Below are 57,061 nucleotides of genomic sequence, written 5' to 3'. Positions count from 1 at the left end.
GCGGTCTGGTAGGCGCGAGCCTGGCCCTGGCGCTGCAGGCCGGGGCCAAGGCCCGGGGCTGGAAGATCGTGCTGATCGAGCCCTTCGCGCCGGGCGACAGTTTCCAGCCCAGCTACGACGCCCGCTCCTCGGCCCTGTCCTTTGGCGCCCGGCAGATCTACCAGCGCCTGGGGCTGTGGCAGGCGATCTCCCGGCGTGCCGAGCCGATCAAGCAGATTCACGTGTCCGACCGTGGGCGGTTCTCCACCGCGCGCCTGTCGGCCATGGAAGAAGGGGTGCCGGCCCTGGGCTATGTGGTGGAAAACGCCTGGCTCGGCCAATGCCTGTGGCAAGGGCTGGACAAGGACGTGATCAGCTGGCGCTGCCCGGCCGAAGTCACCCGTCTGGAGCCCCTGGCAGGCGGCTATCGCCTGACCCTGAACGACGAAACCACCTTGGAATGCGATCTCGCCGTGCTGGCCGACGGCGGCCGCTCCGGCCTGCGCGAACAACTGGGCATCGGGGTCAAGAACCGCCCCTATAACCAGAGTGCGCTGATTGCCAACATCACCCCCAGCGAAGCCCACAACGGCATGGCCTTCGAGCGCTTCACCGACGATGGCCCAATGGCTTTGCTGCCGCTGCCGGATAATCGCTGTGCACTGATCTGGACCCGCCAGGGCATGGATGCACAGCGTCTGGCCGACCTGGACGAGCGCAGCTTCCTCAGTGAATTGCAGGGCGTGTTCGGCTACCGCCTGGGAACCCTGAAACAAGTCGGCGCCCGCCATCTCTACCCGCTGTCCCTGGTGGAAGCCGAGGAACAGGTGCGCCCCCACTTGGTGGTGCTGGGCAATGCGGCCCACAGCCTGCATCCGATCGCCGGCCAGGGCTTCAACCTGTCACTGCGCGATGCCCAGGCCCTGGCGGACGCGTTGTTGGCCAGCGAAGCACTGCCGGGGGATTTTGCCGTGCTGCAGGCCTACCGCGAACGTCAGCGCCTGGACCAGAACCTGACCGTGGGCTTCTCCGATCAGGTCACCCGGCTGTTCGGCAGCAAACTGCCGCTGCTGTCCGTGGGGCGCAACCTGGGCTTGCTCGGCCTGGACCTGCTGCCACCGGCCAAACGCTGGTTCGCTCGCCAGGCCATGGGCCTGGGCACTCGCCCGGATGCGTGACTGGCTGACCCGGCGGTTCGGCAAGGCCCGCCTGTTGCGCTGGGTGTTGAACCTGTACCTGCCCTACCTCGGGGCTGGCGTGCGGGTTCGGCACATCAGTGCGGATTTCCGTGACGTCCAGGTCTGCATGGGCCTGGGCTGGTACAACCGCAACTATGTCGGCACCCAGTTCGGCGGCAGCCTGTATTCCATGGTGGACCCGTTCTTCATGCTGATGCTGATGGAGAACCTGGGCCCCGACTACATCGTCTGGGACAAGGCCGCGACCATCGATTTCATCGCCCCGGGCAGAGGGCCGGTGTTTGCCCGGCTCAGTATCGACCAGGCGCTGCTCGACGATGTTCGCCAGCAGACCGCAACGGGCGAGAAGTACCTGCCGCAGTGGCAGGTAGAGATTCATGACGGCTCCGGCACCCTGGTGGCGCGGGTCGATAAAACCCTTTATGTGCGGCTCAAGCCGCCAGTGAGACAGGCCTAAAGCATGGAAATGCGCGCAGATGTGCTGATTGTCGGAGCCGGAATGGTCGGCAGTGCCTTGGCGTTGGCGTTGCAGGGCAGCGGCCTGGAAGTGCTGCTGCTCGATGGCGGTTCCCTGAGTGTCAAACCCTTCGATGACCAGGCGCCGTTCGAGCCTCGGGTCAGTGCCTTGTCGGCGGCCAGCCAGCGCATCCTGGAGCGCCTGGGCGCCTGGGACGGCATTGCCCGGCGCCGTAGCAGCCCCTACTGCGACATGCAGGTCTGGGACGGCAGCGGCACCGGGCAGATCCACTTCTCGGCGTCCAGCGTGCATGCCGAGGTGCTGGGTCATATCGTCGAGAACCGGGTGGTTCAGGACGCCTTGCTCGAGCGTCTGCATGAATGCGATATCGGCCTGCTGGCCAATGCCCGTCTGGAGCAGATGCGCCGCTCCGGCGACGACTGGCTGCTGACCCTGGCGGATGGCCGGCAACTGCGTGCGCCGCTGGTGATCGCTGCCGATGGCGCCAACTCGGCCGTGCGCCGGCTCACCGGTTGTACCACTCGCGAGTGGGATTACCTGCATCACGCCATCGTCACCAGCGTGCGCAGCAGCCAGCCTCACCAATTGACCGCCTGGCAGCGCTTCACCGATACCGGCCCGCTGGCCTTCCTGCCCCTGGTACGGGACGGGCAGCATGATTGGTGTTCGATTGTCTGGTCGACCACCCCGAGTGAGGCCGAGCGCCTGATGGCGCTGGACGACGAGAGCTTCTGCGCCGAACTGGAGCGCGCCTTCGAAGGCCGCCTGGGTTCGGTGATCAGCGCCGACCCGCGGCTCTGCGTGCCGTTGCGCCAACGCCATGCCAAGCGCTATGTGGCCGAAGGCCTGGCGCTGATCGGCGACGCCGCCCACACCATCCACCCGTTGGCGGGGCAGGGGGTCAACCTGGGCTTCCTCGATGCCGCCGTGCTGGCCGAAGTGCTGCTGCAAGCGGCCAGCCGCGGCGAGCGCCTGGCCGAGGTCAAGGTGCTGAGCCGCTTCGAGCGCCGGCGCATGCCCCACAACCTGGCGCTGATGGCGGCCATGGAGGGCTTCGAGCGGCTGTTCCAGGCCGACCCGTTGCCCATGCGCTGGCTGCGCAACACCGGCCTCAAGGTGATCGACCAGATGCCCGAGGCCAAGGCCCTGTTCGTGCGCCAGGCCCTGGGCCTGAGCGGCGACTTGCCGGAACTGGCCAGAGCCTAGGCGCCGGCTTGCTGGCCAAGCGTCGTGAGGACGAGCCTACGCAACATCTGGTAACTCCTCAGCGCCGGGTTCGGTTGAGATGGCAAATGGGAGTCCTTATCATTTCGCCTCACTTTGAAATCGAGAGACCGCTCCCATGTTGGCACCGAAGCGTCTACTGACCGCCCTGGCCCTCACACTCATCGGTGGCACCGCCTACGCCGCCGATGAAGTCGTGGTCTACTCCTCGCGTATCGATGAGCTGATCAAGCCGGTGTTCGATGCCTACACCCAGAAGACCGGGGTGAAGATCAAGTTCATCACCGACAAGGAAGCGCCGCTGATGCAGCGGATCAAGGCCGAGGGCGAGAACGCCACCGCCGACCTGCTGCTCACCGTGGATGCCGGCAACCTCTGGCAGGCCGAGCAGATGGGCATCCTGCAGCCGTTCACCTCCAAGGTCATCGACAGCAACATTCCCCTGCAATATCGCTCCTCCAACCACGCCTGGACCGGCCTGAGCCTACGGGCGCGGACCCTGGCCTACTCCACCGACCGGGTCAAACCTTCAGAACTGACCACCTATGAAGCCCTGGCGGACAAGCAGTGGGAAGGCCGCCTGTGCCTGCGCACGGCGAAGAAGGTCTACAACCAGTCGCTGACCGCCACGCTGATCGAGACCCACGGTGCCGAGAAGACCGAAGAGATCATCAAGGGTTGGGTCAACAACCTGTCTACCGATGTGTTCTCCGACGACATCGCGGTGCTCGAGGCGATCAACGCCGGGCAATGCGACGTCGGCATCGTCAACACCTACTACTACGGCCGCCTGCACAAGCAGAAACCGAACCTGGCGGTGAAGCTGTTCTGGCCGAACCAGGGCGATCGCGGGGTGCACGTCAACCTGTCGGGCATCGGCCTGACCAAACACGCACCGCACCCGGAAGCGGCCAAGGCCCTGGTGGAATGGATGACCACGCCTGAGGCGCAGAAGATCTTTGCCGACGTCAACCAGGAGTTCCCGGCCAACCCGGCGGTAGCGCCTTCCGCGGAAGTGGCCAGCTGGGGCAAGTTCGTAGCCGACACCCTGCCGGTTGAAATCGCCGGCAAGCGCCAGGCCGAAGCCATTCGCCTGATGGACCGCGCTGGCTGGAACTGAGCCTGCCGTTATACTGCGCCCCGCTTTTGCGGGGCGTTTTCTTTAGCGGCTGGGCTTTAGTGGCGAGGGAGCTGGCTCCCGTTCCACCGCGCAGCGGTGGCCAGCCCTGAATACGTGATTCAACTGGCGTAACGTGGTTGCAGCCGTTGGGGTGGCCATGGCTTCCAGCGGGTGCCGCTCCCTGGCCCCACGCGTTTTGCGCAAGTATTTTTGTCTGTTCCACCTGCCCGAGAGTTTTTTGTGGCCCATCCCGCTCAACGTCGCTGGTATCCCCTGGTCTTTGCCGTAGCGGCCCTGGTCCTTTTGCCGCTGAGCGTGCTGCTATTGTCCTGGCAGGCCGTCGACCAGCAGATCTGGTCCCACCTGTGGAACACGCAAATGCCGCGGCTGTTGGGCAATACCCTGACCCTGGTGCTTGGGGTGGGCGTTGGTGTCACGCTGCTGGGCGTGAGCCTGGCCTGGCTCACCAGTCTCTGCGAGTTTCCCGGACGGCGCTGGCTGGACTGGGCCTTGATGCTGCCCTTTGCGATCCCGGCCTATGTGCTGGCTTTCGTCTTTGTCGGCCTGCTGGATTTTTCCGGGCCGGTGCAAAGCCTGCTGCGGGAATGGTTCGGCAGCGGCCTGCGACTGCCGCGGGTACGTTCCACCGGTGGGGTGATCCTGGTGCTGGTGCTGGTGTTCTATCCCTATGTCTACCTGCTGGCGCGCAACGCCTTCCTGGCCCAGGGCAAGGGGTTGATGGAAGCCGCACGGGTCCTCGGGCAATCGCCCTGGCAGGCGTTCTGGCGGGTGGCGCTGCCCATGGCGCGGCCGGCCATCGGCGCCGGGGTGGCCCTGGCGCTGATGGAAACCCTGGCGGATTTCGGTGCGGTGTCGGTGTTCAACTTCGATACCTTCACCACCGCTATCTACAAGACCTGGTACGGCTTCTTCAGCCTTTCCAGCGCCGCCCAGCTGGCCAGCCTGCTGCTGCTGGCGGTGATGCTGGTGCTGTACGGCGAGCGCCGCGCCCGTGGCGCCAGCCGTACCGGTAACGAACGGCCCCGGGGCAAGGCGCTGTACCACTTGCGCGGGCTCAAGGCGTTGGCGGCCACGGGCTGGTGCCTGCTGGTATTCGCCTGTGCCTTCGTGATTCCGCTGCTGCAGTTGCTGGCGTGGTTCTGGCAGCGCGGGCGCTTCGACCTGGATGAGCGGTATGCCGGCTTGATCATCCACACCCTGTACCTGGGCGGCATGGCGGCGCTGATCACTGTCAGTGTGGCTCTGCTCCTGGCCTTTGCCCGACGCCTGGCGCCGACCCGGGGCATCCGCGCCGGGGTCAGCCTGGCCAACCTGGGCTACGCCTTGCCCGGCTCGGTACTGGCGGTATCGATCATGCTGGCCTTCAGTTACCTGGATCGCGAGCTGGTGATCCCGCTGTCCGGCTGGTTGGGCGGGGCCGGCAAGCCGCTGCTGCTGGGCAGCCTGTCCGCCTTGCTGCTGGCCTATCTGGTGCGTTTTATCGCCGTGGCCTACGGGCCGCTGGAAAACAGCCTGGAGCGGATCCGCCCGTCGCTCCCCGAAGCGGCGCGCAGCCTGGGGGTCGCTGGCCCGCGACTGTTTTTCAAAGTGTATCTGCCGTTGTTGCTGCCCGGGACCTTGAGCGCCGCCTTGCTGGTGTTCGTCGATGTGCTCAAGGAAATGCCCGCCACCTTGCTGATGCGCCCGTTTGGCTGGGACACGCTGGCGGTGCGGATCTTCGAGATGACCAGTGAAGGGGAGTGGGCCCGGGCCTCGCTGCCGGCACTGACCCTGGTGCTGGTGGGCCTGCTGCCGGTGATTGGCCTGATCCGCCGCTCGGCCCATCGAATCGGTTAGGTGCCAGCCTTGCACCTTGCAGCTACAATGCGCGGCATTCGGTGCGGCCTGTTGTTTGGCCGGGACGCTGAAATCGGCTGAAAGCCATCTATTTCAAGGCTTTCACACCAACAGCGCCAGTCCGCACCCTCGCCACGCCCGGAAGGAGAAACCCATGGGACAGCGTACGCCTCTGTATGACCTGCATCTCGCCCTCGGCGCGAAAATGGTCGATTTTGGCGGTTGGGATATGCCCTTGCATTACGGCTCGCAGGTCGAGGAGCACCATCAGGTGCGACGTGATTGCGGTGTGTTCGATGTATCCCACATGACCGTGATCGATGTCAGCGGTACCCAGGCCAAGGCCTGGCTCCAGCGGTTGCTGGCCAATGATGTCGAACGCCTGCACAACCCCGGCCAGGCTCTGTACAGCACCATGCTCAATGAACGGGGCGGCATCGTTGACGACATGATCGTCTATCGCCTCGAAGACGCTTATCGCCTGGCGCTCAATGCCGCCACCCGTGATCAGGACCTGGCCTGGATGCAGGCGCAGCTGGGGGATTTCCAGGTGCAGCTGCACGAGCGCCCGGAGCTGGCGATGCTGGCGATCCAGGGCCCTCAGGCGCGGCACAAGATTGCCGAGCTGGTAACCCAGTCCCGCGGCACCCTGATCCAGCAGCTCAAGCCATTCGAAGCCGGCTTTGACGGCGACTGGTTCATTGCCCGGACCGGCTACACCGGCGAGGACGGTCTGGAGATCGTCCTCCCTGCCGACCAGGCCCCGGCCTTCTTCAACGACCTGGTGGGGGCGGGGATCTCGCCCATCGGTCTGGGCGCCCGGGACACCCTGCGCCTGGAGGCCGGCATGAACCTCTATGGCCAGGACATCCATCAGGATGTCTCGCCCCTGGCGGCGAACATGGCCTGGAGCATTGCCTGGGAACCGGCGTCACGCCAGTTCATCGGTCGCAGTGCCCTGGAAGCCGAACGGGCGGCCGGGGTGAAGCAGAAACTGGTGGGCCTGGTGCTCGAAGAACGCGGGGTTTTACGTGCGCATCAGGTGGTTCGCATCGCCGATGTTGGCGAAGGTGAGATCACCAGTGGTAGTTTCTCCCCTACGCTGAGCAAATCGATCGCACTGGCGCGGGTGCCAATGGCCACCACCGACCGTGCCGAAGTGGAAATCCGCGGCAAGTGGTACCCGGTCCGGGTGGTCAAACCGACCTTCGTGCGTCACGGCAAAACCCTGATCTAACTATTTCCAGCAGGCATTGCGCCGCTGACACTTCTTCTTGAGGACACAGAACATGAGCGATATCCCTGCCCACCTGCGTTTTGCCGACAGTCACGAATGGGCCCGCCTGGAAGCCGACGGCAGCGTGACCGTAGGTATTAGCGACCACGCTCAGGAAGCCCTGGGCGATGTGGTTTTCGTCGAGCTGACTGAAGTCGGCAACGTGTTCGGCGCTGGGGACCAGGCCGGTGTGGTGGAGTCGGTGAAAGCCGCTTCCGACATCTATGCGCCGGTGGCCGGTGAAGTGATTGCGGTCAACGAAGAGCTGAGCGCCAGCCCCGAGCTGCTCAACAGCGACCCGTACGGTGCCTGGATCTTCAAGCTCAAGCCAAGCAACCCGGGCGATCTGGACAAGCTGCTGGACGCCGCCGGCTACAAGGCCGCCATCGGCGAGTAAGCCGTTCTCGCCGGCGCGTCCGCCCCGTTTGCGCAGGGCGGGCTTGCTGGCGAAGGCTCTTAAGCCTGCAACACCTCTTTCACCGCCGCCACCGCGCGTTCCACGTCGGCCTTGCTCATGGCGGTGAACATCGGCAACGAGACGATCAGCCGACCGACCCGTTCCGCCACCGGGAACATCCCCTCCTTGAAGCCGCGCTCGCGGTACAGGCTCAGCAAATGAATCGGTGGGTAGTGATAGCCGATGCCAATCCCGCGTTCCTGCATCTGCTCCATGAAGGTGGCGCGGGCCGGCTTGCCATCCTTGCGCTCCGGCAGTACCAGCTGGAACAGGTGCCAGTTGCTGTTGGTGAAGTCCGCCGGCGGTAGCTGGGCGCCATAGCGGGCCTCGAAATCGCTGCCAAAGCATTCGAAGTAGTGCCGGGCCAGCTCACGGCGATGGGCGGTGATCGCCTCGATATGGGCGAACTGCCCCAGGCCGATGGCGGCTGCCACGTCGGTCATGTTGAACTTGCCGCCGAGCACATCCACATCCAGGCCGTCGAAGCCGTTGCGGGTCACGCCCTGCAGGCGGTACTTCTCGGCCAGGCGCACTTCTTCTGGCGTGTTGAGCACCAGGCAGCCGCCCTCGGACGAGGTGACGTTCTTGTTGGCCTGGAAGCTGAAGGACACGAAGTCGCCACCGGCACCGATGCGCTGGCCGTTCCAGCTGGAGCCCAGGGCCTGGGCGGCATCTTCCACTACCCGCAGGCCGTGCTTCTTGGCCAGGGCGTAGAGGCGGCTCATGTCCACCGGCAGCCCGGCCAGGTACACCGGGATGATGGCCTTGGTGCGCGGGGTGATGGCGGCTTCGACCTGGGCCAGGTCGATATTGCGGGTGACCGGGTCGATATCGGCGAACACCGGCGTGGCCCCGACTTCGAGGATGACGTTGGCGGTGGCCACCCAGGAAATCGGCGTGGTGATGACTTCATCACCGGCACCGATGCCGGCAATGCGCAAGGCGATCTCCATGGTGCAGGTGCCGGAGTTGAAGGTGCGTACCGTGCGCCCGCCGAAAAACTCCGAGAGCTGGGCTTCGAAGGCCTGGACCTTGGGGCCGCTGGTGATCCAGCCCGAACGCAGGACTTCGCCGACAGCGGCGATGGTGGGTTCATCGATGGTGGGTTTGGAGAACGGCAGGAAAGGCAGTTGGCTCATGACGATGGGACACCCGATAAGCGGACGATAGGGGCACAGGTTGCGATGCGCCGGGGCTGGCGCGTTGACGTCGAGCATGATGGTACCGATTGCCCCGGGACGCCAGAGCATCGACGCGGGAAATCGACTGCTATGCTGCTTGGCACCCTGTTGCAGCGACGCTGAGCGCCGTTTATCGGAGAGAGCCGGTCATGTCCCAGTTGCTATCTTTGAGCCAGTTACGCGAGCCCAACGCTTTTCTCAACCGGCACCTGGGGCCCGACGCCGAGGAGCAGCAAGCGATGCTCGCCAGCCTCGGGCTGGGCAGCCGGGCCGAACTGATCGAGCAGACGGTGCCGCCGGGAATCCGCTTCAACCGCGCACTGGACCTGCCGCCGGCCCTGGACGAAGCGGCCGCCCTGGCCAGGCTCAAGGGTTATGCCGGGCAGAACCAGGTCTGGACCAGCCTGATCGGCATGGGTTACCACGCCACCCTGACGCCGACGGTGATCCTGCGCAACGTGCTGGAGAACCCCGGCTGGTACACCGCCTATACCCCCTACCAGCCGGAAATCGCCCAGGGCCGGCTCGAAGCCTTGTTGAATTTCCAGCAGATGACCATCGACCTCACCGGCCTGGACCTGGCCAACGCCTCGTTGCTGGACGAAGCCACCGCCGCCGCCGAAGCCATGGCCCTGGCCAAGCGCGTGAGCAAGTCTTCGAGCAACCTGTTCTTTGTCGATGAACACTGCCACCCGCAAACCATTTCCGTGGTCCGCACCCGGGCCGAAGGCTTCGGTTTCGAGCTGGTGGTCGGCGGGGTCGACGAATTGTCCGGGCACCAGGTGTTCGGCGCGTTGCTGCAGTACCCGGACACCCATGGCGAGATCCGCGACCTGCGGCCGCTGATCGACCAGTTGCACGCCCAGCAGGCCCTGGCCTGTGTCGCGGCCGACCTGCTCAGCCTGTTGTTGCTGACCCCGCCGGGCGAACTGGGGGCCGACGTGGTGCTCGGTTCGTCCCAGCGCTTCGGCGTGCCCATGGGCTACGGCGGCCCCCATGCGGCGTTTTTCGCCTGCCGCGACGAGTACAAGCGCGCGATGCCCGGGCGCATCATCGGCGTGTCCAAGGATGCCCGCGGCCAGGTGGCCCTGCGCATGGCCTTGCAGACTCGCGAGCAGCATATCCGCCGCGAGAAGGCCAACTCGAACATCTGCACCGCCCAGGTGCTGCTGGCCAATATCGCGGGTTTCTACGCCGTCTATCACGGCCCGGCCGGGCTCAAGCGCATTGCCCAGCGGGTACACCGGCTGACCTGCATCCTCGCGGTCGGCCTGGAGCGCCACGGCATTGCCAGGGTCAATCGGCACTTCTTCGACACCCTGACCCTGGAGGTCGGCGGCAGCCAGACGGCGATCATCGAAAGCGCCAGGGCGCAGCAGATCAACCTGCGGATTCTCGGCCGTGGCCGGCTGGGGCTGAGCCTGGATGAAACCTGTGACGAAAGCACCGTGGCCCGTTTGTTCGACGTGTTCCTGGGTGCCGACCACGGGCTGGATGTCAGCAGCCTGGACGCCGAGGCGCTGGAGTCGGGGATTCCCGACCCGCTGCTGCGACGCACGCGCTACCTGACCCACCCGGTGTTCAGTGCCCATCACAGCGAAACCGAAATGTTGCGCTACCTCAAGCAGCTGGAGAACAAGGACCTGGCGCTCAACCAGTCGATGATTCCCCTGGGCTCCTGCACCATGAAGCTCAATGCCAGCAGCGAGATGATCCCCATCACCTGGCCGGAGTTCGCCAACCTGCATCCCTTCGCACCCCGGGAGCAGGCTGCCGGCTATGGCCTGCTGATCGCGGAGCTGGAGCGTTGGCTGTGCGCCATCACTGGTTTCGACGCCATCTGCATGCAGCCCAACTCCGGGGCCCAGGGCGAGTACGCCGGGCTGCTGGCGATTCGTCGCTACCACGAGAGCCGCCGGCAAGGCGGCCGGCATGTCTGCCTGATCCCGGCGTCGGCCCACGGCACCAACCCGGCCTCGGCGCAGATGGCCGGGATGCAGGTGGTGATCGTCGAGTGCGACGAGGCCGGCAACGTCGACCTGGAAGACTTGAAGGCCAAGGCCCAGGCGGCCGGCGAGCGCCTGTCGTGCCTGATGGCTACCTACCCTTCCACCCACGGCGTGTACGAAGAGGGCATCAGCCAGATCTGCGAAGTTATCCACAGCCACGGCGGCCAGGTGTACATGGACGGCGCCAACCTCAACGCCCAGGTAGGCCTGGCCCGGCCGGCGGACATTGGCGCCGATGTCTCGCACATGAACCTGCACAAGACCTTCTGCATTCCCCATGGCGGCGGTGGCCCGGGCATGGGGCCGATTGGCGTGCGCGCGCACCTGGCGCCGTTTGTCGCCAACCACCCGGTGGTGCCCATCGACGGGCCGTTACCGGAGAACGGCGCCGTCAGCGCAGCGCCCTGGGGCAGTGCGAGTATCCTGCCCATCAGCTGGATGTACATCGCCCTGATGGGGCCGCAGCTGGCGGATGCCAGCGAGGTGGCGATCCTTGCGGCCAACTATCTGGCCGAGCAATTGAGCGGTGCCTTCCCGGTGCTCTACAGCGGCCGCAACGGCCGGGTGGCCCACGAATGCATCCTCGATCTGCGCCCGCTCAAGGCCCAGACCGGGATCAGCGAGGAAGACGTGGCCAAGCGCTTGATGGACTACGGCTTCCATGCCCCGACCATGTCCTTCCCGGTGCCGGGCACCCTGATGGTGGAGCCCACGGAAAGCGAATCCAAGGCCGAGCTCGACCGTTTTATCGAAGCCATGCTGAGCATCCGCGCTGAGATCGCCCAGGTGCAGGAGGGCAACTGGCCGGCCGAGGACAACCCGCTCAAGGGCGCTCCCCATACCCTGGCGGATATCACCGGAGTCTGGGAGCGCTCCTACAGTATCGAACAGGCGGTGCTGCCCACCGCCCATACCCGGGCCCACAAGTACTGGCCGGCGGTGAACCGGGTGGACAACGTCTATGGCGACCGCAACCTGTTCTGCGCCTGCGTGCCGCTGGCGGACTACCGCTGAACGGGCCTCAGTAGTGGTGGCGCGTCCGCGCCGGCTGGCTGCCATGGCTACTGGCACGGGCAGGTTGGGTTTCCAGGGGATAGAGGTGCAGCAATTCTTCCTCGATCACCTGGTTGCTCAGGCCCAGTTCCAGCTCCGGGCAGTCCAGGTCCAGCCAGTCACCGTGCTGCAACTGCAGGTCGCTCTCGCGCCGGCTGGCGCTGTGGAACACATAGTGGACCATGCCCGGTTGCAGGAACTGTTCGTGCTGTTCGAGGAAGGCCTGGGAGTATTTGCGAATAGCCCACCAGTTCTGCTGGTCGAGGCGATAGCTGCGCTGCGGCAACGGCGTGCCCTGGCGTTCGACCCGGACATTGAGTGACAGGCTGTTCTGCAGTTCGCCGAGGATCAGCGCCGGGGCGATGGCGCACTGGCGCAACCGCGATTGCGCGCAGGAACTGGCGTCCTGATGGCTCAGCAACGGGTCGTGAATGTCGTGGCCGAGGCTGAAGCCGACAAAGCGCAACTGGCCGAAGGGGTCCACCAGGTACACGCACACCACCCCGGGCTGGCTGGAAATGCTATGGGCGTGGTACGGAATCATCAGCGGCTCGCCGTCGGTCTTCAGCAGGCTGCCATTGCCCTTGTAGAACCAGCCCTGGCGGGTGTGCGGAGTGTTCAGGGTGACTTCGCTGACCTGCACCAGCAGGTTGTCCCGAGGCTTGAGCGGTGGGCGCAACGGGCCTTGCTGGGGGCCGTCCGCGGGCAGTTGCGGGTGGGGCGCGAGGCTGCGCAGGTGTTCGCTCCAGCCCAGATGGCGACGGCTGCAGAACAGCAGGGTCTCGTACAGCCCGCCGTGTTCGGAATAGGCCCGCACGCTGCGGCCATTGTGAAAGTCGAACAGCCCGATGGCGCGCTGGTCCTTGTGGCAGACATCCAGCAACAGCAGGTAATCGTCCATGATTCTCTAGTCCTTCAGGGGCAAGGGGGCGGGGAGGATGGGCAGCGCTTCGCGCACGCGCAAACGGCGCGGTTCGAGGGCCTGTTCCTTGAGCAGGAATGACAGCAGCAAGCCGGCCAGGCTGCCGCTCAGGGCCACGTACAGGATCGATGGCAGGCCGAAATGGCTGGCGGCGAACCCGGCCACGGCCGGTGACAACCCGCCACCCAGGATCTCGCCGAACCCCACCACGATTCCGGTCGCCGTCGGCAGCAGGGCCGGGGTGACCGATTCGCTGGTCAGCGGGCCGACTGTCATGCAGATCAGGCTGAAGTTGAAGAACGACAGCAGGAACAGCAGCAGGAAAAGCAGCCAGGGAAGGGGCGGGCTGACGATCAGCAGGCCCACCAGGGTGCTGCTGGTCATGAAGCACACCGACACCACCGGCTTGCGCCCGAGACGGTCGGACATGCCGGGGATGATCAATTGGCCGATGAAGCCGCCCACGCCGATGGCCGAGATGACGAAGGCCATGGACAGGGTTTCCAGGTGCATATGGTCGGTCAGGTAGCTGGGCAGCATGGCGCAGAGGACGAACTGGCAGGTGAGTATGCAGAACATGATCAGGATGTTCAGGCTCACGTTGCCGCTCTTGAAGGCCGCCAGCCAGGTGCCTGCGGTGCGGTCGGCCTGGGGCGCCGGCAGCGGTCGGTAGATTTTCCACAGGTAGCCGGCCAGCAGCAGGCCCGGCAGGGAAATGATGGCGAACACCGCACGCCACGAGCCAGTGATTTGCAGGAGGTAAGCGGCGATCAGCGGCCCCAGGCACAGGCCGAGAATCGGGAACAGCGCCTGCTGGATACCCAGGTTCAGCCCGCGCCGGTCGGGGCGCGAGACTTCATTGGTGACAATGATGCTGGTGGGGGTGAAGGCACCCTCGCAGATGCCCATCAGCCCGCGCAGAATCACCAGCCCCAGCACGCCGGTGGCCAGCGCGGAAAAACCGGACAGTAGCGAAAGCACGGCAATCGAGGTCACCAGCACGCGGCGGGTGCCCAGGCGCTCGATCACGCTGCCCATGCCTAGGGCGGACAGCCCCCAGGTGAAGGCCAGCGCGGCGGACAGGTAGCCCAGGTCCTGATAGTCCAGTTGCAGGTCGTGCATGATCACCGGAAACAGCGGCAGGATGATGAAGCGATCCAGCCCCACCAGCCCGAAACTCAGTGACAGCAACAGCACCATGGATCTTTCGTAACGGCTGTTGGCAGCCGTGGTTGGCATTCCAGTGTTCATCGCTCAGCTTCCTTGTGAAACCATGAACCCGGCGCAAGCGCCGTGGGAGGCAACCTGACGTTGCCATACAGCCCGGCAACGTCAGGCGGGACAGGCACAGGCAGTCACATCAGGCGGTCCACTCGCCCACCGCCATTTCCGCGGTGAACCCCGGGCCGAAGGCCGCCAGCAGGCCGATGTCGCCGCGATTGAGGTTGGAATCGAACTGCCGCTTGAGCACGTCGAACACCACCACGCTGGCAATGTTGCCGGCTTCCGACAGGCTGCTGCGCGATTGCGAGACCCGGTTGGATGCCAGGTCCAGGTGCATCACCAGCTCGTCGAGGATCTTGCGACCACCGGTGTGGAAGATGAAGAAGTCGTTGTGCGCACAGTTCTGTTCGAAGCTCTCGTAGTTCAGCCGCTCCATGACCGGTGCCACGTCCTTGATGGAGTTCATCACCGCCTTGTCGAGGGTGAAGTGAAAGCCGGTGTCCTTCACGTCGTACTTGATGTAGTGCTCGCTCTTGGGCAGGAAGTACGACTCGGTCTTCTTGATCTTGAAGCCGCCGGCCTGGTCATCGGCGCGCAGCACGCAGGCGGATACCGCATCGCCGAACAGCGCCGCGGAGATGAAGGCGTGCAGCTTGGTGTCGTCCGGCTGGTAGCACAGCGAGGAGAATTCCAGGGACACGATCAGTACGTGGTTGCGGGCATCGAGCCGGGCGAAGTCGTTGGCGCGGTTGATGGCCGCGGCACCGGCCACGCAGCCCAGCTGGGCGATCGGCAACTGCACGGTGGAGGTCGGCAGGGCCAGGTCGTTGATCAGGTGCGCGGTCAGCGACGGCATCATGAAGCCGGTGCAGGAAGTGACGATCACCATGCGAATGTCGCTGATCTGCAGCCCGGCATTCTCGATGGCCTGGCGCGCCGCGGCCGACGACATCTGCCGGGCTTCACGCTCGTAGACGATGCTGCGGTGGGTGAAACCGGTGTGCACTGCCAGTTCGTCGATCGGCAACACCAGGTGGCGCTCGTTGACTTCGGTGTTGGCGATCATGCGCTTGGCCAGGGCCATGCGTGGATGGTCGGCGTGCAGGTTTTCCAGGTGATCGACCATCTGTTGCTGGGTGATCTTGTGTTGCGGAAACATGACGTGTGGAAGGCAAAGTGTAGACATGATGGGTCCTTGGCTTTAAGTAAGCCAACAAGTTAAGGGGTGGGGATAGTCCCCGTTTATAGGCACAGGAATCTGTAGGCCCTAAAGGAAATCAGGGCCTTAAGGCAACTTCGGGGCGTGAAGTTGCCGTTGATGTAACTTTTAAGTTGGATTTTATTTTAATGGCTAACTTCAAGGTGCCTTATATAAAGGCACCTTGAATAACAACTTATATATCGAGTACGAACTTATAAGCGTATTGCCAGGCCAGGTTGCTTTCGCGCACATGCTTGCGGATCACCATGCGCACCGGCGCACCGACTTTCAGCTGTTGCTGATCGCACACATCGACGATTTCCGACGCGATCACCAGGCCGTCGTCCAGGCGCACCATGGCCATGATGCGCGGCACGGTTTCGCCATAGCCCATGGCGGCCAGGATCGGATTCTCGGCCGGGGCCATGACTTCGATCTTGCCACTGCGCGCGCAGCGATACGGCTTCACACTCAGGGAGTTGCAAGCGCCGCAGACGGTGCGCCGGGGGAAGAAGATTTCGTTGCATTCTTCGCACTGGCTGCCTTCGAGGCGGTACTTGCCGCCATGCTCGCGCCATTCGCGAAGCATGCTGGCGGTGGTCATTCTGTGGATCTGTTCTGGGTACATGGACATGGTCCGGGCTCCTTAGTCGTTCGAGAGGACAATCACTGAGTTGTGCGCCGCGTAACCGCCAAGGTTCTGCGACACGCCGATGCGCGCGCCCTTGACCTGGTTGTCGGATTCACCCCTCAGCTGCCGGAACAGCTCGGTGATGTGCAGGATGCCGTCGCAGCCGGAGGCATGGCCGCGGCCGATGTTGCCGCCGTCGGTATTGAGCGGCAGCTGGCCATCCAGGGCGATGCCGCCTTCGAGCACGAAGTCGCCGGCCTGGCCCTTGCCACAGATGCCCATGGATTCCATCTGGATCAGCCCGGCGCCGAGCAGGTCGTAGACCTGGGCCACGTCGATGTCCTTGGCGGTGATCCCGGCTTTCTTGTAGGCGATCTCCGCACAGGCGATGGAGTTGGCCGAAACCGCCATGCCCACATCCTTGGGCAGGCCCGGATGATGCAGGGTCGGGTTGTGAAAGCGCGTACCGAAATAGTGTGAGACCCCGGTATAGGCGCAACCGCGTACGAACACCGGTTTATCGGTGTACTTGTGGGCCAGGTGTTCGGCCACCAGGATCGCGCAGCCACTGGCTTCGCCCCAGGCCAGCATTGAGCCGCAGGCCTCGCTGTTCTTCAACGCTTCCAGGGAAGGAATCGGCTGGCCATAACGAGTGGCGGTGGGGGTGTTCTGTGCGTAGATGCGCATCTGCCGGCCGAAGGTGGCCAGTACGTCGGCCTCGCGACCGGCATAGCCGAACTTCTGGAAGTACTCGGCGGTGGCCAGGGCGAAGGCATCGGTGTGGGAAATGCCGAGGAAATAATCGTATTCACATTCAGTGCTGGAGCCGATGTATTCGGCGTAGTTGAAGTGATCGGTCATCTTCTCGAAGCCGCCGCACAGGACGATGTCGTACTCCCCGGACGCCACCATCTGGTGGCCCATCTGGAACGACACCGAGCTGCTGGTGCAGTTGGCGGTGCTCATGAAGGTCGGCGCCGGGCTGATGCCCAGGGCGTCGGAAATGGTCGGGCCCAGGCCGCCATATTCGGAAATGCCTTCACCGTGATAACCATAGGCCACGGCCTGGATTTCCCGGGGGTGCATCTTGGCGTCCTTGAGAGCCTTGTAGGCGGACTCGACGATCATTTCCTTGAACGTCTGCCGAACTCGTGAACTTCCGGGTTTCGGCGTATAGGCGGCCGAAACGATTGCAACACGACGTGCGCACATGTGCATGCTCCTTGCGTAGACAGGCGTAATCAGAGATAGGCGGTCAGGGCATAGTCAGCCCGCAGGTACTTGAACTCGTACTTGATGGACGTGCCGTAGTCGACGTAGATCTTGGATTCCAGCAGTTCGCGCAGAGGCTTGTTGTGCTTCTGGTACTGCTCGATGGCGTCGGTGACGGTCAGGGCGATGGCGTCGCTGCCGGCGCCGAAACCGTAGGACACCAGAAGAATTTTCTGCCCCGGGCGTGCCTGGTCCAGTACGTTGATCAGGCCGAGCAGCGGGCTGGCCGATCCGGCATCGCCAACGTTGCCGGCATAGATGCCCGGTTCCACCTGCTTGGGGTTGAAGCCCAGGTGCTTGGCCAGGGAGTAGGGCGTGGACACCAGGTTTTGCTGGAACACCACATAGTCATAGTCGGCGGGGCTGGTGTGCAGCTTGGCCATCAGGCCTTCGGCGGCGCGGCGGGTCTGGTCTTCCAGGCCGATGCTGTTCTTGTCCGAGCCCAGGCCCATGCCCGAACGAATGTAGCGATCGCCCTGGGGGCGGATGTTGTCGGCGACATCCGCGGCGCAAGAGAAGCTGGCGTCGAATTCGGCGATGACATCCTGGCTGCCGATCAGCAGCGCAGCGGCTCCGGCCCCGGCATAGGATTCGGTCAGGTCGCCCGGCGCGGTGTTGCGGTTGATGGTGTCGGCGCCGATGGCCAGGGCGCTGCCCGTCATGCCGGAAGCCACCAGCGCCTGGCAGATCTGCAGGGCAGAAGTTCCGGACTTGCCGGCGAACTGCACGTCGGCGCAATAGGCGTCGTAGCCGCTGCCGAGCATTTCCAGGATGATCGAAGCCGAGGCCCGTGAGTCATAGGGGTTGGTGCAGGTGCCCAGGTACAGGGCTTCGATCTGATGACCGGGGACTTTATCCAGGGCCCGTTGCGCCGCCAGCACCCCGAGGGTGATGACATCTTCATCCGGTTGCAGCACGGCTCTTTCCGTGACGCCGAGGTTTTCCTCCACCAGCTTGAGGTCGGTGTTTTTCCAGACGTTGATCACTTCCTGGACTTTCAGGCGGCATACCGGAATACCCGCGCCATAGCTGACAATACCTATCTTTTTCACGTTCATTTTCCTCTTGATTCCATTCTTTTCAGAAAACTGGGTCGTGCCTGCTCAGAAGCACCCTTGAAACATACGGAAAACAGTTTTGCTGCCTTTCTCCTGGCCACACCTGATGAAACCTGCAGGCCAGAGCGGTTTAACAGCAGACTCCAAATAGGGGAAAACCCACTCGAAAGCTGTTTTTATTCACCTCACTGTGCTATGATACGGAACGTTTCGTTTAGTAATAATTTCAGACGATCTAATCTCTTAAGGGAAAAGGGCCGAAGCCTCGAATTCGAGGAACTCCAAGTTACAAGGCCTGAGCTGCTCAACCCTTACGCGATATTTTAAAAACTAGATAGATCGGTGTAAGAAATTCATGATTCTTTCAAGAATGAAACGAAACGGACCGTTTCATTTCGATTCGAGGGAATCCTATACCCTGCGTTGCGTTTGTCAAGCGCCCTGCCTGGAGATTTTTTATTGTGGCTCGTACCCCCTCTCGCAGCTCCATCGGCTCTTTGCGAAGTCCCCATACTCATAAAGCCATTCTCACTTCCACCATCGAAATCCTTAAGGAATGCGGCTATTCCGGGCTCAGTATCGAGTCCGTCGCCCGTCGGGCGGGGGCCAGCAAGCCAACTATCTATCGCTGGTGGACGAACAAGGCGGCGTTGATCGCCGAGGTTTATGAAAACGAGAGCGAACAAGTCAGAAAGTTTCCTGATCTCGGCTCGTTCAAGGCAGATCTCGACTTTTTGCTGCGAAATCTCTGGAAAGTCTGGAGGGAGACTATTTGCGGCGAAGCCTTTCGCTGTGTGATCGCCGAAGCGCAACTGGATCCCGCAACCTTGACCCAGCTCAAGGATCAGTTCATGGAGCGCAGAAGGGAAATGCCGAAAAAACTGGTGGAAAATGCCATCAGCAACGGCGAGCTGCCCAAGGACACCAACCGTGAATTACTGCTGGATATGATCTTCGGCTTTTGCTGGTATCGGCTGTTGACTGAGCAACTGACGGTGGAACAGGACATCGAGGAGTTCACTTCTCTGCTGATCAACGGTGTTTGTCCTGGTACGCAACGTTGATCCTTTCGAGCCATTAAGCCCTGGAGTTTCTCGGGCTTAATGGCTGTTGTTTCAGGCCGCGGGGGTGCCGAACTCTCGATACAGGTCCGGCAGGAAGCTGGCCAGATGATTGAACTCGCACATGTCGTGCACCGCGAACTCGTAGGCCAGGGTCTCCAGTTCGGCCTCGCCAAAGCCATTTTCCTTCAGCAGCGATGCAGCCTTTTCTGCCCCAGGAAAGCGGGCCATCGACGGGTGCGCCCCGACCCAGTAACGGCTGGTCAGGTACATACCGTCCGGTACTTCCTTGAACAGATGCACCATCAACGACACCGGTACCTCAGGATGATCCGCCAGGCTCATCAGGGCGCTGACACTGCCGTCGATCTTCGCTTCGCGATACAGATCGGTGTTCAGGCCCAGGCTGGCCGGCTGCTGGAAGTCGATATGCAGGTGCATCAGGCGATCACCGACATATTCCGATGCGCAGAAGGTGTTGCCATACAGCCGTTCCTCAAAACTCAGGGACTCATCGCACAGGCGCTGGTGGTGCACGCATGGGTTGCTGACATGGGCATAGGGGAACCACAGGGTGTAGCGCTCCGATTCCGCGGGGTGCCAGATGAACCACCACTTGAACATCTGCGCGGTGCAGCCGGGGAAGAACTTGCGGCTTTGCACGTAGGCCATCGGGCCCGGTAGCAGGGCGTAACCGGATTCCTCGCTGACAAAGTCCGGTTCGAGCAGGCGATTGATGTCCTCGATGCTCGGGGTCAGGGTGTCTTCCAGGGCCATGGGGCCTTGCTGAATCTTGCGGACGGCGGACAGCGGCACGCGCATTTCCGACCGGAAATACTTGGCGTAGGGCTTGTTCCTGACTGCCGCCTGATTGCGTAGGAACAGCTTCTGCATGGGCAGTGAGAAGTAGGTGAAGGGAGTCATGTTGCGCGCTTCCATGCTGATATCCTTTGGCGTGAATTGACAGATAGCCGCCATTTCGCTGCAACCCTTGACGGAATTGAACGAGAAACTGGCGCTTTGTAGCTAAGCAGTCCATAAACAAAAGTCAAATTTGAATTTAACTTAGTGAGAGCGCCTATGGCCGTTTCCGCTTCCCCGCAGCCCACTGCGGCCCGTACGCCGCGTCAGGATGGCCAGGCTACCCGCCAACAGATCCTGGAGACGGCCGGCCAGCTTTTTGCTGAGCTGGGGTACGCCAACACCACCAGCAAGCAGATCTGCGAGAACTCCAGGGCCAACAACGCCTCGGTCAACTACCACTTCGAGAACAAGGACGGCCTGTATCGGGCGGTGCTGCGCGAGGCCCACGACCGCCTGGTGCGGATCGAGACCATGATCAGCCTGAGTGAAAGCCAGGGCAGCCCCGAGGACAAGCTGCGGGCGATCATCACGGTGCTCATCGAGGGGCTGGGCAACCAGCGTGAGGGCTGGGCGCTGAAAGTCCTGACCCGCGAACTGTTGTCACCCTCCGCGGTGCTGCCGGCGATCCTGGAGGAGCAGGCGTTTCCCAAGGCGAAGATCGTGCGCACCATCCTCGGCCAGATCATGGATCTATCGCCTGAGGACCCGGTTACCCTGCGCAGCGCCGTCAGCGTTTTTGCGCCCTGCCTGTTCCTGCTGATCGCCCATCAGCCGCTGGCGCGCAATGTATTGCCCGGCCTGGAGCTGGATCCACCGGCGTTGATCGAGCACATGATGAGTTATGCCCTGGCCGGCCTGGCTGCAGTGTCCCGCACACCTGGGGTCTAGCCGGCTGATCGGGCACACAAAAACGCCGACCCTGGGGTCGGCGTTTGCTGTCGGCCATCCCTGGGGCAACGGTTACTCCTGAGCGACAGCGTTCTTCGCCAGGATGGCGTTGGCCAGTTCCATGTCGGTGGCCTTGAGGCCGGGGTTGTCGGCGCGGACTTTCTGCATGGCGGCTTCCAGGTACGGGCCGCGAATGCTGCCATCGCTGGCAACGAAGCTGCCGGCGTCATCCTGGGCGGCGACGATCAACTTGTGGTCCTTGAAGGTCAGGTAGGTGGAGCCGGTGGTGGCCCCGGAGGAAATGACGTTACGCCAGAAGGTGTCGGCCATTGCCGAACCAACGGGAAGAGACAGCAGGGCAAGGGTGGCGACAGCAATTTTCAGACGCATGATGGGTGACTCCGAAAGGGGGTATCTGCATCGTTTGATTCTAGATAACCCCGCGGAGTTCCGTGACTCATCAGTCAAGGTTTTCGACCAACAGGATTGCGCCTTCCTGGCCCACCACCCGCACCCGGGCGCCCGCGGGGGCGTCGGCCCCCTTGGCGATCCACACGCCGTCGGCCACCTTGATCCGCCCGCGGCCGTCGACAATCGCCTGGTGCACCACAAAGGTCTTGCCGATCAGCTCCTGGCCCCGCAGGTTGAGGTTCGGCTGATCGCTGGGGCGTACCACGCTGCGCTGGCGGCGCCACCAATACAGTGCGGTGAGCACCGACAGCAGGCCGAACAGGAGGAACTGCACCTCCCATGACAGGCCGGGAATGAGAAAGGTCAGGACCCCGACTGTGGCGGCTGCGAGGCCGATCCACAGCAGGTAGCCGCCGGCCCCGAATACTTCGAAGATCAGCAGGATGGTGCCAAGGGCCAGCCAGTCCCAGAACGATAGAGCTTGCACAAATGCCAACATGAAGCCTGCCTCAGACCTTCTTGCTGTCGAACGTGGCCTTGACGATCTCGCCGATGCCGCCCACGGCGCCGATGACCTGGCTGGCCTCCAGGGGCATCAGGATCACCTTGCTGTTGTTGGCCGACGCCAGTTTGCCCAGGGCATCGATGTATTTCTGCGCGACGAAGTAGTTGATCGCCTGGACGTTGCCGGTAGCAATCGCCTCGGACACCACTTGGGTCGCCCGGGCCTCGGCTTCGGCCTGGCGCTCCCGGGCTTCGGATTCGAGGAATGCCGCCTGGCGTTCGCCCTCGGCTTCAAGAATCTGTGCCTGCTTCTTGCCTTCTGCGGTAAGGATGGCGGCGGCCCGCAGGCCTTCGGCTTCGAGGATCTGCGCACGCTTGACCCGCTCGGCCTTCATCTGCCCGGACATGGCCGCCATCAGGTCGGCGGGTGGGCTGATGTCCTTGATTTCGATCCGGGTGATCTTGATCCCCCAGGGGGCGGTGGCCTCATCGACAGTTCGCAGGAGTTTCTCGTTGATGCCGTCACGTTGGCTGAGCATGGCGTCCAGTTCCATGGAACCGAGCACCGTACGGATATTGGTTTGCAGCAGGTTGCGGATGGCGTGCTCGAGGTTGTTGACCTCATAGGCGGCCTGGGCGGTGTTGACCACCTGGAAGAAACACACGGCGTCGATCTGCACCGTGGCGTTGTCGGCGGTGATGACTTCCTGGGGTGGGATATCCAGCACGCTTTCCATCACGTTGATCTTGCGCCCGATGCGATCCATCACCGGAATGATGATGTTCAACCCCGGCTTCAGGGTGTTGGTGTAGCGGCCGAAGCGTTCCACGGTCCATTGGTAGCCCTGGGGCACGACCTTGAAACCCATGAAGACGATGGCCACGGCGAGGCCGACGAAAAGTAACAACACGCTTCCGATCTGCATAACATTCTCCTGCTCAGATGTGATCAAGGGGCACAGGGGGCGAGTGTACGGCGGCGCCCGGTCGCGCGCAGAGATACCGTGGCCCTTGCATCATCAGGACACACATCACCGGCGTGCCCGTGGCCTCACAGTTGGAAGCGGGTGACCGAGGTCTGCAAGGTGGCCACGGAGTTTTCCATCTGCTCCACGGTCTGGGTCAGCTCACGCATGGCCTGGCTGTTGCGCCGGGCTACCAGGCTGATCATCTCCACCCGTTGCGCCACTTCGCTACTGGCCTTGGACTGCTCGCCGATGGTGAGGGAAATCTCCTCCACCATCACCGCCGAGCGCTGGGCGCCCTGGCGGATCTCATTGATCGAGGTGCCCGCTTGCTGGGCCATCTGGACCCCGTCGTTGACCCGGCTGACCCCGGTTTGCATGCTGTTCACGGCTTGTTCGGTGGTTTCCCGGATGCGTTCGATCATGCCGGTGATTTCCCGGGTGGACTGTGCGGTGCGGGCTGCCAGATTGCGCACTTCGTCAGCCACCACGGCGAACCCCCGGCCGGCTTCCCCGGCCCGGGCGGCTTCGATGGCGGCGTTCAGGGCCAGCAGGTTGGTCTGCTCGGCGATGCCGTTGATCACCTGGATGATCGAGTGGATTTCTTCCGAGGACTGGCCCAGGGCGGTGATGCTGCGGGAAGACTGGTTTACCGCCTCGGCAATATGGCTCATGCCGTCCACGACCCCGAGGATTACCTGGCCGCCGCTACCGGCCAGGGATTCGGACTGGGCGGCAATGCCCTGGGCATTGCGCGCGTGTTCGGCCACCTGGGCGATATTGCTGATCATCTGCTCCATGGCGGCGGCCATGTTGGTGGCGCCGTCGGCCTGCTCGCTGGCGCCGTCGGCAATGCTCAGCGACGTGTCGCTGAGGCTGTGGGAGCGGCCGCGCAACTCTTCGCTTTCATGGCGGATGGTGGTGATCATCTGCCGCAGGTTGTCTTGCATTTCTCCAAGGGCCTGTTGCAGTTGGCCGGCCTCGTCATGCCTGTCGACGCTGATGGGCGTGGTCAGGTTGCCCTGGGCAATGGCCCGGGCGGTGGCCACGGATTTTTCCAGGGGTTTGAGCACCCGGGTGAGCAGCTGCCGGGTCAACAGGGCCAGTGCCAGGGCGGCCAGCAGGCTGCCGCCGATCAGCCACCAGGCGGCCTGGCGGACCGCACTTTCACTGAGTTCGCGGGTTTGGGCGGTGCTGGCTTCGATCTGGCTGCTGAGGGCGGCGTTGCGGCTCTCCACTTCGCTGAAGCGCTGGGAGAACTCCGGCATTTGCAGGCGCGCGGCCTGTGGGTCCTTGAGGGCCTGCCCGGCGATGTTCTCGGCGGCATGAATGTAGTTTTCCAGCACCGGCTGCAGCTCGGTGATGGCGTTGCGGATTTCCGGTGCCAGGGGCAACTTGGCGTTTTCCGCCAGGGCCTTGCGGAACCAGTCGCCGTGTTCGCGCAGGCTATTGCGGACCTCTTCGCCAGCGGCGGCATCGCCGGGCTGGCTGCTCAGGGCCTCCAGCACATCGGCCCGCAGGGCGTCGTGCATCATGTCGGCCTCCAGGTGGTTGCGCAGGGCGCTGGCGTTGAGCTCGTTGTCCACCAGTGCCCGCGCCAGGCGTGACTGGCCCCATAAACCCAGCCCGGCCACCAGGGCAATGGCCAGGAGGCTGACAACCCCGGTGGCGAGCATGTTTTGACGAATGTTCATACCGGGCTCCCTGCTTATCTCGGCGGTGACTCAAGCGTAGTCCAGCGCCTGGGGTTCGCCTCCTGTGCCGCTATGGGGGCTGGTTGCCGGGCGTGACCCGTAGCACTTCCTCAAGGCTGGTCAGGCCTTGGGCAACCTTGTGCGCGGCAGCCAGGCGCAGGCTGCGCATGCCGTCCGCACAGGCCTGGTGGTGCAGGCGGGCAAGATCCAGGTCGCGATGGATCAGGGCCTTGAGGGGGGAGCCCAAGGGCATGATTTCGTAGACCCCGGTGCGCCCGTGGTAACCGGTGCCCCGGCACTCGGCGCAGCCCACCGCGCGCTGGCCGCCGGCAGCGGGTGGCAGGTGCCGGGTTCCGGTCAGGCTTTCCCAGTCATCCGCCGTCAGCTCGGCGGGAACCTTGCAGTACGGGCAGAGGGTGCGCAGCAGGCGCTGGGCCATGACCCCGATCAGGGTGGCCTTGATCAGGTAATGGGGCACGCCCAGTTCCAGCAGTCGGCTGATGGCGCCGGGGGCGTCGTTGGTGTGCAGGGTAGACAGCACCAGGTGCCCGGTAAGTGCGGCCTGGATGGCCATTTCCGCAGTCTCAAGGTCACGGATCTCGCCGATCATGATGATGTCGGGGTCCTGGCGCATCAGTGCACGTACGCCGCTGGAAAAACTCAGGTCGATATTGTGCTGGACCTGCATCTGGTTGAACGCCGGTTCGATCATCTCGATCGGGTCCTCGATGGTGCACAGGTTGACCTCGGGGGTCGCGAGCTTCTTCAGGGTGGTGTAAAGGGTGCTGGTCTTGCCCGAGCCGGTGGGCCCGGTGACCAGGATGATGCCGTGGGCCTGGGCGGTCATGGCTTGCCAGCGGCTCAGGTCATCGCTACCAAAGCCCAACTGGTCGAAATCCTTGAGCAGGACCTGGGGATCGAAGATGCGCATCACCAGCTTTTCACCGAACGCCGTGGGCAGGGTCGAGAGCCGCAACTCGATTTCACTGCCGTCGGGGGTGCGCGTCTTGACCCTGCCATCCTGGGGCTTGCGCTTTTCCGCGACGTTCATGCGCCCCAGGCTCTTGAGGCGGCTGACGATGGCCAGGGTGACCTGGGGCGGGAACTGGTAGACGTTGTGTAATACGCCATCGATGCGAAAGCGCAGGGTGCCGTGCTCGCGGCGGGGTTCGATATGGATGTCGCTGGCCCTTTGCTGAAAGGCGTACTGGAACAGCCAGTCGACGATATTGACGATGTGCGCATCGTCGGCATCCGGCTCCTGGTCGCTGGCCCCCAGTTTCAGTAGTTGCTCGAAGTTGCCCAGGCCACTGGCTTTCTGTTCGCTGCTGGCGCCGCTGACCGACTTGGCCAGGCGATAGAACTCCAGTGTCAGGCGCTGGATGTCCAGCGGGCTGGCCACCACCCGTCGCACCGTGCGCTTGAGAACATGGGCCAGGTCTGTTTCCCAGGCCCTGACGTAAGGTTGGGCGCTGGCCACGGTAACGCTCTGCCCATCCACGGCCACGGCAAGGATCTTGTGCCGCTGGGCGAAGGCGAAGGACATCAGCGGCGTGATGCTGGCCACGTCGATGCGCAGGGGGTCGATACGCAGGTAAGGCTGGCCGGCTTGCCGGGCCAGCCAGGCCGTGAGGCTGTCCAGGTCCAGATGTGCGCCGGGATGCTGCAGGTCGGGCAATTGCTGGCCGGCGATCACTTCCAGGGGATGCAGCAGGTCACCGGCTGCCTGATGCCGGACGCTCATGGCCTGTTCGGCGGCATCCTGGCTGATGCGGCCCTGGGCCAGCAATTCACGCAGCAGTTCGCTGAGGTCCAGCCAGCGGTCCTGGGGAAGGTGCGCGGCGCTCATGGGCGATTCCTTGGGGCTGTTGTCCAGATGTGGGTCTCTGACCACGAACAGCCAAGAATAGTCCCCGGGGCCTCAAGGGAATGCTTGCCAAGGGTTGCAGGGTTTTGCCGGGATCAACCCGCGGCCTGCAGGCGCGAAGGTTCCGCCAGCTCCAGCTCCACGTCACAGACACTGATCAGGTTGCGCAGCTTTGCGCCGATCACCTGGGCCCGATGCCAGCTCAGGTCGTCGAGTTCCACCTCCATATACAGCGTGGCGTCCTGCTGCTGCATCGACACCCGCTGCGGCACCAGGAACTGCAGGGCGAAGTGGTTGAGGATGCGGCACAGCACATCGGCCTCGGCGTCGGCCACTATCCGGTAGTGCACGCGACAGTGAGCATTGTTGAGGTTCCAGGCATCGGTGCGGGGGGCTGGCTCGAAAGGGGGCATGGCGGTCTCCAGGTCAGTGGAGAAATTTTTACATTCGGTTTCGGGTATTTCTTATCTAAGATTGGGTTTTTTTGCTTGAATATGAATTGTTCAATTCAATTTTTAATGTTTATGGGTATTTATTATGCATAGCGACCTGGACGCCTATGACCGCCGCATCCTTGCGCTGCTGCAAGAGGACGCCTCGCTTTCCAGTGCGCAGATCGCCGAGCAGGTGGGGTTGTCCCAGTCGCCATGCTGGCGACGGATCCAGCGGATGAAGGAGGAGGGGGTGATCCGCGGCCAGGTGACCCTGCTGGACCGCAAGAAGATCGGCCTCAACACGCAGATCTTCGCCGAGATCAAGCTCAACGCTCACGGGCGCTCCAACTTCACCGAGTTCACCGAGGCGATCCGCGGTTTTCCGGAAGTGCTGGAGTGCTATGTGCTGATGGGCGCGGTGGACTTTCTGCTGCGGATCGTGACCGCGGATATCGAAGCCTATGAACGCTTCTTCTTCGAGAAGCTGTCCATGGTGCCGGGTATCCAGGAGGTGAACTCGATCGTTGCCCTGTCGGAGATCAAGTCCACCACCAGCCTGCCGGTCATGCGCTGAGGGGCGGGGTTACAGGCGCAGGAGGGTTTTCCAGGCACGGTTCTGGAACACCGCGATGGCCTGCTGCTTGCGGGCGTCGAGGGCTTCGTCGGTGATCGGCTCGTTGGCCAGTTGGGCCAGTTTGTTCAACTCGCCGTAGAGACGGTCCAGTTCCGGGATCTCCAGCGCGGAGCGGGCGTGGTGCAACCAGGCCTGGATGCGTTCAATGCGCGGCAACTGCTCGGCCAGGTCTTCCGGTTGCTGCTGATAGCGCGGCAGTTGCAGGGAGGTGGCTTCCTCGGCCAGCAGGCGTGGCAACCAGCTGCCCAGCTGTGCGGCGCCCTGGCGGTTGCCCCGGGTGTTGCGGTCAGCGGTCCAGGCCCGGGCCAGCAGCCAGCGCGAGGTATTCAGCGAGAACAGGCCCCAGCGCACGTCCTGCAACTCTTCGATGAACTGCTCCGGCGCGGCCTTGCGCACGTCTTCGTCATCAAGACCGGCCTGTACCAGCGGACGCCAGTCTTCCAGCAGGGCGTCCAGGGCACTGCGCAACTCAGCGGTGGACTGGCGCGGTGCGGCCTGGCCCAGGCTGCTGGCCAGGGCTCGCAGCTCGGCAAGGTTGTCCACCCAGTCCTGCAGCAGGCGCCAGTGGCCATTGAAGCGGTACTGCTCGGCCAGGCGCTGGCTGCTGCCCAGCAGGTGCCAGGCCAGAGCGGCGAAAGCTTCGTCCAGGGGCGTCTCGGCGCTCAATTGCGGCGCGGGCAGGCTCAGGGAGTAGCTGCCGGCGTCGAACAGGCGATAGCCGCGCTCGGCCTTGCTGATATCGCAGGGCATCAGCGGCAGGGTCAGGGCCAGCTCCGCTGCCAACTCCAGCAGGGCAGCCGGTTCGCCTTCACGCAGCTCCAGTTCCAGCTCGCAGATTTCTTCCTTTTGCTTGCCGGCGATGACTTGGCCCAAGTCCAGGGCGGCTTCGATCACCACCTTGGCCTTGCCGCGGCCCCAGGCGATTTCCGCGCGCTCGCGGACGAAATCCGTGGTGAACAACGGCTTGAGGGTCTTCTTGTCCAGTTCGGCCAGGGCTTCGGGCCAGCATTGGCCTTCGAGCTTTTTCACGTCCAGCTTGGCCTTGGCCAGTTGCCAGTCGTACTCGTTGCGTTCGGACAGGCCGGCGACGCTCTGGCCGCTGGTCTTCAGGGTCTGGATCACCGCATCACCGTCGCGACGCAGGCGCAGGGCGACTTTGGCCCGGGCCAGGTCGCGTTCTGGGGTGTCGAAGTACTGATTCATCAGTTCACGGCGTTCCCAGCCACTTTTGTTGCGTTTTTTCAGTAGCGGGTGCTCGCGCAGGGCGGCGAGGGTTTCGCGGCTGACGCGGAGTTTGATTTCGGTTTCTTTCTGCATGGCCGGAAAATCCAGGATCGGGAGCGCAGCCGGGGAAGAGTTGGCTGCCAAGGCCGTGCAGTGTACAGGACAAGGCGCCCGCAGGTGCCGCGGCGGTTCCTTCCGCTTGCGGGATGCCTCTATGATGGGCCTCACATTGGGATTCCCGGAGACAGCTCATGCCCCTGCCGTCCATGAAGGATCAGTTTGCCGCGCTGATCGCCGCGCCATCGGTGAGCTGCACTCAAGCAGCACTGGATCAATCCAACCGTGCGGTGATCGACCTGCTGGCCGGTTGGCTCGGCGACCTGGGTTTTGCCTGTGACATCCAGCAGGTCAGCCCCGGCAAGTTCAACCTGCTGGCCAGTTTCGGCAGTGGCCCTGGCGGCCTTGTACTGGCTGGGCACAGCGACACCGTGCCCTATGACAGCGCGCTGTGGCAGACCGACCCCTTGAAGCTGACCGAAGTCGACGGCCGCTGGGTCGGCCTGGGCAGTTGCGACATGAAGGGTTTCTTCGCCCTGATCATCGAGGCAGTGCGGCCCCTGCTGGATCAGCCTTTCAAGCAGCCGCTGCTGGTCCTCGCCACTTGCGACGAAGAAAGCTCCATGGCCGGGGCGCGGGCCTTGGCGCAAGCCGGCCGGCCCCTGGGGCGCGCGGCGGTGATCGGCGAGCCTACGGGGCTCAAGCCGATCCGCCTGCACAAGGGGGTGATGATGGAGCGCATCGAGATCCTCGGCCGCAGCGGTCATTCGTCGGACCCGAGCCTGGGTCGCAGTGCCCTGGAAGCCATGCACGATGCCATTGGCGAGCTGCGGGGCCTGCGGTTGCTGTGGCAGCGCGAGTACCGCAATGCGCAGTTCAGCGTCCCGCAACCGACCCTGAACTTCGGCTGCATCCATGGCGGCGACAACCCCAACCGCATCTGTGGCCAGTGTTCCCTGGAGTTCGACCTGCGGCCCCTGCCGGGCATGGATCCGGATGTGCTGCGCGAGGCCATCCGGCAGAAGCTCAAGCCGATTGCCGAACGCCATGAAGTGAAGATCGACTATGCGCCGCTGTTCCCCGCGGTCCCGCCTTTCGAGCAGCCCGAGGATGCCGAGTTGGTGCGAGTGGCAGAGCGGTTGACCGGACATCGTGCCGAAGCAGTAGCGTTTGGCACCGAAGCACCTTATCTTCAGCGCCTTGGCTGCGAGACCCTGGTGCTCGGCCCGGGTGATATCGCCTGTGCCCACCAGCCGGGGGAGTACCTCGAAATGTCACGCTTGCAGCCTACCGTGCATCTATTACGTGAATTGATTGAACATTACTGCCTGACGCCGGCCCAATTTCAGTAAATTGCCGGTGGCCTTGTCCGTACCCATGAGGAGAGTAAGCGTGTTGCCAAGCCTGTTCCGACGATAACCATCAGCCCGCTGTGAGTTTTCCGTTTCGTCCTTTCATAGGCTGCTTTTTATTTACAGGCTCAGGTTCATGCCCGAATACGTCAATTGGCTTCGCCACGCGTCTCCCTATATCAATGCCCACCGCGACTGCACCTTCGTGGTCATGCTGCCCGGCGACGGCGTTGAACACCCCAACTTCGGCAATATCGTCCACGACCTGGTGCTGCTCCACAGCCTGGGGGTGCGCCTGGTGCTGGTGCACGGCTCGCGCCCACAGATCGAAGCCCGCCTGGCGGCCCGTGGCCTGACGCCCCATTACCATCACGGCCTTAGGATCACCGACGCGGCAACCCTGGAGTGCGTGATCGATGCCGTGGGCCAGTTGCGCATTGCTATCGAGGCGCGCCTGTCCATGGACATGGCCTCTTCACCGATGCAGGGCTCGCGGTTGCGGGTGGCCAGCGGCAACCTGGTGACTGCCCGTCCGATCGGCGTGCTGGAAGGCGTCGACTATCACCACACCGGCGAAGTGCGCCGGGTCGATCGCAAAGGCATCAATCGCCTGCTGGACGAGCGCTCCATCGTCCTGCTCTCGCCCCTGGGGTATTCCCCCACCGGGGAAACCTTCAACCTGGCCTGCGAAGACGTGGCCACTCGCGCCGCCATCGACCTTGGGGCCGACAAACTACTGCTGTTCGGCGCCGACCCGGGCCTGCTGGATGAAAACGGCAAGCTGGTGCGCGAATTGCGCCCGCAACAGGTGCCGGCGCATTTGCAGCGCTTGGGGGGCAACTATCAGGCCGAGCTGCTGGATGCCGCCGCCGAGGCGTGCCGCGGCGGAGTCGGACGCAGCCATATCGTCAGCTACGCCGAGGACGGCGCCTTGCTGACCGAACTCTTCACCCGCGACGGCGGCGGCACCCTGGTGGCCCAGGAACAGTTCGAGCGGGTGCGCGAGGCGGCGATCGAGGACGTGGGCGGCTTGCTGGAGCTGATCAGCCCGCTGGAAGAGCAGGGCATCCTCGTGCGGCGTTCCCGCGAGGTGCTGGAGCGCGAGATCGAGCAGTTCAGTGTGGTGGAGCGCGAGGGCATGATCATCGCCTGCGCGGCCCTGTACCAGATTGCCGATTCCGATGCCGGTGAGCTGGCGTGCCTGGCGGTGAACCCCGAGTACCGCCATGGCAAGCGTGGCGACGAACTGCTGGAAAGGATCGAGACCCGCGCTCGGGCCCAGGGCTTGAAGACGCTGTTCGTCCTCACCACTCGTACCGCTCACTGGTTCCGCGAGCGGGGTTTCGTGCCCAGCAGTGTCGAGCGCCTGCCATCGGCCCGGGCCTCGCTGTACAACTACCAGCGCAATTCGAAGATCTTCGAAAAAGCCCTCTGAACCCGCCTCTTTGCGCAACTGGCCGCCACGGCCCGATCAATTGATCGAACCGTGGCGGCCAGTTGCACATGTCAGAAAAATTTCATTTCGATACAAAAACTGTAACAAATTGACGGGAGGATAGGCTCTTAGCCATGATTGCGTCGCTTTTTTGATCCTGAATGACGTTTTGCGCTTGTACACGCAGGGGATCTTGGGGGCTGAGTCAGGGGAATATTTTTCAGAAATAAGCTTGCGAGCGTCTACGCTGCGATTCGCCGTTTGATAATGGCGAGCTTTATTCCTGAAAGGTATGAAAAAGAATTAAACAATTCTTTTTGGGTTTATGAGTAATTCATTACCCTGCATGGACCAAATCACTGCGATTAGACCATGGTCGTAGACACAGGTCGTTACGATTGACTTATCAGTCACGGTCTGGCGCTAATCGCGCATCTGTGGCACCCGGGCGTTCGATCCGGGGCCAGGGACCACAAGAATTAGAAACGAGAGGAGCGAAACATGAACAAGTCCACCTTGGCCCTGGCTGTGGCCGTAGGGGTTTTGGCGCAGCAGGCAGGCGCCGCCGGTTTCATCGAAGACAGCAAGGCCACCCTGGGCTTGCGCAACTTCTATATCAATACTGATAACCGTGACGGTCCTGGCGCGAACAAGAACGAAGAATGGGGCCAAGGCTTCGATCTGCGTTTCATCTCGGGTTACACCCAAGGTACCGTTCAGTTCGGTGTTGACGCTATTGGCCTGTACGGCGTTCGTCTGGATTCCAGCCCTGCCAAGAGTGGTAACTCCAGCGGGAGTGCTTCCGGTGGCACCATCTTTCCAAGCGACGGCAACCGCGCAGTTCCTGACTTCGCCAGCCTGGGCCTGACCGGCAAGGTCAAGATTTCCCAGACCGAACTGAAGATCGGTACCCTCCAGCCGAACAACCCGGTTATCAAGACCAACGATGGTCGTCTGCTGCCACAAACCTTCCAGGGTGGCCAGATCACTTCGAACGAGATCAAGGACCTGACCCTGACCGCAGGTCAGATCGAGCACGCCAAAGGCCGTAACTCGACTAACAACGAAGGTCTGTCGATCGCCAACGCCAACGCTGGTTCCAACTACAGCAAAGGTGAGTTCACCAACAAGTTCTATTTCGCCGGTGCGGACTACAAGATCACCAAGGATCTGACCGCTTCCTACTACTACGGCGAGCTGAAAGACTTCTACACCCAGAACTTCCTGGGCCTGGTGCACAACTGGGCTATCGGCCCGGGCGTCCTGAAAAGCGACCTGCGTTACTACCGCAGCCGTGACAACGGCGCCAACGGTGACACCGCCACTTATTTCTCTCCAGGCTATTACGGCGGCAACATCACCAAGGGCAAGGTCGACAACAACCTGTACAGCTACCTGGCTCTGTACTCGGTTGAAGGTCATACCTTCGGTGGCGGTTATCAGTACACCAACGGCGACAGCGATTTCCCTTGGCTGAACCAGGGTGATGGTTCGTCCAACAGCACCATCACCGACATGCAGATCCAGAAGTTCGCCCGTGCTGGCGAGCGTACCTGGCAGGCGCGTTACGGCTATGATTTCGCCAAGGTTGGCGTACCAGGCCTGACCGCTAACGTGATCTACCTGCGCGGCAACAACATCGAGACCACCGTCGGCGACAAGACTGAGTGGGAACGTGACCTGACTGTTGCTTACGTTATTCCGGAAGGCCCGCTGAAAAACCTCGGCTTTGCCTGGAAAAACGCTATGTGGCGTACCGACCTGGCTTCGACTCGTTCCCAGGACGAAAACCGCCTGATCGTCAGCTATTCGATCCCGCTGCTGTAATAGCGTGATAAAGCCTCGCCCGGCGCAATGCCGGGCGAGGTGTTGTTTCAAGTCAGGCCCACCCCCGTGAGCCCTTCCTGAATCCCCCTCTTTTTACAGCTACTCAAGGCCTTCTCGAACCTTGTTGAGAAGGGTGGTCTTCGCTTGTCCGCGAGTCCAGTGAAGAGATTTTTAATATTCAATTCAGTTATTAATAAATCGATATATATTCTTTTTAAATATTCTCCCGTGAAGGCAGAGTAGCTTCATCACGCACTCACAGGAGCAGCACCCATGAGCCTCAGACTGGGCGACATCGCCCCCGACTTCGAACAGGATTCCAGTGCCGGCAAGATTCGTTTCCACGAGTGGCTGGGCGATAGCTGGGGCGTGCTGTTTTCCCACCCCGCAGACTTCACGCCGGTGTGCACCACCGAGTTGGGCTTTACCGCCAAGCTCAAGGACGAATTCGCTCAACGCGGGGTGAAGACCATTGCCCTCTCGGTGGACCCGGTGGACTCCCATCACAAGTGGATCGAAGACATCAACGAGACCCAGAACACCCGGGTCAACTTCCCGATCCTGGCGGATGCCGATCGCAAGGTCTCGGACCTCTATGACCTGATCCACCCCAATGCCAACGACACCCTGACCGTACGCTCGCTGTTCGTCATCGACCCGAACAAGAAGATTCGCCTGACCATCACCTACCCGGCCAGCACCGGGCGCAACTTCCACGAAATCCTGCGGGTAATCGATTCGCTGCAACTCACCGACAACTACAAGGTGGCCACCCCGGCCAACTGGCAGGACGGTGACGAAGTGGTGATCGTGCCTTCGCTCAAGGACGAGGAAGAGATCAAGCGTCGCTTTCCCAAGGGCTATCGCGCAGTGAAGCCCTATCTGCGCCTGACGCCGCAACCCAACCGCTGATACACCAACCGCCGTAGGAGCCCGCTTGCCGACAAAGGCGGTCGTGAGGCCGGCGCAAGTTTCGCGGACCCTTTCGCGGGCAAGCCCGCTCCTACGAAGCACGCAGGAGCAACAGATCCATAAAGCAGGGGTTTTAAGGCCGTTCCGACGGCCTATTTTTTTGCCTGCGGAAAATACTTCCTTATATATTTTTAAGGAATAAACAAATGAATAAATAAGATTTATGGATATAAAAATAGGCTGTTAAGGTCTCTCCAATTCGGCGAGATCGCATCCCGCGAATCGCTTTCTTCGTTCAAGGAATTCTCTGCATGCTGGTGGTCTCTCTCGGTGGCAGTCCCAGCCAACGCTCCCGTTCCGGGGTGCTGCTGGAGTTGGCCAAGCGCTGGTTACAGCAGCAAGGCGTGGAAGTGGTCAGCTACCAGGTACGGGACTTCCCGGCCGAGGATCTGCTCCACGCGCGCTTCGACAGCCCCAAGGTCATCGACCTGCTGCAACAGATCGAACAGGCCGATGGCCTGCTGATTGCGACGCCGGTGTACAAAGCGTCGTTTTCCGGGGCCCTGAAAACCCTGCTCGACCTGCTGCCCGAGCGGGCCCTGAGCCACAAGGTGGTGCTGCCCATGGCTACCGGCGGCAGCATTGCCCACATGCTGGCGGTGGATTACGCATTGAAGCCGGTGCTTTCGGCCCTCAAGGCCCAGGAGATGCTCCAGGGCATCTTTGCCGAAGACAGCCAGATCGCCTACGGCGAGGGCAGCGCCCAGCCGCAATTGGCCGAGGCCCTGGAGCAACGCTTGAAAGAAGCGCTCGAGCAGTTCCACAGCGCCATGGCCCGTCGCCCCAAACCGCTGGATCCGCATCTGCTCAATGAACGCCTGTTGAGTGCTCGCTGGAGCATTTGAGCCTCACCCCCGATTGAAATACTCGCCTTACTCGCCCGCCAACGGGCAAGCAGGTGCAGCCACAACCCCACAGCAAAAAGGAGAGCGCCATGCGCCCTGTCATTTTGCGTCGCGGTCTGGTCGCTCTGTTTGCTGCGGCTGTGTCCTTCGGCGCCATTGTTCAAGCTCAGGCCGAGACCTTGCGGATCGGTTATCAGAAGTACGGCACCCTGGTGCTGCTCAAGGCCAAGGGTTCCCTGGAGAAGCGCCTGGCGCAGCAGGGCGTCGAGGTGCAGTGGACTGAATTTCCCGGAGGCCCACAGTTGCTGGAGGGCCTCAATGTCGGGTCCATCGACTTCGGCGTGACCGGCGAGACCCCGCCAGTCTTTGCCCAGGCCGCCGGTGCCGACTTGCTGTATGTGGCCTACGAGCCGCCGGCCCCCCATAGCGAAGCGATCCTGGTGCCCAAGGGTTCGCCGATCCAGTCGGTGCAGGACCTCAAGGGCAAGAAGGTGGTGCTGAACAAGGGCTCCAATGTCCATTACCTGCTGGTCCGCGCTCTGGAAGACGCCGGCCTGAAATACAGTGATATCCAGACCGTGTTCCTGCCGCCGGCTGATGCCCGCGCCGCATTCGAGCGGGGCAGCGTCGATGCCTGGGCCATCTGGGACCCCTACCAGGCAGCCGCCGAGCAGCAGCTACAGGCTCGTACCCTGCGTGACGGCTCGGGCATCGTCGACAACCACCAGTTCTACCTGGCCACCAAACCCTACGCGCAACAGCATCCCGAGGTGATTACCGCCCTGGTGGAAGAAGTGCGGGCGGTGGGCGAGTGGTCCAAGGGCAACCCGCAGGAAGTCACCCAACAGGTGGCACCGCTTTTGGGCCTGCCGGCCGACATCACCCTCACTTCGGTTAAGCGCCAGGGCTATGGCGCGGGCTTCCTGACCCCGGAAGTGATCGCCGCGCAGCAGAAAATCGCCGACAGCTTCTACCAGCTCAAGCTGATTCCCAAGCCGTTGAGCATCAAAGACGTGATCTGGACGCCCACCGCCGCCGTGGCCAAAGCGCCGTAATTCGACCCCTTAGGAGACAACTCCATGAGCCTCAATATCTTCTGGTTCCTGCCTACCCACGGCGACGGCCATTACCTTGGCACCGCCGAAGGCGCTCGCGCCGTGGATCATGCTTACCTGCAGCAGATCGCCCAGGCCGCCGACCGCCTGGGGTTTGGTGGCGTGCTGATCCCCACCGGACGCTCCTGCGAGGATTCCTGGCTGGTGGCGGCTTCGCTGATTCCGGTGACCCAGCGCCTGAAGTTTCTGGTCGCCCTGCGCCCCGGGATCATTTCCCCGACGGTGGCGGCGCGCCAGGCGGCGACCCTGGATCGGCTGTCTGGCGGCCGGGCGCTGTTCAACCTGGTGACCGGTGGCGACCCGGACGAACTGGCCGGTGACGGCCTGTTCCTCGACCATGAAGAGCGTTATCAGGCGTCGGTGGAGTTCACCCGTATCTGGCGCCGGGTGCTGGAAGGCGAAACCGTGGATTACGACGGCCAGCACATCAGTGTGAAGGGCGCCAAGTTGCTCTATCCGCCGCTGCAGCAACCGCGCCCGCCGCTGTATTTCGGTGGCTCTTCGGAAGCCGCCCAGGACCTGGCCGCCGAGCAGGTGGACATGGTTCTGACCTGGGGCGAGCCGCCGGCCGCAGTAGCCGAGAAGATCCAGCAGGTGCGGGACAAGGCCGCCAAGCTTGGACGCAGCGTGCGCTTCGGCATCCGCCTGCACGTGATTGTGCGGGAAACCAATGCCGAAGCCTGGCAGGCCGCCGAACGCCTGATTTCCCATCTGGACGACGACACCATCGCCCGGGCCCAGGCGTCCCTGGCGCGCTTCGACTCCGTTGGGCAGCAGCGCATGGCGGCCCTGCATGGCGGCCGTCGCGACCGGCTGGAAGTCAGCCCCAACCTCTGGGCCGGTGTCGGCCTGGTGCGTGGCGGGGCCGGCACCGCCCTGGTGGGAGACGGCCCGACCGTGGCGGCGCGGATGAAAGAGTACGCGGACCTGGGCATCGATACCTTCATCTTCTCCGGTTATCCACACCTGGAAGAGTCCTATCGCGTGGCCGAGTTGCTGTTCCCGCACCTGGATATCGAACGGCCCAAGCTGCCCGAAGCCGCCGGTTACGTCAGCCCGTTCGGGGAGATGGTCGCCAACGACATCATTCCCAAAGCCGCGTCTCAGAGCTGAGGTGCGGCCATGAATGGACAACGCATAGTGCAGCGTCTGGCGCCCTGGGGCCTGCCGCTGCTGTTGTTGGCGGTGTGGCAACTGTCGGTGTCGGCGGGCTGGCTGTCGACCCGCATCCTGCCGGCCCCCAGCGCGGTGATCGAGGCCGGGGTCAGCCTGGTACGCAGTGGCGATATCTGGACCCACCTGGCCATCAGCGGCTGGCGCGCCGGCCTGGGTTTTGTCATTGGTGGCGGCATCGGCCTGGCGCTGGGCTTTATCACCGGCCTGTCGAAATGGGGTGAGCGGCTGCTGGACAGCTCGGTACAGATGATCCGCAATGTGCCGCACCTGGCACTGATTCCCCTGGTGATCCTGTGGTTCGGCATCGATGAGTCGGCGAAGATTTTCCTGGTGGCCCTGGGCACCCTGTTTCCCATCTACCTCAACACCTACCACGGCATCCGCAACGTCGACCCGGCACTGGTGGAGATGGCGCGCAGCTACGGCCTGTCCGGCTTCGCCCTGTTCCGCCAGGTGATCCTGCCCGGCGCCCTGCCTTCGATCCTGGTGGGGGTACGCTTTGCCCTGGGCTTCATGTGGCTGACCCTGATCGTCGCCGAAACCATTTCCGCCAGCTCCGGCATCGGCTACCTGGCAATGAACGCCCGGGAGTTCCTGCAGACCGACGTGGTGGTGCTGGCGATCGTTCTGTACGCGGTGCTCGGCAAGCTGGCGGACCTGGCCGCGCGTGGCCTGGAGCGGGTCTGGCTGCGCTGGCATCCGGCCTATCAGGTCGCCAAAGGCGGTGCCCAATGACGGCTCAACAACCTCCGCGGCTGCTGCAGGGCATTCCCCTGGTGGTGCGCAAACTGCAAAAGACCTTCGGCTCGCGGCAGGTGCTGCGGGAAATCGACCTGCACATTCCCGCCGGCCAGTTCGTGGCGGTGGTGGGGCGCAGCGGCTGCGGCAAAAGTACCTTGCTGCGCCTGCTGGCCGGTCTCGACCAGCCCAGTGCTGGCGAACTGTTGGCCGGTTCCGCGCCCTTGAGCGCTGCCATTGAAGACACCCGGTTGATGTTCCAGGAGGCGCGTCTGCTGCCCTGGAAAAAGGTCATCGATAACGTCGGGCTCGGGCTCAAGGGCAACTGGCGCCCCCAAGCCCTGCAAGCTCTGGAAGCCGTGGGCCTGGCGGATCGCGCCCAGGAATGGCCGGCGGCCCTGTCCGGTGGGCAGAAGCAGCGCGTGGCCCTGGCCCGCGCCCTGATCCACCAGCCGCGGCTGTTGCTGCTGGACGAGCCGCTGGGGGCGCTGGATGCCCTGACGCGGATCGAGATGCAGCAGTTGATCGAACGCCTGTGGCAGCAGCATGGCTTCACCGTGCTGCTGGTCACCCACGATGTCAGCGAAGCGGTGGCGATCGCCGATCGGGTGATCCTGATCGAAGACGGCGAGGTCGGTCTCGACCTGCACGTCGAGCTGCCACGCCCGCGGGTACGGGGTTCCCATCGCCTGGCGGCGCTGGAAACCGAAGTCCTCAACCGCGTGCTGTCATTGCCCGGCTCGCCGCCGGAGCCGGAACCCGTTTCACCCTTGCCCACGCAACTGCGCTGGGCACTTTAAAACAGCCGCTCATTTCGACCCCAGGAGAAACACCATGACCATCAAGGCCATCAACGTACGCAACCAGTTCAAGGGCACCATCAAGGAAATCGTCGAAGGCGACGTGCTGTCGGAAATCGACGTGCAGACCGCTTCCGGCATTGTCACTTCGGTGATCACCACCCGCTCGGTGAAAGAGCTGGAGCTGTCGATTGGCAGCGAAGTGATCGCCTTTGTGAAGTCCACCGAGGTATCGATCGCCAAGTTGTGAACGGCGCCCGATCACGGCCCCGAACGGTGCGAGCCTTTCGGGGCTTTTTCATGGGCGCTGTAAATACCGGTCAGATTTGATACTTTCCCTGCTTTCGGCAAGACCTGAACAGTAAACATGACAACAGAGCAGGGTCCAAATGTGGGGTATCTGGAGTTCGATCGCGACCATTGGGCCGCTCTGCGGGCCGGTGAGCCGATGAGTCTTGCGCCATCCGAGATGGAGACGCTGGCCAGTCCGACCCAGCCCATGGCGTCCGAAGAAGTGCGGCAGATCCTCCTGCCGCTGTCGCGCCTGCTGCATTTGCATGCGGCGCAGGTGCAATCGCTGAAGTTGCCGCAGACCGGTTTCAAGGCCCCCTACGTGATCGGTGTTTCCGGCAGCGTGGCGGTGGGCAAGAGCAGTTTTGCCCGGGTCCTGGCGGCGCTGCTGGCCTATTGGCCGGACAAGCCCAATGTGCATCTGGTGACCACGGATTCGTTCCTGTTCCCGCTGGCCACCCTGCAGGAAAAAAACATCCTGCACCGCAAGGGCTTTCCCGAGTCCTATGACGAGCCGCTGTTCTTGGATTTTCTCCAGGCGGTGTGCCGCCGGGGCGAAGCGGCGCGGATTCCCATCTATTCCCATGTGCGCTACGACATCCTGGCCGATGAGGCGCAGTCGGTGGAGGCGCCGGACATCATCATCCTGGAAGGCTTGAATGTGTTGCAGGGGGAGCAGGGCGAGGGCCTGAACGCCCTGGATTTCATCGACTTCTCGATCTATGTCGATGCTCCCGAAGCGACCATCAAGACCTGGTACCTGGAGCGGTTCGTCTACCTGAAGAACACTGCCTTCCAGTCGGGGGATTCCTACTTCAACAAGTACAAGGGCCTGTCCGATTCCGAGGCGCTGTCAGTGGCCTCCGATACCTGGGACCGGGTCAACCTGAAGAACCTGGTTGAAAACATCCTGCCGACTCGGGAGCGAGCCAACCTGATCATCCACAAGTCGGCGGACCACAGCATCGACCGGTTGCTGCTGCGTCAGGCCTGAGCTGGCGTTCAGAGCGGGGTGGGGCGCTTGGCCAGGTAGGGCGGCAGGTACAGGCCCAGGTAGGCATCGAAGACGCGCATGCCTTCCTCGGCCATGCGCGGGGTGATCTGCCCGTGCTGCTGCACGGAGCGGGCGTACACCCGATCTCCCAGCTCCATGGCCAGGGCGAACACGTCGACATCGACGGGCAGCGGCGGCAACTCGAAATGATGATCGAACAGCTTGTGCATCAGGTCCCCCAGCTCGATGTCGTGCTGGCGGTCGGCCTGGGTGACTTCGGTCAGGCCGTGCTGGGCGAGGATCAGTTGGCGGGCCGCCGCGTCCTCGCCGTAGATGTCGAGCATGCGTTGCTCCACCAGGCGTGACAGGTCGCGCCAGCTGCTGAGCCGCTCATGGTCGATAGGTTCCAGCAGGCAGGCGCGGAACGCCGCGTGGACATCGGCGGTAAGGGCTTCCAGCAGGGCCGGGACGCTGGCGAAGAAGTGATAGACCGAGGATGGCGGGATCTGCGCCTTGTCGGCCACGCTGTAGATCGACAGGCTGGCCACGCCCTCGGCCGCCAGCAGGGTCCGTGCGGCGTCGAGTATGGAGTCGATCCGGGCCTGGCTGCGTGCACGGGGTTTGCGAAGCGGGGCGGTGCGCGTCATCAGTCTCTCCTACAGGGCAGCGGGCATTGTACGCGAGTGGGCCGTTGTCCCTGTAGCCGCAGCCTGGGCGCATCCGAATCACGGGCATAAAAAAACGCCGCCGGGATGAACCCGGCGGCGTTCTTCAATGCAGCTGGCGCTTACACGGTGTGCAGGTACCAGTTGTACTCGAGGTCGGAGATGGAGTGTTCAAACTCCTCCAGCTCACTTTCCTTGCAGGCGACGAAGATATCGATGTATTTCGGATCGATGTACTTGGCCATGACTTCGCTGTCGTCCAACTCGCGCAGGGCATCACGCAGGTTGTTCGGCAGGCTCTGCTCGTTCTGCTCGTAGGAGTTGCCTTCGGTAGGCGCCCCCGGCTCGATCTTGTTGGTCAGGCCGTGGTGCACGCCCGCCAGGACCGAAGCCATCAGCAGATAGGGGTTGGCGTCGGCGCCGGCGACCCGGTGTTCGATGCGCACTGCATCGGCCGAGCCGGTGGGGACGCGAATGGCCACGGTACGGTTGTCCAGGCCCCAGCTCGGCGAGTTCGGCACATAGAACTGCGCGCCGAAACGGCGATAGGAGTTGACGTTCGGGCAGAGGAAGGCCATCTGCGCCGGTAGGGTCTCGAGCACACCGCCGATCGCGTGACGCAGTGCGGCGTTCTGCTCGGGATCCTCGCTGGCGAAGATGTTCTTGCCATCTTTGTCCAGAACCGAAATGTGAACGTGCAGACCGTTGCCCGCCTGGCCCGGGTAAGGCTTGGCCATGAAGGTGGTGTCCATCTCATGGTCGTAGGCGATGTTCTTGATCAGGCGCTTGAGCAGGACCGCGTAGTCGCAGGCCTTGATCGGGTCGGCCACGTGGTGCAGGTTGACTTCGAATTGTGCCGGGGCACTTTCCTTGACGATGGCGTCGGCCGGGATGCCTTGTTCCTTGGCACCTTCCAGGATGTCCTGCAGGCAGTCGACGTATTCGTCGAGGTCGTCGATCAGGTAGACCTGGGTGGAGTGCGGGCGCTTGCCGGAAATCGGCGAGCGTGGTGGCTGTGGCCGGCCGTTCACGTTCTCCTGGTCGATCAGGTAGAACTCCAGCTCGAAAGCAGCGCAGATGGTCAGGCCCAGTTCGTCGAACTTGGTCACCACCTGGCGCAGGACTTCCCGTGGATCGGCAAAGAAGGGGTCGCCTTCGAGTTCGTGCATGGTCATCAGCAATTGCGCGGTAGGGCGCTTCTGCCAGGGTTCGTTGCACAGGGTATCGGGGATTGGATAGCAGATCCGGTCGGCGTCGCCGATATCCAGACCCAGGCCGGTGCTTTCCACCGTAGAGCCATTGATATCCAGGGCAAACAGGGAGGCCGGCAGGTTGATGCCTTTCTCGTAAACCTTGTGGAGGCTGGTGCGTTCGATGCGCTTGCCGCGCACCACACCATTCATATCCGCAATCAGAAGGTCAACGTACAGAACCTCAGGATGTTCCTTAAGGAACGCGTTCGCTTCGTTGAGCTGAACGGCACGCGGGGGTACCGACATGATGCAACACCTTTGTTGTTAAAAATATCAATCATTGATCTTTTCTGGTTTCAGTCAACCCGAACGGCATGCCGAAGTCAAGTAAGGCCTTTTATGCCCTAATAAAGGGCTGGCAAGGCTCTTTTGGGGCAAAACAGGGCGTTTTTTGGGGCTCGGCCGCCTTGGGTACCGCAGGCTTGAGCGGGCCGTGTTGTATTTTTTACGGGGGTGTTGTGTAAAAAAATGAACAAGGCTAAGCTCGAATCAAACCCATAACAGCAATAATACCGGGGTGTTTCATGTCTCGCCTGCCGTTAATCGGCATCACCGCCTGCTCCAGGCAGATCGGTTTGCATGCTTATCACATCAGTGGCGACGAGTATGTCCACGCAGTAGCCAGCGCAGCCCAGGGCGTGCCGGTGATTATCCCGTCCATGGCGCAACTGCTTTCCCCGTCCGATATTCTGGACGGTCTGGACGGCATTCTCTTTACCGGCTCTCCCTCCAATATCGAACCTTTCCATTACCAGGGTCCTGCCAGCGCGCCGGGCACTGCTCATGATTCTGCACGGGATGCTGCCACCCTGCCGCTGCTGAACGCCGCCGTCGCAAGTGGCGTTCCGGTGCTGGGCATCTGCCGCGGCTTCCAGGAAATGAACGTGGCCCTGGGCGGCAGCCTGCATCAGAACGTGCAGCAGGTGCAGCCTTTCATGGACCACCGGCACACCGAACAGCCCGGCCAGCCCCTGGACGCCTGGTACGCGCCCGCCCATGACCTGCATATCAAGGCAGGTGGTGTTCTGGCGGAGCTGGGCCTGCCGGAGCGGATTCAAGTCAACTCGATCCATGCCCAGGGCGTCGAGCGTCTGGCCCCGGGGCTGCGGGTCGAGGCGCTGGCTCCCGACGGGTTGGTAGAGGCGGTCTCGGTAGAAGCCAGCAAGGCTTTTGCACTAGGGGTGCAATGGCACCCCGAATGGCAGGTAAGCTGCAACCCTCACTACCTGGCCATCTTCCAGGCTTTTGGTGATGCCTGCCGCAAGCGGGCAAGACAACGCGACGCCGAAGCGTCACACAAGGCCTGACTTAATAGAGAGTCAGGAAACTCAGCCTAGAGGCATTTATGAGTAACAACCTCGACCAGCTCACCGATTGGTTGAAAGACCACAAGATCACAGAAGTCGAATGCATGATCGGCGATTTGACCGGGATCACCCGGGGCAAGATCTCGCCGACCAACAAGTTCATTGCCGAAAAAGGCATGCGCCTGCCCGAGAGCGTGCTGCTGCAGACCGTGACCGGCGACTATGTCGAAGACGACATCTATTACGAACTGCTGGACCCGGCCGACATCGACATGGTCTGCCGCCCGGACCAGAACGCGGTGTACCTTGTGCCCTGGGCCATCGAGCCTACTGCCCAGGTGATCCATGACACCTACGACAAGCAGGGCAACCCCATCGAGCTGTCGCCGCGCAACGTCCTGAAGAAGGTCCTGAAACTCTACGCCGACCACGGCTGGCAGCCCATCGTGGCGCCGGAGATGGAGTTCTACCTGACCAAGCGCAGCGACGACCCGGACTACCCGCTGCAGCCGCCGATCGGCCGCTCCGGCCGCCCGGAAACCGGGCGCCAGTCGTTCTCCATTGAGGCTGCGAACGAATTCGACCCGCTGTTCGAAGACGTCTACGACTGGTGCGAACTGCAGGAGCTGGACCTGGACACGCTGATCCACGAGGACGGCACGGCGCAGATGGAGATCAACTTCCGTCACGGCGATGCCCTGTCCCTGGCCGACCAGATCCTGGTGTTCAAGCGCACCATGCGCGAAGCCGCGCTCAAGCACGACGTGGCCGCCACCTTCATGGCCAAGCCCATGACCGGCGAGCCCGGCAGCGCCATGCACCTGCACCAGAGCATCATCGACATCAACACCGGCAAGAACGTCTTCTCCAATGAAGACGGGACCATGAGCCAGCTGTTCCTCAACCACATCGGTGGTTTGCAGAAGTTCATTCCCGAGCTGCTGCCGCTGTTCGCCCCCAACGTCAACTCGTTCCGTCGTTTCCTGCCCGATACCTCGGCGCCGGTGAACGTCGAGTGGGGCGAAGAGAACCGCACCGTGGGCCTGCGGGTGCCGGATGCCGGGCCACAGAACCGTCGCGTGGAAAACCGCCTGCCGGGCGCCGACGCCAACCCGTACCTGGCCATCGCCGCCAGCCTGCTGTGTGGCTACATCGGCATGGTCGAAGGCCACAACCCGAGCGCGCCCGTGGTGGGCCGTGGCTACGAGCGCCGCAACCTGCGCCTGCCACTGACCATCGAAGACGCGCTGGAGCGTATGGAAAACAGCAAGACCATCGAGAAGTACCTGGGCCAGAAGTTCATCACCGGCTATGTCGCGGTGAAGCGGGCCGAGCACGAAAACTTCAAGCGCGTGATCAGTTCGTGGGAGCGGGAGTTCCTGTTGTTCGCCGTCTGATCCGCCGGGCGCCACTGCCCGCCAGTGGCGCCTTCACTGACACTAAGGAGAGATTGATGACTCATAAAAACCCGCAAACCCGCGAGTGGCAAACCCTCAGCAGTGATCACCACCTGGCACCGTTCAGTGACTTCAAGCAACTGAAGGAAAAGGGCCCGCGGATCATCACCCATGCCAAGGGTGTGTACCTCTGGGACAGTGAAGGCAATCAGATTCTCGACGGCATGGCCGGCCTGTGGTGCGTAGCCATCGGCTATGGCCGTGACGAACTGGCGGAAGCCGCCAGCAAGCAAATGCGCGAACTGCCCTATTACAACCTGTTCTTCCAGACTGCCCACCCACCGGTGCTGGAGCTGTCCAAGGCGATCGCCGATATCGCGCCAGAAGGCATGAACCACGTGTTCTTCACCGGTTCCGGCTCCGAAGGCAACGACACCATGCTGCGCATGGTCCGCCACTACTGGGCGATCAAGGGCCAGCCGAACAAGAAAACCATCATCAGCCGGGTCAATGGCTACCACGGTTCCACTGTGGCCGGTGCCAGCCTCGGCGGCATGACCTACATGCACGAGCAGGGCGACTTGCCGATCCCGGGTATCGTCCACATCCCGCAGCCTTACTGGTTCGCCGAAGGCGGCGACATGAGCCCCGAAGAGTTCGGTATCTGGGCCGCCAACCAGCTCGAAGAGAAGATCCTCGAACTGGGCGTGGACAATGTCGGGGCCTTTATCGCCGAACCGATCCAGGGCGCCGGTGGCGTGATCGTGCCGCCGGACAGCTACTGGCCGCGGATCAAGGAAATCCTTGCCAAGTACGACATCCTGTTCGTTGCCGATGAAGTGATCTGTGGCTTCGGGCGCACCGGTGAGTGGTTCGGTAGCGATTTCTACGACCTCAAGCCGGACATGATGACCATCGCCAAGGGCCTGACCTCCGGCTACATCCCCATGGGTGGGCTGATCGTGCGCGACGAAGTGGTGGCGGTGCTCAACGAGGGCGGCGACTTCAACCACGGTTTCACCTATTCCGGGCACCCGGTGGCCGCTGCCGTGGCCCTGGAAAACATCCGCATCATGCGCGAAGAGAAAATTATCCAGCGCGCCCATGAAAAAGCGGCACCGTATTTGCAGAAACGTCTGCGCGAGTTGAGCGACCACCCGCTGGTGGGCGAGGTTCGCGGGGTAGGGCTGCTGGGGGCCATCGAACTGGTCAAGGACAAGGCCACCCGGGCGCGTTACGAAGGCCGAGGCGTGGGCATGATCTGCCGGCAGTTCTGCTTCGACAACGGCCTGATCATGCGCGCGGTGGGTGACACCATGATCATTGCGCCGCCCCTGGTGATCAGCGAGGCGGAGATCGACGAGCTGGTGGCCAAGGCGCGCAAGTGTCTGGACCTGACCTTGAGTGTGCTCGAGGGCTGAGTGCTAGGCTTTGAGCGCGGTGCTTGCGGGCACTGCGTTCAAAGCAGATGTAAAAGCCTGGTCTTTTCTTGAAAGCCGGCCTTGGATCTTGCCAGACTACCCGCCGTTTTGGTTGCCCGGATATTGGCCGCTGAGCGAGTGGTTAAAAAGAATAATTGGAGCATTACGCATGAAGGCATTAGGTATGAAGTTAGCTGGCAAGACCCTCCTCGCCATGTCCCTGATGGGCGTGATGGCGGCGGCGGCACAAGCGGACGATAAAGTGCTGCACGTTTACAACTGGTCCGATTACATCGCGCCGGACACTATCAAGAAGTTTGAAGCCGAGTCGGGCATCAAGGTTGTCTACGACGTGTTCGACAGCAATGAAACCCTGGAAGCCAAGTTGCTCGCCGGCAAGTCCGGTTATGACGTTGTGGTGCCTTCCAACAACTTCCTGGCCAAGCAGATCAAGGCCGGTGTCTACCAGGAACTGGACCGCTCCAAGTTGCCGAACTGGAAGAACCTCAACGAATCGCTGCTCAAGGCGGTTTCGGTGAGCGACCCGGGCAACAAGCATGCCTTCCCTTACATGTGGGGCTCGATCGGTATCGGCTTCAACGCCGAGAAGGTCAAGGCCGCGCTGGGTGCCGATGCACCGACCAACTCCTGGGACCTGCTGTTCAAGCCTGAGAACGCTGAGAAGCTGAAGGCCTGCGGCGTCAGCTTCCTCGATTCGCCAACCGAGATGATTCCGGTGGCGCTGCACTACCTGGGCTACCCGACCGACAGCCAGGACAAGAAGCAACTGGCTGAAGCCGAAGCGCTGTTCCTCAAGATCCGTCCTTCGATCGCCTACTTCCACTCCTCCAAGTACATCTCCGACCTGGCCAACGGCAACATCTGCGTCGCCGTGGGTTACTCGGGCGACATCTACCAGGCCAAGGCCCGTGCCGCCGAAGCCGGTGACAAGGTCAAGGTCAGCTACAACATCCCCAAAGAAGGTGCTGGCAGCTTCTATGACATGGTGGCCATCCCCAAAGACGCGGAAAACGTCGAAGGCGCCTACAAGTTCATGACCTTCCTGCAAAAGCCTGAAGTCATGGCCGAAATCACCAACGCCGTGCGTTTCCCCAACGGTAACGCGGCTGCAACCCCATTGGTCGATAAAGACATCACCAGCGACCCGGGCGTCTACCCGCCAGCTGAGGTGCAGGCCAAGCTGTACGCGATCGCCGACCTGCCGGCCGCGACCCAGCGCATCCTGACCCGCAGCTGGACCAAGATCAAATCCGGCAAATAAGCCGATTTGCAGCACTCCCTGTTGCCGTCGTCGTGGCGAGGGCGGCAACAGGAAACAATTAAATGACAGAAAGTTTTGCTGGATTGGTTTATCGAGGGTAAGTTGCGCGCCGGTTTTGTTGCTGGGCAGCTTGGAGGCTGTCAGGTAGCGCGGGGCAACTTGGGCCCAACTATTTAAGAGGACCTCCACTTGCCTATTTCTTTATTTCGCAAAGCCATGCTGGCCGCCGCCGGCCTGACGCTGATGGCTGGCGTCCAGGCTGCACCGACCGTGCATATTTATAACTGGTCCGATTACATCGGTCAGAACACCCTGGCCGAGTTTGAAAAGGCCACCGGTATCAAGCCGGTGTATGACGTATTCGATTCCAATGAAACCCTGGAAGGCAAGTTGCTGGCCGGCCGTACCGGTTATGACGTGGTCGTGCCGTCCAACCACTTCCTGGGCAAGCAGATCAAGGCCGGGGCTTTCCAGAAGCTCGACAAGAGCCTGCTGACCCACTATTCGAACCTTGACCCGGTACTGCTCAAGCGTCTGGAAATGAACGACCCGGGCAACCAGTACGCGGTGCCGTACCTGTGGGGTACCAACGGCATCGGCTACAACGTCGACAAGGTCAAGGCCGCCCTGGGCGTGGACAAGATCGATTCCTGGAGCGTGCTGTTCGAGCCGGAGAACATCAAGAAGCTCAACAGCTGCGGCGTGGCCTTCCTCGACTCCGCCGACGAGATGATGCCCACAGTCCTCAACTACCTGGGCCTGAACGCCAACAGCACCAACCCCCAGGACTACAAGAAGGCCGAGGCCACGTTACTGGCAGTGCGTCCTTACGTGACCTACTTCCATTCGTCCAAGTACATCTCGGACCTGGCCAACGGCAATATCTGCGTGGCCATCGGGTTTTCCGGCGATGTGTTCCAGGCCAAGGCCCGGGCCGCCGATGCCGGCAAGGGTGTGAACATCGCCTATACGATTCCGAAGGAGGGCGGTGCCCTGTGGTTCGACATGCTGGCGATCCCCAAGGATTCGACCAACGTCAAGCAAGCCCACGCCTTCATCAACTATTTGCTGCAACCTGAAGTGATCGTTCAGGTCAGTGACTATGTCGGTTATGCCAACCCCAACCCCGGGTCGGACAAGCTGATGGAGCAGTCCATCCGCACCGACGAAGCGGTCTACCCACCGCAGGAAGTGCTCGACAAGACCTACGTGTCCACCGAGTTGCCACCCAATATCCAACGCTTGATGACCCGCAGCTGGACCAAGGTCAAGACGGGTAAGTAGTTCCACAGGCTCAAACTATCCAAGGTCCGCCTACATGGGGCGGGCTGCAAATTTTGTTGGGAGTTTCGCAAATGGCAGTTGCCTCCGGCGCCTATAAGAAAGCCCTCGAGGGCGACCAGACACCTAAGCAGGTGCTGGTCAAAATCGACCGGGTCACGAAGAAGTTCGACGAGACGGTTGCCGTGGACGATGTGTCCCTGGAAATCAAGAAGGGCGAGATCTTCGCCCTGCTCGGCGGTTCGGGTTCAGGCAAGTCCACCTTGCTGCGGATGCTGGCCGGTTTCGAACGGCCAACGGAGGGGCGAATCTTCCTCGATGGTGTAGACATCACTGACATGCCGCCTTACGAGCGGCCGATCAACATGATGTTCCAGTCCTACGCCTTGTTCCCCCACATGACCGTGGCGCAGAACATCGCCTTCGGCCTCAAGCAGGACAAGATTCCTGCCGCCGAGATCGACGCCCGGGTGGCAGAGATGCTCAAGCTGGTGCAGATGAGCCAGTACGCCAAGCGCAAGCCGCACCAGCTCTCCGGCGGCCAGCGCCAGCGCGTGGCCCTGGCCCGTTCCCTGGCCAAGCGTCCCAAGCTGCTCTTGCTGGACGAGCCCATGGGCGCCCTGGACAAGAAGCTGCGCTCACAGATGCAGCTGGAGCTGGTGGAGATCATCGAGCGCGTGGGCGTGACCTGCGTAATGGTGACCCACGACCAGGAAGAGGCCATGACCATGGCCGAACGCATCGCCATCATGCACCTGGGCTGGATCGCCCAGATCGGCAGCCCGATCGACATCTACGAGACCCCGGTCAGCCGCCTGGTCTGCGAATTCATCGGCAACGTCAACATCTTCGAGGGTGAAGTGGTGGACGATGCCGAGGGCCACGCCCTGATTACCTGCAAGGACCTGGACCGCAGTATCTATGTCGGCCACGGTATCAGCACTTCGGTGCAGGACAAATCGGTGACCTACGCGATCCGCCCGGAAAAGCTCCTGGTGACTGCCGAGATGCCGACCTGCGAGTACAACTGGTCCAGCGGCAAGGTCCACGACATTGCCTACCTGGGCGGCCACTCGGTGTTCTACGTCGAACTGCCGAGCGGCAAGCTGGTGCAATCCTTCGTCGCCAACGCCGAGCGCCGTGGTGCGCGGCCGACCTGGGGTGACCAGGTCTACGTCTGGTGGGAAGACGACAGCGGCGTGGTACTGCGCTCATGAACATGCGAAAGCTCAAGCGCCGACTCAATCGAATAATTCCCGGTGGCCGTCAGCTGGTCATCGGGGTTCCGTTCATCTGGCTGTTCCTGTTCTTCATGCTGCCGTTCTTCATCGTCCTGAAGATCAGCTTCGCCGAAGCGGACGTGGCCATTCCGCCGTACACCGAGATCTACAGCTACGTCGACCAGAAGCTGCAGTTGCTGCTGAACCTGGGCAACTACGCGATGCTCGGCGACGACGAACTCTATATCGCCGCCTACCTCGGCTCGCTGAAGATGGCGTTCTTCAGCACCATCCTCTGCCTGCTGATCGGCTACCCGATGGCCTACGCCATCGCCAGTGCCCGCAAGGAATTGCAGACGGTGCTGGTGCTGCTGATCATGATGCCGACCTGGACCGCGATCCTGATCCGCGTCTACGCCTGGATGGGCATCCTCAGCAATAACGGCCTGCTCAATGGCTTCCTGATGTCCATGGGCTGGATCAACGAGCCGCTGCAGATCCTCAACACCAACATCGCGGTGTATATCGGTGTGGTCTATTCCTACCTGCCGTTCATGATCCTGCCGCTGTACGCGAACCTGGTGAAACACGACACCAGCCTGCTGGAGGCCGCGGCCGACCTGGGTTCGAGTACCTTCAACAGCTTCTGGAAAATCACCGTGCCGCTGTCCAAGAACGGCATCATTGCCGGCTGCATGCTGGTGTTCATCCCGGTGGTGGGTGAGTTCGTGATTCCGGAACTGCTGGGCGGTCCGGAAACCCTGATGATCGGCAAGGTGCTGTGGCAAGAGTTCTTCAACAACCGTGACTGGCCGGTGGCATCCGCCCTGGCGGTGGTGATGCTGGCGATCCTGATTGTGCCGATCATCCTGTTCAACCGCAGTCAGGCCAAGGAAATGGAGGGCAAGGAATGAAGCGCTTCAGTTTCTCCAGCCTGATGCTGGTGCTCGGCCTGTTGTTCATCTACCTGCCGATGCTGATCCTGGTGATCTACTCGTTCAACGCCTCCAAGCTGGTGACGGTGTGGGGCGGCTGGTCAATCAAGTGGTACATCGGCCTGCTGGATAACCAGCAACTGATGGGCTCGGTGATGCGCTCCCTGGAAATCGCCTGCTACACCGCTGTAGCGGCGGTGGCACTGGGCACCCTGGCGGCGTTCGTGCTGACCCGGATCACCCGCTTCAAGGGCCGTACCCTGTTCGGTGGCCTGGTCACCGCGCCGCTGGTGATGCCGGAAGTGATCACCGGTCTTTCCTTGCTGCTGCTGTTCGTGGCCATGGCCCAGGCGGTCGGCTGGCCTCAGGAGCGCGGCATCGTCACCATCTGGATCGCCCACACCACGTTCTGCGCCGCCTATGTGGCAGTGGTGGTGTCGGCCCGCCTGCGTGAGCTGGACCTGTCCATCGAAGAGGCGGCCATGGACCTGGGCGCGCGGCCGTGGAAGGTGTTCTTCCTGATCACCATCCCGATGATCGCGCCTTCGCTGGCGGCCGGCGGCATGATGTCCTTCGCCCTGTCCCTGGATGACCTGGTACTGGCCAGCTTCGTCTCCGGCCCGGGTTCCACCACCTTGCCGATGGAAGTGTTCTCGGCGGTGCGCCTGGGGGTGAAGCCGGAGATCAACGCCGTGGCCAGCCTGATCCTGCTGGCGGTGTCTCTGGTGACCTTCCTGGTCTGGTTCTTCAGCCGGCGCGCCGAAGAAGCCCGCAAGCGGGCGATCCAGCAGGCCATCGAGGAAAGCGCTGCTGACTCCTGGAAACAGCCGGACGTGCGTCGGGCCCAGGCGCCGGAAACCGCCTGACTTGCAGTTGTGTCATCAAAAAACCTCGCCCCGGTTTCCGGGAGCGAGGTTTTTTATTGGCCCTTGCCGGGGCAAGCGTCCTTCAGAAGGGGATTGGGCTTGCGGGTCTCTTCGCTGGCCAGCCAGCTCCTGCAGCGCTGGTGATGGGTCAGGATTGCCAGGGTGAACGGCGAATCACCTCGACGAAATTCAACGCCTTGAACCCTGGCTGCTGGTCGGCCAGGACGTCGGTCTTGACGTTGCCGAAGGTGGTTTGCGGGCGATGGCGCAGGCCGTCGGCGAAGGCGCAGATGATGCATTCCTTGAAGCCTTCACCGCGCGGGTGGGCGTGGACCACGGCTTCACGCTGGGCCGCGGGGAACGCGGCGTAGTCGATGCCCAGCACATCCATCTCGACCCCGGCGGTGACCAGGGCCACGGTAGGGCGCAGGTGCTGGGGGATGCCTGGGGTGGTGTGCAAGGCGATGGACAGCCAGACCTGCTCGATATCGTCGGCGCTGAGGCCGTAGGGCTGGAGAAAGTCGCGTGCGGCGTTGGCGCCGTCGACTTCGAAGCGCTGGTCGGCGCTGCGCAGGCCCTCCACCAACCCCAGGTCGTGGAACATGGCGCCGACGTAGAGCAACTGCGGGTCGTAAGCCAGCTGCCGGCGTTCGCCGCTCAGGGCGCCGAACAGGAACACCCGGCGCGAGTGGTGATAAAGCAGGTCGGATTCGACATCGCGGATGTACTCGGTGGTGGCCCGGGCCAGGGCGCTGTCGGGTATCCGGATCCCGGCGATGGTGGAGCTCATGGGGCGTTCCTCGTGGCGGGCGCCGTGCTGGCGCTGGAGCCTTCAGTCTGTTACCGGGCCTTTCGGCCCACAATCGCACCGGGGCTGCGATCCCGGCCAACCTGCGTGCATTTCCTGCCAGTGCTATGTTCCCCCGAGCTTTGCTTGCGACAATTGCCCGCCGCTCGGGGTTGCCGGGCGCGGGTCATAGAGGGCTGTTTGCGCCATGGGTAGAAGCGTTGCCGTGCTGGTTTTTCCGGGTGTCCAGGCCCTCGATGTCACCGGGCCCATGGATGTGTTTTGCGAAGCCAACCGGTTTCTGCCGGCCGAGGATCATTACCGCTTGCGGGTGATTGGCGTCGAGGCTGGGGCGCAGGCCTGTTCCAATGGCCTGCTGTTGCAGGCCCATTGTTCCTTCACCCAGGCCCTGGAGCCCTTTGACCTGTTGCTGGTGGCGGGCGGCCCACAGGTGCCTGGCAGCCAGTTCAGCCCGGCCTTCTACGCCTGGCTGCGCGAGGCCTGCGCCCGGGCCAAGGGCTTCGGCTCGATCTGCAACGGCGCGTTCATCCTGGCCCGGGCCGGGTTGCTGGAAGGGCGCACGGTGACCACCCACTGGAGCGATGCGCTGGCGCTGGCTGCGCTGTGCCCGGGCACCCGGGTCGAGGCTGATCGCCTGTACGTCCAGGACGGCAGGCTGTTCACTTCGGCGGGGGTCACCGCCGGCATCGACCTGTCGCTGTACCTGCTGGCCCAGGATCATGGTGCGGGGGTGGCCCTGAGCGTGGCCAAGCGTCTGGTGGTGTTCACCCAGCGCACGGGGGGGCAGTCGCAGTTCAGCCCGTTTCTGTTGCCCCAGGCCGAGACCACCTCCACCGTGGCTCGGGTCCAGCAGCATGTGCAGGACCGGTTGCAGGCGGACCTGAGCATTGCCGAGCTGGCCCGGGCGGTGAACATGAGCCCGCGCAATTTTGCCCGAGTGTTCGTTCGAGAAGCGGGGGTGACTCCGGCGGAATTTGTCGAAGGCGCGCGGATGGATGCGGCGCGGGGGATGCTCGAACGCAGCGCGGCGCCGCTCAAGACCGTGGCCTACGCCTGCGGTTTTCGCGATGCCCAGCACATGCGCAGCGTGTTCAACCGGCGCCTGGGGCTGACCCCGCAACAGTTCCGCCTGAACTTCAGCACCGTACCCTTGTAGGAGCCGGCTTGCCGGCGAAGGCGTCCTTCAGCGGAGTGCAGGGCTTGCTGGCCTCTTCGCTGGCCAGCTCGCTTCTACACCCGCCGCTGGTCAAGGCGCCGGGACCCGGGGGCGTGCCGGCAGCAGCTTCAGGGTGCTGCGGGTGTTGGCGGTGACTTCCTCGTCGCTGAAGTGCGCCTGCTGGTAGACCCCTTCGATATAGGCTTCGGCCTGATCGTCGTAGTGCTTGTCGAACAGCACGCCACTCTGGCCCACCGGGTTGATGGTCAGGCTGTGGGCCGGGTCGGCGAAGTCGATGATGCGCCGGGTCGAGGGCCCGTAGACCACTGACCAGGGCGCCGGGCCGATCTTGGCGGTGAGGTTGTTCGGCACTTCGTGGCTGCCGGGGGCGTCCAGGGGGCCGACGTTGAACAGCCGGTCCAGGGGCTTCTGCATGCCCAGCGGGTGGCCGTGGGTCAGCGTGTGGGCCTGGCCCCAGCGCCATTGCGCCGGGTTGGCGCCCAGGGTCAGGCGCAGGTGGTCGATACTGGCGCGCCAGGCCAGCTTGACCGTGTCGGCGCGGCTTTCGCGCTGGGGCGTGGTGCGGTTGTCCCACCAGGGCGAGTCGGGGTCCGCCGCCAGCCGGGGCAGGGCGGCGTCCACCACCCGGGCCTGGATCAGGGCGTCGAAATAGGCGTCGCCGAGTTTTTCATGGAAAGTGGCATCGGCCAGGTTGAACAGGAACTGGTTGAACAGCGTCGCGCTGGTGGATTCCAGCGGATAGTCGCCCTGCCATTTCGCCAGTTGCTCCACCAGCTTCAGTTCCTCGGGGTCGCTGACTACTTCACGCAACACCGGCAACAGCGGCGCCAGCAGGCGCGGCCCGTAGGCGGTGGTGGTGCCCAACTGCAGTTTCTGGGTGTTCTCCAGGTCCCATTTCTGGCTCTTGTCGCTGAGCTGCCGATCCAGTTGCTGACCACGGTCGGCCAGGTTGTAGTAGCCGGGGATCTCCATGCCGGTGGGGGATACCGGCTGGAAGTTGGCCGAGACGATATAGCCCCGGGCCGGGTTCTCTTCCTGGGGGTTGGCGCTGAAGGGGTAGAAGCCTTCCTTGTCCGCCAGGCTGGTGCTGCCATCGAGGATGAAGGCCGGCTTGGCCCCCGCCGGGCGCTTGGGCAGGAGCGCCGCCGCCCACCAGCCGATGTCGCCCTTGGCGTTGGCCCAGACGATGTTCAGGCCCGGTGCATGGACCTTGGCGGCCGCAGCGCGGACCTTGGCCAGGGTGTCTGCGCGGTTGAGCTGGTAGAAGCCGTCGAGGATCGGGTTCGGGGTTTCCAGGAAACCCCACCACATGGCGATCGGCGCCTTGCCCACGGTGGTGCCGAGCATGTCGTTGATGATCGGGCCGTGGGGCGACTGGCGCAGGGTCAGGGTCACCGGGGCCTGGCCCTTGACGGCGATCTGCTGCTCGCTGGTGATCAGGTCCACCCACTTGTCGTGGAACCAGACCTGATTGGGGTTCTCCGGGTTGACCTTTTCGGCGATCAGGTCGAGGTCATCGTTCTGGAACATGGTCAGGCTCCAGCCGAAGTCCAGGTTGTGGCCGAGGAAGGCGAAGGGCACCAGGGCCTGGTGATGACCGTAGAGTTCAAAGCCAGGGGCCGAGAGCTGGGCCTCGTACCACACCGACGGCAGCGAGTAGCGGATATGCGGGTCGCCGGCCAGCAGCGCGCGGCCGCTCTTGGTCCGCGAGCCGGAAACCACCCAGGCATTGCTGCCCTCGAATTGCGGCAGCCCGGCTTCTTCCAGGGCTTGCTGGCTCAGGCGGGCGATTCGGCCCAGGCCCTGCCAGTCGACGGCGGCCAGTGGCGCTGAAGGTGGGGTCTTGCCCTTGGCCAGCACGCCCTTGGGCTGCCAGTCGAGGTCGAACACCTTCAGGTAGTCATTGCCCAGCTCGTCGCGGATGTAGGTCAGCAGCGGCTCGGTGCGAAAGGCCATGGCAAAGCTGTAGGCCATGAAACCGGCGACGCTGACGGTGTCTTCTGCGGTGAAAGGCCGCTTGCGGATACCCAGGACGTCGAACTCGATGGGGCTGGCGTGGCTGTCCTGATACTGGTTGATGCCGTCCAGATAGGCTTCCAGGGCCTTCCAGGCGGGTGACTGATGGTCGAGCCCGGCGATATAGCTGTCGGCCCGTTCGCGAATCCGCAGGCTGCGGAACAGTTTGTCGGTGTCCACCAGCTTGGGCCCCAGCACCTCTGCCAGCTCGCCCCGGGACAGGCGCCGCAGCACTTCCATCTGGAACAGCCGGTCCTGGGCGTGCACGTAGCCCAGGGCGCGGTACAGGTCGGCTTCGTTTTCGGCGCGAATGTGCGGCACCCCGCGTTCGTCGTAACGCACGGTGACCGAGCCTTGCAGGCCATTGAGCTCGACCTGGCCCTGACGCGTCGGCTGCTTGCTGTACAGGTAGCCGGCAAGCCCTGCCAGCAGGGCGAGGATCAGTACGGCGACGACGGTCAGGCTGCGTTTCATGCGGGCTCCTTGCTGTTGTTGTATTCAATGCCGCCTTGGGAGAGCTGCAGAGATTTAGCACAAGTCAGGGGCCCCGCGCAGGAGGCAGTCCTTGATTAGTCGCGAATGCCTTGTTCGGCCGGCCAGGGGCAGTAGCAGCCGATGGCCAGGGTGTGGGTGGCGCTGACCGGGCGATTGTCCTCAAGGGCCTGGAGGATGGGCTCGATGAAGCTGTTGCTGGAATTGCAGGTCAGGCCTTCGCTGTAGGGGCCGAAGTAGGCCAGCTTGCCGTTGCGGTCCCAGATCGCCACTGCCGGGCTGGCGGGGATCTGTTCCGCTCCGGGCAGGCTGTCGAGGTGCTTCAGGCGGCTCAGGGTGGCGGGTAGCTGGCCGTGGCTGCCGGGCTTCTGTACGGCATAGAACTCCACGCCCCGCGGGCCATAGGTTTCGATCAGCTCGGCCAGGTGCTGCTGGTTACCGACATTGCAGGGGCAGGCCGGGTCCCAGAAATGCACCAGGCGGATCGCCCCGGGGCCGGCCAGTTCGGCGGGCAGTTGCAACGGGTCGCCGGAGAACATCGCGGTGTGCTCGCTGAACGCCCGCAGATAGCGGCCCTGGAACCATTCGTAGGCGTTCCACAGCACCACGGCGCAGATCAGGACGAGCAGGCTGGCAAGCAGGGGCGTGCGGT

Annotated in this window: 51 protein-coding genes and 1 pseudogene (2 of these 52 only partly in view); 31 read left to right on the top strand and 21 right to left on the bottom strand. The window is 62.8% G+C overall.

The features are described from left to right. From ubiH to gcvH, 7 genes are all read left to right on the top strand, one after another. Positions 1 to 1,157, top strand: the 3' portion of a protein-coding gene (ubiH, locus tag M2395_RS24870; protein WP_011064141.1) for a 2-octaprenyl-6-methoxyphenyl hydroxylase. It extends 31 nt beyond the left edge of the window; the window shows 1,157 of its 1,188 coding nt (coding positions 32-1,188); its start codon lies beyond the left edge, outside the window; the stop codon is at positions 1,155 to 1,157. After that, complete coding sequence (locus M2395_RS24865) at positions 1,150 to 1,635, top strand: DUF4442 domain-containing protein (protein WP_077934938.1); 486 nt, start codon at positions 1,150 to 1,152, stop codon at positions 1,633 to 1,635. The genes ubiH and M2395_RS24865 overlap by 8 nt, the downstream gene beginning before the upstream one ends. A gap of 9 nt (positions 1,636 to 1,644) precedes the next feature. Then, positions 1,645 to 2,862, top strand: coding sequence for a 2-octaprenyl-3-methyl-6-methoxy-1,4-benzoquinol hydroxylase (locus M2395_RS24860; protein WP_019095409.1), 1,218 nt, complete (start codon positions 1,645 to 1,647; stop codon positions 2,860 to 2,862). Positions 2,863 to 2,998: 136 nt separating this feature from the next. Further along, the gene (locus M2395_RS24855; protein WP_011064138.1) at positions 2,999 to 4,000 is read left to right on the top strand and encodes an extracellular solute-binding protein; all 1,002 of its coding nucleotides are present in this window, start codon (positions 2,999 to 3,001) and stop codon (positions 3,998 to 4,000) included. A gap of 240 nt (positions 4,001 to 4,240) precedes the next feature. Further along, positions 4,241 to 5,857 (top strand): iron ABC transporter permease, encoded by a 1,617-nt coding sequence (locus M2395_RS24850; RefSeq protein WP_077934937.1) that lies wholly within the window; start codon positions 4,241 to 4,243, stop codon positions 5,855 to 5,857. A 154-nt stretch (positions 5,858 to 6,011) separates the two neighbouring features. Further along, on the top strand, positions 6,012 to 7,094 hold the full coding sequence (gene gcvT, locus M2395_RS24845) for a glycine cleavage system aminomethyltransferase GcvT (RefSeq protein WP_077934936.1): 1,083 nt from the start codon (positions 6,012 to 6,014) through the stop codon (positions 7,092 to 7,094). A 52-nt stretch (positions 7,095 to 7,146) separates the two neighbouring features. Next, entirely contained in the window at positions 7,147 to 7,530 is a 384-nt protein-coding gene (gene gcvH / locus M2395_RS24840; RefSeq protein WP_011064135.1) for a glycine cleavage system protein GcvH, read from the top strand. Positions 7,531 to 7,589: 59 nt separating this feature from the next. Here the strand turns inward: gcvH and M2395_RS24835 are convergent, their stop codons facing one another. Next, on the bottom strand, positions 7,590 to 8,729 hold the full coding sequence (locus tag M2395_RS24835) for a DegT/DnrJ/EryC1/StrS aminotransferase family protein (protein ID WP_077934935.1): 1,140 nt from the start codon (positions 8,727 to 8,729) through the stop codon (positions 7,590 to 7,592). A 191-nt stretch (positions 8,730 to 8,920) separates the two neighbouring features. On the opposite strand from M2395_RS24835, the gene gcvP reads away from it, so the two are divergent. Then, on the top strand, positions 8,921 to 11,794 hold the full coding sequence (gene gcvP, locus M2395_RS24830) for an aminomethyl-transferring glycine dehydrogenase (RefSeq protein WP_053154443.1): 2,874 nt from the start codon (positions 8,921 to 8,923) through the stop codon (positions 11,792 to 11,794). Positions 11,795 to 11,801: 7 nt separating this feature from the next. Here gcvP and M2395_RS24825 read toward each other — a convergent pair whose 3' ends face one another. From M2395_RS24825 to M2395_RS24800, 6 genes are all read right to left on the bottom strand, one after another. Further along, on the bottom strand, positions 11,802 to 12,734 hold the full coding sequence (locus M2395_RS24825) for a fumarylacetoacetate hydrolase (RefSeq protein WP_123431100.1): 933 nt from the start codon (positions 12,732 to 12,734) through the stop codon (positions 11,802 to 11,804). Positions 12,735 to 12,740: 6 nt separating this feature from the next. Continuing rightward, a complete protein-coding gene (locus M2395_RS24820) occupies positions 12,741 to 14,006 on the bottom strand; it encodes an MFS transporter (RefSeq protein WP_077934933.1) in 1,266 nt (421 codons plus the stop codon). A gap of 109 nt (positions 14,007 to 14,115) precedes the next feature. Continuing rightward, on the bottom strand, positions 14,116 to 15,165 hold the full coding sequence (locus M2395_RS24815) for a type III polyketide synthase (protein ID WP_011064130.1): 1,050 nt from the start codon (positions 15,163 to 15,165) through the stop codon (positions 14,116 to 14,118). A gap of 208 nt (positions 15,166 to 15,373) precedes the next feature. Then, complete coding sequence (locus M2395_RS24810; RefSeq protein WP_011064129.1) at positions 15,374 to 15,814, bottom strand: Zn-ribbon domain-containing OB-fold protein; 441 nt, start codon at positions 15,812 to 15,814, stop codon at positions 15,374 to 15,376. A gap of 12 nt (positions 15,815 to 15,826) precedes the next feature. Next, a complete protein-coding gene (locus M2395_RS24805; protein WP_047338090.1) occupies positions 15,827 to 17,023 on the bottom strand; it encodes a thiolase family protein in 1,197 nt (398 codons plus the stop codon). Between the two features lie 29 nt (positions 17,024 to 17,052). Continuing rightward, complete coding sequence (locus M2395_RS24800) at positions 17,053 to 18,141, bottom strand: hydroxymethylglutaryl-CoA synthase (protein WP_015637422.1); 1,089 nt, start codon at positions 18,139 to 18,141, stop codon at positions 17,053 to 17,055. A 461-nt stretch (positions 18,142 to 18,602) separates the two neighbouring features. Here M2395_RS24800 and M2395_RS24795 point away from each other — a divergent pair, with 461 nt between their 5' ends. Continuing rightward, positions 18,603 to 19,205 (top strand): TetR/AcrR family transcriptional regulator, encoded by a 603-nt coding sequence (locus M2395_RS24795; protein WP_011064126.1) that lies wholly within the window; start codon positions 18,603 to 18,605, stop codon positions 19,203 to 19,205. A gap of 51 nt (positions 19,206 to 19,256) precedes the next feature. Here the strand turns inward: M2395_RS24795 and M2395_RS24790 are convergent, their stop codons facing one another. After that, positions 19,257 to 20,141, bottom strand: coding sequence for a DAPG hydrolase family protein (locus tag M2395_RS24790; RefSeq protein ID WP_019093573.1), 885 nt, complete (start codon positions 20,139 to 20,141; stop codon positions 19,257 to 19,259). 141 nt (positions 20,142 to 20,282) lie between these two features. Between M2395_RS24790 and M2395_RS24785 the strand changes: the two genes are divergently transcribed. Then, the gene (locus M2395_RS24785) at positions 20,283 to 20,954 is read left to right on the top strand and encodes a TetR/AcrR family transcriptional regulator (protein ID WP_011064124.1); all 672 of its coding nucleotides are present in this window, start codon (positions 20,283 to 20,285) and stop codon (positions 20,952 to 20,954) included. Positions 20,955 to 21,026: 72 nt separating this feature from the next. On the opposite strand, the gene M2395_RS24780 is transcribed toward M2395_RS24785, so the two are convergent. From M2395_RS24780 to M2395_RS24755, 7 genes and pseudogenes are all read right to left on the bottom strand, one after another. After that, entirely contained in the window at positions 21,027 to 21,344 is a 318-nt protein-coding gene (locus M2395_RS24780) for a DUF2388 domain-containing protein (RefSeq protein WP_011064123.1), read from the bottom strand. Between the two features lie 70 nt (positions 21,345 to 21,414). Then, positions 21,415 to 21,864, bottom strand: coding sequence for an NfeD family protein (locus M2395_RS24775; RefSeq protein ID WP_015637420.1), 450 nt, complete (start codon positions 21,862 to 21,864; stop codon positions 21,415 to 21,417). 10 nt (positions 21,865 to 21,874) lie between these two features. After that, a complete protein-coding gene (locus M2395_RS24770; RefSeq protein ID WP_011064121.1) occupies positions 21,875 to 22,795 on the bottom strand; it encodes an SPFH domain-containing protein in 921 nt (306 codons plus the stop codon). A 125-nt stretch (positions 22,796 to 22,920) separates the two neighbouring features. Further along, entirely contained in the window at positions 22,921 to 23,634 is a 714-nt protein-coding gene (locus M2395_RS31950) for a methyl-accepting chemotaxis protein (protein ID WP_370059455.1), read from the bottom strand. Positions 23,635 to 23,775: 141 nt separating this feature from the next. Beyond that, positions 23,776 to 24,102, bottom strand: a pseudogene (locus M2395_RS31945) (HAMP domain-containing protein); the annotation flags it as partial. A 496-nt stretch (positions 24,103 to 24,598) separates the two neighbouring features. Continuing rightward, entirely contained in the window at positions 24,599 to 26,377 is a 1,779-nt protein-coding gene (locus tag M2395_RS24760) for a GspE/PulE family protein (RefSeq protein ID WP_123431099.1), read from the bottom strand. Between the two features lie 113 nt (positions 26,378 to 26,490). Continuing rightward, the gene (locus M2395_RS24755) at positions 26,491 to 26,808 is read right to left on the bottom strand and encodes a hypothetical protein (protein WP_041120325.1); all 318 of its coding nucleotides are present in this window, start codon (positions 26,806 to 26,808) and stop codon (positions 26,491 to 26,493) included. A 124-nt stretch (positions 26,809 to 26,932) separates the two neighbouring features. On the opposite strand from M2395_RS24755, the gene M2395_RS24750 reads away from it, so the two are divergent. Then, complete coding sequence (locus M2395_RS24750; RefSeq protein ID WP_011064117.1) at positions 26,933 to 27,403, top strand: Lrp/AsnC family transcriptional regulator; 471 nt, start codon at positions 26,933 to 26,935, stop codon at positions 27,401 to 27,403. Between the two features lie 9 nt (positions 27,404 to 27,412). Here M2395_RS24750 and M2395_RS24745 read toward each other — a convergent pair whose 3' ends face one another. Next, complete coding sequence (locus tag M2395_RS24745; RefSeq protein WP_047289842.1) at positions 27,413 to 28,780, bottom strand: inorganic triphosphatase; 1,368 nt, start codon at positions 28,778 to 28,780, stop codon at positions 27,413 to 27,415. A 158-nt stretch (positions 28,781 to 28,938) separates the two neighbouring features. On the opposite strand from M2395_RS24745, the gene argE reads away from it, so the two are divergent. From argE to coaA, 11 genes are all read left to right on the top strand, one after another. Next, a complete protein-coding gene (gene argE / locus M2395_RS24740) occupies positions 28,939 to 30,096 on the top strand; it encodes an acetylornithine deacetylase (protein ID WP_011064115.1) in 1,158 nt (385 codons plus the stop codon). A 136-nt stretch (positions 30,097 to 30,232) separates the two neighbouring features. After that, positions 30,233 to 31,531 (top strand): amino-acid N-acetyltransferase, encoded by a 1,299-nt coding sequence (gene argA / locus M2395_RS24735; protein ID WP_011064114.1) that lies wholly within the window; start codon positions 30,233 to 30,235, stop codon positions 31,529 to 31,531. A gap of 501 nt (positions 31,532 to 32,032) precedes the next feature. Then, the gene (locus M2395_RS24730; protein WP_015637416.1) at positions 32,033 to 33,358 is read left to right on the top strand and encodes an OprD family porin; all 1,326 of its coding nucleotides are present in this window, start codon (positions 32,033 to 32,035) and stop codon (positions 33,356 to 33,358) included. A gap of 273 nt (positions 33,359 to 33,631) precedes the next feature. After that, positions 33,632 to 34,270, top strand: coding sequence for a peroxiredoxin (locus tag M2395_RS24725; RefSeq protein ID WP_053154428.1), 639 nt, complete (start codon positions 33,632 to 33,634; stop codon positions 34,268 to 34,270). 311 nt (positions 34,271 to 34,581) lie between these two features. Continuing rightward, complete coding sequence (gene ssuE / locus M2395_RS24720) at positions 34,582 to 35,175, top strand: NADPH-dependent FMN reductase (RefSeq protein WP_011064111.1); 594 nt, start codon at positions 34,582 to 34,584, stop codon at positions 35,173 to 35,175. 89 nt (positions 35,176 to 35,264) lie between these two features. Then, entirely contained in the window at positions 35,265 to 36,230 is a 966-nt protein-coding gene (locus tag M2395_RS24715) for a sulfonate ABC transporter substrate-binding protein (protein ID WP_011064110.1), read from the top strand. 24 nt (positions 36,231 to 36,254) lie between these two features. Further along, entirely contained in the window at positions 36,255 to 37,403 is a 1,149-nt protein-coding gene (gene ssuD / locus M2395_RS24710) for an FMNH2-dependent alkanesulfonate monooxygenase (RefSeq protein ID WP_047306547.1), read from the top strand. Positions 37,404 to 37,412: 9 nt separating this feature from the next. Further along, the gene (gene ssuC, locus M2395_RS24705; RefSeq protein ID WP_011064108.1) at positions 37,413 to 38,201 is read left to right on the top strand and encodes an aliphatic sulfonate ABC transporter permease SsuC; all 789 of its coding nucleotides are present in this window, start codon (positions 37,413 to 37,415) and stop codon (positions 38,199 to 38,201) included. Then, complete coding sequence (gene ssuB / locus M2395_RS24700) at positions 38,198 to 39,004, top strand: aliphatic sulfonates ABC transporter ATP-binding protein (RefSeq protein ID WP_123431098.1); 807 nt, start codon at positions 38,198 to 38,200, stop codon at positions 39,002 to 39,004. Before ssuC ends, ssuB begins: the two co-directional genes overlap by 4 nt. A 34-nt stretch (positions 39,005 to 39,038) precedes the next feature. After that, positions 39,039 to 39,254, top strand: coding sequence for a molybdopterin-binding protein (locus M2395_RS24695; RefSeq protein ID WP_011064106.1), 216 nt, complete (start codon positions 39,039 to 39,041; stop codon positions 39,252 to 39,254). Between the two features lie 117 nt (positions 39,255 to 39,371). Then, positions 39,372 to 40,289, top strand: coding sequence for a type I pantothenate kinase (gene coaA / locus M2395_RS24690; protein WP_123431097.1), 918 nt, complete (start codon positions 39,372 to 39,374; stop codon positions 40,287 to 40,289). Between the two features lie 8 nt (positions 40,290 to 40,297). Here coaA and M2395_RS24685 read toward each other — a convergent pair whose 3' ends face one another. Together M2395_RS24685 and M2395_RS24680 are read right to left on the bottom strand one after the other, a co-directional pair. Next, positions 40,298 to 40,936 carry a TetR/AcrR family transcriptional regulator gene (locus tag M2395_RS24685; RefSeq protein WP_041120314.1) on the bottom strand — a complete coding sequence of 213 codons (639 nt, stop codon included), beginning with the start codon at positions 40,934 to 40,936 and terminating at the stop codon, positions 40,298 to 40,300. Between the two features lie 140 nt (positions 40,937 to 41,076). Further along, entirely contained in the window at positions 41,077 to 42,453 is a 1,377-nt protein-coding gene (locus tag M2395_RS24680; protein ID WP_011064103.1) for a glutamine synthetase family protein, read from the bottom strand. 278 nt (positions 42,454 to 42,731) lie between these two features. Here M2395_RS24680 and M2395_RS24675 point away from each other — a divergent pair, with 278 nt between their 5' ends. From M2395_RS24675 to M2395_RS24640, 8 genes are all read left to right on the top strand, one after another. Next, entirely contained in the window at positions 42,732 to 43,514 is a 783-nt protein-coding gene (locus M2395_RS24675) for a gamma-glutamyl-gamma-aminobutyrate hydrolase family protein (RefSeq protein WP_123431096.1), read from the top strand. Positions 43,515 to 43,552: 38 nt separating this feature from the next. Beyond that, positions 43,553 to 44,911, top strand: a complete 1,359-nt coding sequence (locus M2395_RS24670) for a glutamine synthetase family protein (RefSeq protein WP_011064101.1) — start codon at positions 43,553 to 43,555, stop codon at positions 44,909 to 44,911. A gap of 56 nt (positions 44,912 to 44,967) precedes the next feature. Further along, positions 44,968 to 46,332, top strand: a complete 1,365-nt coding sequence (locus M2395_RS24665) for an aspartate aminotransferase family protein (protein WP_011064100.1) — start codon at positions 44,968 to 44,970, stop codon at positions 46,330 to 46,332. Positions 46,333 to 46,516: 184 nt separating this feature from the next. Further along, complete coding sequence (locus tag M2395_RS24660) at positions 46,517 to 47,614, top strand: polyamine ABC transporter substrate-binding protein (protein ID WP_026020018.1); 1,098 nt, start codon at positions 46,517 to 46,519, stop codon at positions 47,612 to 47,614. A gap of 189 nt (positions 47,615 to 47,803) precedes the next feature. Then, positions 47,804 to 48,898, top strand: coding sequence for a polyamine ABC transporter substrate-binding protein (locus tag M2395_RS24655; protein WP_123431095.1), 1,095 nt, complete (start codon positions 47,804 to 47,806; stop codon positions 48,896 to 48,898). 71 nt (positions 48,899 to 48,969) lie between these two features. After that, positions 48,970 to 50,112 (top strand): ABC transporter ATP-binding protein, encoded by a 1,143-nt coding sequence (locus tag M2395_RS24650; protein ID WP_041120308.1) that lies wholly within the window; start codon positions 48,970 to 48,972, stop codon positions 50,110 to 50,112. Positions 50,113 to 50,147: 35 nt separating this feature from the next. Next, positions 50,148 to 51,029 carry an ABC transporter permease subunit gene (locus M2395_RS24645; RefSeq protein ID WP_169892555.1) on the top strand — a complete coding sequence of 294 codons (882 nt, stop codon included), beginning with the start codon at positions 50,148 to 50,150 and terminating at the stop codon, positions 51,027 to 51,029. Beyond that, the gene (locus M2395_RS24640) at positions 51,026 to 51,916 is read left to right on the top strand and encodes an ABC transporter permease subunit (RefSeq protein ID WP_011064095.1); all 891 of its coding nucleotides are present in this window, start codon (positions 51,026 to 51,028) and stop codon (positions 51,914 to 51,916) included. The genes M2395_RS24645 and M2395_RS24640 overlap by 4 nt, the downstream gene beginning before the upstream one ends. Positions 51,917 to 52,064: 148 nt before the next feature. Here the strand turns inward: M2395_RS24640 and M2395_RS24635 are convergent, their stop codons facing one another. Beyond that, positions 52,065 to 52,706: an HD domain-containing protein gene (locus M2395_RS24635; protein WP_011064094.1), complete on the bottom strand. Its 642-nt coding sequence runs from the start codon at positions 52,704 to 52,706 to the stop codon at positions 52,065 to 52,067. 205 nt (positions 52,707 to 52,911) lie between these two features. Here M2395_RS24635 and M2395_RS24630 point away from each other — a divergent pair, with 205 nt between their 5' ends. Then, complete coding sequence (locus M2395_RS24630) at positions 52,912 to 53,880, top strand: GlxA family transcriptional regulator (protein ID WP_123431094.1); 969 nt, start codon at positions 52,912 to 52,914, stop codon at positions 53,878 to 53,880. A 90-nt stretch (positions 53,881 to 53,970) separates the two neighbouring features. Here M2395_RS24630 and M2395_RS24625 read toward each other — a convergent pair whose 3' ends face one another. Together M2395_RS24625 and M2395_RS24620 are read right to left on the bottom strand one after the other, a co-directional pair. Next, on the bottom strand, positions 53,971 to 56,391 hold the full coding sequence (locus M2395_RS24625) for a penicillin acylase family protein (protein WP_072443521.1): 2,421 nt from the start codon (positions 56,389 to 56,391) through the stop codon (positions 53,971 to 53,973). A 95-nt stretch (positions 56,392 to 56,486) separates the two neighbouring features. After that, positions 56,487 to 57,061: the 3' portion of a DUF6436 domain-containing protein gene (locus M2395_RS24620; protein ID WP_019093425.1), read on the bottom strand. The gene runs 13 nt beyond the window's last position; only the last 575 of its 588 coding nucleotides appear in the window; the start codon falls outside the window, past its right edge; its stop codon occupies positions 56,487 to 56,489.

This window comes from Pseudomonas sp. BIGb0176, from assembly GCF_024810175.1.
Taxonomy (GTDB): domain Bacteria; phylum Pseudomonadota; class Gammaproteobacteria; order Pseudomonadales; family Pseudomonadaceae; genus Aquipseudomonas; species Aquipseudomonas protegens.
Note: the sequence above shows the minus strand (reverse complement) of the source record. Positions and strands in the feature narration are given on the sequence as shown.

Coding starts and splice junctions, on each gene's coding strand:
- M2395_RS24865 (WP_077934938.1), top strand. CDS start 1,150: ATGCGTGACTGGCTGACCCGGCGGTTCGGCAAGGCCCGCCTGTTGCGC.
- M2395_RS24860 (WP_019095409.1), top strand. CDS start 1,645: ATGCGCGCAGATGTGCTGATTGTCGGAGCCGGAATGGTCGGCAGTGCC.
- M2395_RS24855 (WP_011064138.1), top strand. CDS start 2,999: ATGTTGGCACCGAAGCGTCTACTGACCGCCCTGGCCCTCACACTCATC.
- gcvT (WP_077934936.1), top strand. CDS start 6,012: ATGGGACAGCGTACGCCTCTGTATGACCTGCATCTCGCCCTCGGCGCG.
- gcvH (WP_011064135.1), top strand. CDS start 7,147: ATGAGCGATATCCCTGCCCACCTGCGTTTTGCCGACAGTCACGAATGG.
- M2395_RS24835 (WP_077934935.1), bottom strand. CDS start 8,729: ATGAGCCAACTGCCTTTCCTGCCGTTCTCCAAACCCACCATCGATGAA.
- gcvP (WP_053154443.1), top strand. CDS start 8,921: ATGTCCCAGTTGCTATCTTTGAGCCAGTTACGCGAGCCCAACGCTTTT.
- M2395_RS24825 (WP_123431100.1), bottom strand. CDS start 12,734: ATGGACGATTACCTGCTGTTGCTGGATGTCTGCCACAAGGACCAGCGC.
- M2395_RS24820 (WP_077934933.1), bottom strand. CDS start 14,006: ATGAACACTGGAATGCCAACCACGGCTGCCAACAGCCGTTACGAAAGA.
- M2395_RS24815 (WP_011064130.1), bottom strand. CDS start 15,165: ATGTCTACACTTTGCCTTCCACACGTCATGTTTCCGCAACACAAGATC.
- M2395_RS24810 (WP_011064129.1), bottom strand. CDS start 15,814: ATGTCCATGTACCCAGAACAGATCCACAGAATGACCACCGCCAGCATG.
- M2395_RS24805 (WP_047338090.1), bottom strand. CDS start 17,023: ATGTGCGCACGTCGTGTTGCAATCGTTTCGGCCGCCTATACGCCGAAA.
- M2395_RS24800 (WP_015637422.1), bottom strand. CDS start 18,141: ATGAACGTGAAAAAGATAGGTATTGTCAGCTATGGCGCGGGTATTCCG.
- M2395_RS24790 (WP_019093573.1), bottom strand. CDS start 20,141: ATGGAAGCGCGCAACATGACTCCCTTCACCTACTTCTCACTGCCCATG.
- M2395_RS24785 (WP_011064124.1), top strand. CDS start 20,283: ATGGCCGTTTCCGCTTCCCCGCAGCCCACTGCGGCCCGTACGCCGCGT.
- M2395_RS24780 (WP_011064123.1), bottom strand. CDS start 21,344: ATGCGTCTGAAAATTGCTGTCGCCACCCTTGCCCTGCTGTCTCTTCCC.
- M2395_RS24775 (WP_015637420.1), bottom strand. CDS start 21,864: ATGTTGGCATTTGTGCAAGCTCTATCGTTCTGGGACTGGCTGGCCCTT.
- M2395_RS24770 (WP_011064121.1), bottom strand. CDS start 22,795: ATGCAGATCGGAAGCGTGTTGTTACTTTTCGTCGGCCTCGCCGTGGCC.
- M2395_RS31950 (WP_370059455.1), bottom strand. CDS start 23,634: ATGGAGCAGATGATCAGCAATATCGCCCAGGTGGCCGAACACGCGCGC.
- M2395_RS24760 (WP_123431099.1), bottom strand. CDS start 26,377: ATGAGCGCCGCGCACCTTCCCCAGGACCGCTGGCTGGACCTCAGCGAA.
- M2395_RS24755 (WP_041120325.1), bottom strand. CDS start 26,808: ATGCCCCCTTTCGAGCCAGCCCCCCGCACCGATGCCTGGAACCTCAAC.
- M2395_RS24750 (WP_011064117.1), top strand. CDS start 26,933: ATGCATAGCGACCTGGACGCCTATGACCGCCGCATCCTTGCGCTGCTG.
- M2395_RS24745 (WP_047289842.1), bottom strand. CDS start 28,780: ATGCAGAAAGAAACCGAAATCAAACTCCGCGTCAGCCGCGAAACCCTC.
- argE (WP_011064115.1), top strand. CDS start 28,939: ATGCCCCTGCCGTCCATGAAGGATCAGTTTGCCGCGCTGATCGCCGCG.
- argA (WP_011064114.1), top strand. CDS start 30,233: ATGCCCGAATACGTCAATTGGCTTCGCCACGCGTCTCCCTATATCAAT.
- M2395_RS24730 (WP_015637416.1), top strand. CDS start 32,033: ATGAACAAGTCCACCTTGGCCCTGGCTGTGGCCGTAGGGGTTTTGGCG.
- M2395_RS24725 (WP_053154428.1), top strand. CDS start 33,632: ATGAGCCTCAGACTGGGCGACATCGCCCCCGACTTCGAACAGGATTCC.
- ssuE (WP_011064111.1), top strand. CDS start 34,582: ATGCTGGTGGTCTCTCTCGGTGGCAGTCCCAGCCAACGCTCCCGTTCC.
- M2395_RS24715 (WP_011064110.1), top strand. CDS start 35,265: ATGCGCCCTGTCATTTTGCGTCGCGGTCTGGTCGCTCTGTTTGCTGCG.
- ssuD (WP_047306547.1), top strand. CDS start 36,255: ATGAGCCTCAATATCTTCTGGTTCCTGCCTACCCACGGCGACGGCCAT.
- ssuC (WP_011064108.1), top strand. CDS start 37,413: ATGAATGGACAACGCATAGTGCAGCGTCTGGCGCCCTGGGGCCTGCCG.
- ssuB (WP_123431098.1), top strand. CDS start 38,198: ATGACGGCTCAACAACCTCCGCGGCTGCTGCAGGGCATTCCCCTGGTG.
- M2395_RS24695 (WP_011064106.1), top strand. CDS start 39,039: ATGACCATCAAGGCCATCAACGTACGCAACCAGTTCAAGGGCACCATC.
- coaA (WP_123431097.1), top strand. CDS start 39,372: ATGACAACAGAGCAGGGTCCAAATGTGGGGTATCTGGAGTTCGATCGC.
- M2395_RS24685 (WP_041120314.1), bottom strand. CDS start 40,936: ATGACGCGCACCGCCCCGCTTCGCAAACCCCGTGCACGCAGCCAGGCC.
- M2395_RS24680 (WP_011064103.1), bottom strand. CDS start 42,453: ATGTCGGTACCCCCGCGTGCCGTTCAGCTCAACGAAGCGAACGCGTTC.
- M2395_RS24675 (WP_123431096.1), top strand. CDS start 42,732: ATGTCTCGCCTGCCGTTAATCGGCATCACCGCCTGCTCCAGGCAGATC.
- M2395_RS24670 (WP_011064101.1), top strand. CDS start 43,553: ATGAGTAACAACCTCGACCAGCTCACCGATTGGTTGAAAGACCACAAG.
- M2395_RS24665 (WP_011064100.1), top strand. CDS start 44,968: ATGACTCATAAAAACCCGCAAACCCGCGAGTGGCAAACCCTCAGCAGT.
- M2395_RS24660 (WP_026020018.1), top strand. CDS start 46,517: ATGAAGTTAGCTGGCAAGACCCTCCTCGCCATGTCCCTGATGGGCGTG.
- M2395_RS24650 (WP_041120308.1), top strand. CDS start 48,970: ATGGCAGTTGCCTCCGGCGCCTATAAGAAAGCCCTCGAGGGCGACCAG.
- M2395_RS24640 (WP_011064095.1), top strand. CDS start 51,026: ATGAAGCGCTTCAGTTTCTCCAGCCTGATGCTGGTGCTCGGCCTGTTG.
- M2395_RS24635 (WP_011064094.1), bottom strand. CDS start 52,706: ATGAGCTCCACCATCGCCGGGATCCGGATACCCGACAGCGCCCTGGCC.
- M2395_RS24630 (WP_123431094.1), top strand. CDS start 52,912: ATGGGTAGAAGCGTTGCCGTGCTGGTTTTTCCGGGTGTCCAGGCCCTC.
- M2395_RS24625 (WP_072443521.1), bottom strand. CDS start 56,391: ATGAAACGCAGCCTGACCGTCGTCGCCGTACTGATCCTCGCCCTGCTG.